The organism is Ruegeria alba, assembly GCF_022321465.1.
Classification (GTDB): Bacteria; Pseudomonadota; Alphaproteobacteria; order Rhodobacterales; family Rhodobacteraceae; genus Ruegeria_B; species Ruegeria_B alba.
Genome location: NZ_JAKOEM010000005.1, coordinates 167,141 through 212,528, shown reverse-complemented (window position 1 = coordinate 212,528; position 45,388 = coordinate 167,141). Strand labels below are relative to the sequence as shown.

40 protein-coding genes and 2 tRNA genes (1 of these 42 only partly in view) are annotated in these 45,388 nt (G+C 64.7%); 31 read left to right on the top strand and 11 right to left on the bottom strand.

Annotation, left to right across the window (positions count from 1 at the left end; translation table 11 throughout):
- Positions 1-2 precede the first annotated feature (2 nt).
- From MB818_RS08915 to MB818_RS08895, 5 genes are all read right to left on the bottom strand, one after another.
- Positions 3-77: transfer RNA gene (locus MB818_RS08915), tRNA-Gly, on the bottom strand.
- A gap of 33 nt (positions 78-110) precedes the next feature.
- Positions 111-185: transfer RNA gene (locus MB818_RS08910), tRNA-Gly, on the bottom strand.
- A gap of 174 nt (positions 186-359) precedes the next feature.
- Complete coding sequence (locus tag MB818_RS08905; protein WP_238904846.1) at positions 360-3,797, bottom strand: pyruvate carboxylase; 3,438 nt, start codon at positions 3,795-3,797, stop codon at positions 360-362.
- 137 nt (positions 3,798-3,934) lie between these two features.
- Positions 3,935-5,080 (bottom strand): alpha-hydroxy acid oxidase, encoded by a 1,146-nt coding sequence (locus tag MB818_RS08900; protein WP_238904843.1) that lies wholly within the window; start codon positions 5,078-5,080, stop codon positions 3,935-3,937.
- Positions 5,081-5,185: 105 nt separating this feature from the next.
- Complete coding sequence (locus tag MB818_RS08895) at positions 5,186-6,928, bottom strand: sensor domain-containing diguanylate cyclase (protein ID WP_238904859.1); 1,743 nt, start codon at positions 6,926-6,928, stop codon at positions 5,186-5,188.
- Between the two features lie 258 nt (positions 6,929-7,186).
- On the opposite strand from MB818_RS08895, the gene MB818_RS08890 reads away from it, so the two are divergent.
- Positions 7,187-9,583 carry an ATP-dependent helicase gene (locus tag MB818_RS08890; RefSeq protein WP_234143350.1) on the top strand — a complete coding sequence of 799 codons (2,397 nt, stop codon included), beginning with the start codon at positions 7,187-7,189 and terminating at the stop codon, positions 9,581-9,583.
- 18 nt (positions 9,584-9,601) lie between these two features.
- Here the strand turns inward: MB818_RS08890 and MB818_RS08885 are convergent, their stop codons facing one another.
- The 3 genes from MB818_RS08885 to MB818_RS08875 all read right to left on the bottom strand — a co-directional run bounded on the left by MB818_RS08885 (position 9,602) and on the right by MB818_RS08875 (position 11,898).
- Positions 9,602-10,465 (bottom strand): EamA family transporter, encoded by an 864-nt coding sequence (locus MB818_RS08885; protein ID WP_234177114.1) that lies wholly within the window; start codon positions 10,463-10,465, stop codon positions 9,602-9,604.
- The gene (locus MB818_RS08880) at positions 10,466-11,242 is read right to left on the bottom strand and encodes a phosphodiesterase (protein WP_234163000.1); all 777 of its coding nucleotides are present in this window, start codon (positions 11,240-11,242) and stop codon (positions 10,466-10,468) included.
- 431 nt (positions 11,243-11,673) lie between these two features.
- Positions 11,674-11,898: a DUF1127 domain-containing protein gene (locus tag MB818_RS08875; RefSeq protein ID WP_234137702.1), complete on the bottom strand. Its 225-nt coding sequence runs from the start codon at positions 11,896-11,898 to the stop codon at positions 11,674-11,676.
- A gap of 936 nt (positions 11,899-12,834) precedes the next feature.
- Here MB818_RS08875 and mraZ point away from each other — a divergent pair.
- From mraZ to murD, 9 genes are all read left to right on the top strand, one after another.
- Positions 12,835-13,338 carry a division/cell wall cluster transcriptional repressor MraZ gene (gene mraZ / locus MB818_RS08870; RefSeq protein WP_234137703.1) on the top strand — a complete coding sequence of 168 codons (504 nt, stop codon included), beginning with the start codon at positions 12,835-12,837 and terminating at the stop codon, positions 13,336-13,338.
- Between the two features lie 4 nt (positions 13,339-13,342).
- A complete protein-coding gene (gene rsmH / locus MB818_RS08865) occupies positions 13,343-14,338 on the top strand; it encodes a 16S rRNA (cytosine(1402)-N(4))-methyltransferase RsmH (RefSeq protein WP_238904840.1) in 996 nt (331 codons plus the stop codon).
- Positions 14,335-14,703, top strand: coding sequence for a cell division protein FtsL (gene ftsL, locus MB818_RS08860; RefSeq protein WP_234137705.1), 369 nt, complete (start codon positions 14,335-14,337; stop codon positions 14,701-14,703). Before rsmH ends, ftsL begins: the two co-directional genes overlap by 4 nt.
- Positions 14,700-16,487 (top strand): peptidoglycan D,D-transpeptidase FtsI family protein, encoded by a 1,788-nt coding sequence (locus MB818_RS08855; RefSeq protein ID WP_238904837.1) that lies wholly within the window; start codon positions 14,700-14,702, stop codon positions 16,485-16,487. The genes ftsL and MB818_RS08855 overlap by 4 nt, the downstream gene beginning before the upstream one ends.
- An 18-nt stretch (positions 16,488-16,505) precedes the next feature.
- Positions 16,506-17,987, top strand: a complete 1,482-nt coding sequence (locus tag MB818_RS08850; RefSeq protein WP_234137707.1) for a UDP-N-acetylmuramoyl-L-alanyl-D-glutamate--2,6-diaminopimelate ligase — start codon at positions 16,506-16,508, stop codon at positions 17,985-17,987.
- Positions 17,984-19,378: a UDP-N-acetylmuramoyl-tripeptide--D-alanyl-D-alanine ligase gene (locus MB818_RS08845; protein ID WP_238904835.1), complete on the top strand. Its 1,395-nt coding sequence runs from the start codon at positions 17,984-17,986 to the stop codon at positions 19,376-19,378. The genes MB818_RS08850 and MB818_RS08845 overlap by 4 nt, the downstream gene beginning before the upstream one ends.
- Before the next feature lie 15 nt (positions 19,379-19,393).
- Positions 19,394-20,476: a phospho-N-acetylmuramoyl-pentapeptide-transferase gene (mraY, locus tag MB818_RS08840; protein ID WP_234143355.1), complete on the top strand. Its 1,083-nt coding sequence runs from the start codon at positions 19,394-19,396 to the stop codon at positions 20,474-20,476.
- A 290-nt stretch (positions 20,477-20,766) separates the two neighbouring features.
- Positions 20,767-21,582, top strand: coding sequence for a DUF2189 domain-containing protein (locus tag MB818_RS08835; protein ID WP_238904832.1), 816 nt, complete (start codon positions 20,767-20,769; stop codon positions 21,580-21,582).
- Between the two features lie 158 nt (positions 21,583-21,740).
- Entirely contained in the window at positions 21,741-23,141 is a 1,401-nt protein-coding gene (gene murD / locus MB818_RS08830) for a UDP-N-acetylmuramoyl-L-alanine--D-glutamate ligase (protein WP_238904829.1), read from the top strand.
- A gap of 135 nt (positions 23,142-23,276) precedes the next feature.
- On the opposite strand, the gene MB818_RS08825 is transcribed toward murD, so the two are convergent.
- From MB818_RS08825 to MB818_RS08815, 3 genes are all read right to left on the bottom strand, one after another.
- On the bottom strand, positions 23,277-24,461 hold the full coding sequence (locus MB818_RS08825; protein ID WP_238904826.1) for a BaiN/RdsA family NAD(P)/FAD-dependent oxidoreductase: 1,185 nt from the start codon (positions 24,459-24,461) through the stop codon (positions 23,277-23,279).
- 53 nt (positions 24,462-24,514) lie between these two features.
- Entirely contained in the window at positions 24,515-25,399 is an 885-nt protein-coding gene (locus MB818_RS08820) for a DMT family transporter (protein ID WP_234216298.1), read from the bottom strand.
- A gap of 99 nt (positions 25,400-25,498) precedes the next feature.
- On the bottom strand, positions 25,499-25,861 hold the full coding sequence (locus tag MB818_RS08815; RefSeq protein ID WP_234177124.1) for a winged helix-turn-helix transcriptional regulator: 363 nt from the start codon (positions 25,859-25,861) through the stop codon (positions 25,499-25,501).
- Between the two features lie 127 nt (positions 25,862-25,988).
- On the opposite strand from MB818_RS08815, the gene gstA reads away from it, so the two are divergent.
- From gstA to MB818_RS08710, 21 genes are all read left to right on the top strand, one after another.
- A complete protein-coding gene (gene gstA / locus MB818_RS08810) occupies positions 25,989-26,603 on the top strand; it encodes a glutathione transferase GstA (protein WP_234137715.1) in 615 nt (204 codons plus the stop codon).
- On the top strand, positions 26,600-26,986 hold the full coding sequence (locus MB818_RS08805; RefSeq protein WP_234137716.1) for a nuclear transport factor 2 family protein: 387 nt from the start codon (positions 26,600-26,602) through the stop codon (positions 26,984-26,986). Before gstA ends, MB818_RS08805 begins: the two co-directional genes overlap by 4 nt.
- A 63-nt stretch (positions 26,987-27,049) precedes the next feature.
- On the top strand, positions 27,050-27,256 hold the full coding sequence (locus MB818_RS08800) for a tautomerase family protein (protein ID WP_234137717.1): 207 nt from the start codon (positions 27,050-27,052) through the stop codon (positions 27,254-27,256).
- A gap of 166 nt (positions 27,257-27,422) precedes the next feature.
- Complete coding sequence (gene ftsW / locus MB818_RS08795; protein ID WP_234137718.1) at positions 27,423-28,586, top strand: putative lipid II flippase FtsW; 1,164 nt, start codon at positions 27,423-27,425, stop codon at positions 28,584-28,586.
- Positions 28,587-28,599: 13 nt separating this feature from the next.
- Positions 28,600-29,697 carry a UDP-N-acetylglucosamine--N-acetylmuramyl-(pentapeptide) pyrophosphoryl-undecaprenol N-acetylglucosamine transferase gene (locus tag MB818_RS08790; protein ID WP_234137719.1) on the top strand — a complete coding sequence of 366 codons (1,098 nt, stop codon included), beginning with the start codon at positions 28,600-28,602 and terminating at the stop codon, positions 29,695-29,697.
- Positions 29,694-31,091: a UDP-N-acetylmuramate--L-alanine ligase gene (gene murC, locus MB818_RS08785; RefSeq protein WP_238904824.1), complete on the top strand. Its 1,398-nt coding sequence runs from the start codon at positions 29,694-29,696 to the stop codon at positions 31,089-31,091. Before MB818_RS08790 ends, murC begins: the two co-directional genes overlap by 4 nt.
- 114 nt (positions 31,092-31,205) lie before the next feature.
- Positions 31,206-32,393, top strand: coding sequence for an APC family permease (locus MB818_RS08780; protein ID WP_238904821.1), 1,188 nt, complete (start codon positions 31,206-31,208; stop codon positions 32,391-32,393).
- The gene (locus MB818_RS08775) at positions 32,390-32,641 is read left to right on the top strand and encodes a DUF2484 family protein (RefSeq protein WP_234143367.1); all 252 of its coding nucleotides are present in this window, start codon (positions 32,390-32,392) and stop codon (positions 32,639-32,641) included. The genes MB818_RS08780 and MB818_RS08775 overlap by 4 nt, the downstream gene beginning before the upstream one ends.
- On the top strand, positions 32,638-32,883 hold the full coding sequence (locus MB818_RS08770) for a DUF2484 family protein (RefSeq protein WP_234137723.1): 246 nt from the start codon (positions 32,638-32,640) through the stop codon (positions 32,881-32,883). The genes MB818_RS08775 and MB818_RS08770 overlap by 4 nt, the downstream gene beginning before the upstream one ends.
- Before the next feature lie 5 nt (positions 32,884-32,888).
- Positions 32,889-33,158: a hypothetical protein gene (locus MB818_RS08765; protein WP_234137724.1), complete on the top strand. Its 270-nt coding sequence runs from the start codon at positions 32,889-32,891 to the stop codon at positions 33,156-33,158.
- Positions 33,151-33,432, top strand: coding sequence for a hypothetical protein (locus MB818_RS08760; protein ID WP_238904820.1), 282 nt, complete (start codon positions 33,151-33,153; stop codon positions 33,430-33,432). Before MB818_RS08765 ends, MB818_RS08760 begins: the two co-directional genes overlap by 8 nt.
- 68 nt (positions 33,433-33,500) lie before the next feature.
- Positions 33,501-34,418 (top strand): UDP-N-acetylmuramate dehydrogenase, encoded by a 918-nt coding sequence (gene murB / locus MB818_RS08755; RefSeq protein ID WP_238904818.1) that lies wholly within the window; start codon positions 33,501-33,503, stop codon positions 34,416-34,418.
- Positions 34,419-34,527: 109 nt separating this feature from the next.
- On the top strand, positions 34,528-35,448 hold the full coding sequence (locus tag MB818_RS08750) for a D-alanine--D-alanine ligase (RefSeq protein ID WP_238904816.1): 921 nt from the start codon (positions 34,528-34,530) through the stop codon (positions 35,446-35,448).
- Complete coding sequence (locus MB818_RS08745; protein WP_430539534.1) at positions 35,436-36,443, top strand: cell division protein FtsQ/DivIB; 1,008 nt, start codon at positions 35,436-35,438, stop codon at positions 36,441-36,443. Before MB818_RS08750 ends, MB818_RS08745 begins: the two co-directional genes overlap by 13 nt.
- Before the next feature lie 8 nt (positions 36,444-36,451).
- Complete coding sequence (gene ftsA, locus MB818_RS08740; RefSeq protein ID WP_234138086.1) at positions 36,452-37,786, top strand: cell division protein FtsA; 1,335 nt, start codon at positions 36,452-36,454, stop codon at positions 37,784-37,786.
- Between the two features lie 29 nt (positions 37,787-37,815).
- Positions 37,816-38,868: an acyltransferase family protein gene (locus tag MB818_RS08735; protein WP_234137728.1), complete on the top strand. Its 1,053-nt coding sequence runs from the start codon at positions 37,816-37,818 to the stop codon at positions 38,866-38,868.
- A 336-nt stretch (positions 38,869-39,204) separates the two neighbouring features.
- Complete coding sequence (gene ftsZ / locus MB818_RS08730) at positions 39,205-40,836, top strand: cell division protein FtsZ (protein WP_234137729.1); 1,632 nt, start codon at positions 39,205-39,207, stop codon at positions 40,834-40,836.
- 212 nt (positions 40,837-41,048) lie between these two features.
- Positions 41,049-41,969, top strand: a complete 921-nt coding sequence (gene lpxC, locus MB818_RS08725; RefSeq protein ID WP_234137730.1) for a UDP-3-O-acyl-N-acetylglucosamine deacetylase — start codon at positions 41,049-41,051, stop codon at positions 41,967-41,969.
- 150 nt (positions 41,970-42,119) lie between these two features.
- Positions 42,120-42,974, top strand: a complete 855-nt coding sequence (locus tag MB818_RS08720; RefSeq protein ID WP_234137731.1) for an outer membrane protein assembly factor BamD — start codon at positions 42,120-42,122, stop codon at positions 42,972-42,974.
- A 39-nt stretch (positions 42,975-43,013) separates the two neighbouring features.
- Positions 43,014-44,663, top strand: a complete 1,650-nt coding sequence (gene recN / locus MB818_RS08715) for a DNA repair protein RecN (RefSeq protein WP_238904814.1) — start codon at positions 43,014-43,016, stop codon at positions 44,661-44,663.
- Positions 44,664-44,763: 100 nt separating this feature from the next.
- Positions 44,764-45,388, top strand: partial view of a chloride channel protein gene (locus MB818_RS08710; protein WP_238904813.1) — the 5' portion only. It continues 1,061 nt past the right edge of the window; the window shows 625 of its 1,686 coding nt (coding positions 1-625); the start codon lies at positions 44,764-44,766; the stop codon falls past the right edge of the window.

Genomic DNA, 45,388 nt, shown 5'->3' with positions numbered 1-45,388 from the left:
TCTGGAGCGGGCGATGAGATTCGAACTCACGACCCTTACCTTGGCAAGGTAATGCTCTACCCCTGAGCTACGCCCGCATCCGTTTGGCCATCCGGCCTGAGGTCTCAATCTGGAGCGGGCGATGAGATTCGAACTCACGACCCTTACCTTGGCAAGGTAATGCTCTACCCCTGAGCTACGCCCGCCCCGTTTGAGTGAGGAGGGAGATATAAACTACTGCCGATGCCTGCAAGAGGAAAATGCGGGCGGGGCGGAAAATTCTTTGCCCCATTTTCCGGGCCGTGGCACGGGCAGGGGCAGGTATGAAAAAGCCGCGCCCGGTTGGGGGCGCGGCCTGTGTGTCGGGATGGGCCTCGGGCCTATTCCAGTTCGACCAGAAGGTCCTTGGCGTCGATCTGGCCGCCGGGCTGGACATGCACGGCCTTGACGGTAGCGTCCCGCTCGGCGTGGATGCCGGTCTCCATCTTCATCGCCTCGATGGTCAACAGCAGATCGCCCGCCTTGACCTGTTGCCCGGCCTGCACCGCGACGGTGGCCACCACGCCGGGCATCGGCGCACCCAGGTGGTTGGCATTGCCCGGCTCGGCCTTGGGCCGCTGCATGGTGGTGGATTTCACCAGCCGGTTCGGCACCCGGATCACGCGGGGCTGGCCGTTGAGTTCAAAGAACACCTTGACCTCGCCATTCTCATCGGTTTCGCCGATGGCCTGGCAGCGGATTTCCAGCGTCTTGCCGGGGTCGATCTCGGCGGCGATCTCCTCGCCCGGCTCCATCCCGTAAAAGAAGGTGCGTGTGGGCAGGGTGCGGACGGGGCCGTATTGGCGGTGGCGGCCCATGTAATCCATGAACACCTTGGGATACATGAGATAGCCGTTCAGGTCCTCGTCATCGACCTCCTTGCCCTCAAGCTCCTTGGACACCTGGGCGCGGACCGCTTCCAGATCGACGGGCGGCAGATGCGCGCCCGGGCGCTCGGTGTTGGGCGCCTCTCCCTTCAGAACCTTGGACAGGATCGCGGTGGGGAAACCGCCCGGCGGCTGGCCCAGATTGCCGCGCATCATGTCGATGACCGAATCCGGGAAGGCCACGTCGCTCTTCGGGTCCTCGACCTGGGCGCGGGTCAGGCCCTGGCTGACCATCATCAGCGCCATGTCGCCCACAACCTTGGAACTGGGCGTGACCTTGACGATATCGCCGAACATCTGGTTCACGTCGGCATACATCTGCGCCACCTCATGCCAGCGCTCTTCCAGCCCCATGGAGCGCGCCTGCGCCTTGAGGTTGGTGAACTGGCCGCCGGGCATCTCGTGCAAATAGACCTCGGAGGCAGGGGCCTGAAGCCCGCTTTCGAAGGCCGCGTATTGCCCGCGCACCGCCTCGAAATAGTCGCTGATCTCGCGGATCGCCTTGACGTCCAGCCCGGTGTCGCGGTCGGTATGGCGCAGCGCCTCGACCACGGTACCCAGCGTCGCCTGGCTGGTATTGCCCGAGAAGCTGTCCATCGCGCAATCGACCGCGTCCACCCCGGCCTCAGACGCGGCAAGGATGGTGGCGCAAGCGATGCCGGCGGTGTCGTGTGTGTGGAAGTGGATGGGCAGACCCACCTCTTCCTTGAGGGCGCGGATCAGCACCTTGGCGGCCGCGGGTTTCAACAGGCCCGCCATGTCCTTGAGCCCCAGCACATGGGCGCCCGCGTCACGCAGCTGCTTGCCCATCGCCACATAGTATTTGAGGTCATACTTGGCGCGTTCGGGGTTCAGGATATCGCCGGTGTAACAGATCGTGCCTTCGCAGATCTTGTTCTGCTCGACCACCGCATCCATGGCGACGCGCATGTTTTCGACCCAGTTCAGGCTGTCGAAGACGCGGAACACGTCGATGCCGGTCGCCGCCTGGCGCACGAATTCGCGCACCACGTTGTCGGGATAGTTGGTATAGCCCACCCCGTTGGCGCCGCGCAGCAGCATCTGGGTCATCAGGTTGGGCATCGCCTCGCGCAGGTCGCGCAGGCGCTGCCACGGGCATTCCTGAAGGAAGCGGTAAGCCACGTCAAAGGTCGCACCGCCCCAGCATTCGACGCTGAACAGTTGCGGCAGGTTGGCGGCATAGGTGGGTGCCACCCGGATCATGTCGATCGAGCGCATCCGGGTTGCCAGCAGCGACTGGTGGCCATCGCGCATGGTGGTGTCGGTGATCAGCAGCTGGCGCTGCGCCTTCATCCAGTCGGCCACCGCTTGCGGGCCCTTCTGCTCCAGCAGGTTGCGGGTGCCCATGCGGGGTTCGCCCCGCTTGGCGGGTGGCTTCGGCATGCGGGCCTCGGCGGCGGGCATCGGGCGGTCGCGGGTCTCGGGATGCCCGTTCACCGTGATATCGGCGATATAGGTCAGCACCTTGGTGCCCCGGTCGCGGCGCTTCTTGAACTGGAACAGGTCCGGCGTCGTGTCGATGAACTTGGTGGTGTATTCATTCGACAGGAAGGTCGGGTGTTTCAGCAGGTTCTCGACAAAGGCGATATTGGTGCTGACCCCGCGGATGCGGAATTCGCGCAGGGCGCGGTCCATCCGGGCGATGGCCTTTTCCGGGGTTGGCGCCCAGGCGGTGACCTTGGTCAAGAGCGAGTCGTAATAGCGCGTGATCACGCCGCCCGCGTAAGCCGTGCCGCCATCCAGCCGGATGCCCATGCCGGTGGCCGAGCGATAGGCGGTGATGCGGCCGTAATCGGGAATGAAGTTGTTGAGCGGATCCTCGGTGGTGATCCGGGTCTGCAACGCGTGGCCGTTCAGCGCGATCTCGTCCTGGCTGGCCTTGCCGGTGGCCTCGGCCAGCGGTTTGCCCTCGGCGATCAGGATCTGGGCTTGCACGATGTCGATGCCGGTCACCTCTTCGGTCACCGTATGTTCGACCTGCACACGCGGGTTGACTTCGATGAAGTAGAACTTGCCGCTGTCCATATCCATCAGGAATTCGACGGTACCGGCGCATTCATAGTTCACATGGGCGCAGATGCGGCGGCCAAGCTCGCAAAGTTCCTCGCGCTGGGCCTGGCTCAGATAGGGGGCGGGGGCGCGTTCGACCACCTTCTGGTTGCGGCGCTGAACCGAGCAGTCGCGCTCCCACAGGTGATAGATCTCGCCATGCTTGTCGCCCAGGATCTGCACCTCGACATGGCGGGCGCGGATGATCATCTTTTCCAGATAGCCCTCGCCATTGCCGAATGCGGCCTCGGCCTCGCGGCGGCCTTCCATGACCTTTTCGGCCAGTTCCTTTTCGCTGTGGATCGGGCGCATGCCGCGGCCGCCGCCGCCCCACGAGGCTTTGAGCATCAACGGATAGCCGATCTCGGCGGCCTCGGCGCGGATCGCATCCATGTCGTCGCCCAGAACCTCGGTCGCGGGGATCACCGGAACACCGGCGGCAATGGCCACCTTGCGGGCGCTTGCCTTGTCCCCCAGCGCGCGCATGGTCTCGGCGCGCGGCCCGATGAAGGTGATGCCGTTCTTGACGCAGGCATCGACGAAATCAGGGTTCTCGCTGAGCAGGCCATAGCCCGGATGGATCGCATCGGCGCCGCTTTCCTTGGCCACCCGGATTATCTCGGGGATCGAGAGATAGGCCGCCACAGGCCCCAAGCCCTCGCCGATGCGATAAGCCTCGTCAGCCTTGAACCGGTGCAGGCCCAGCTTGTCCTCTTCGGCATAGACGGCAACCGTCTTCTTGCCCATCTCGTTGGCGGCGCGCATCACGCGGATGGCGATCTCGCCCCGGTTGGCAATCAGGATCTTCTTGAATTCGGTCATGGCAGGTCCCGGTAATTGGTCAGTTGGCAGTGGGGTTTACGCGGACAATAGCCGCAGTGATATTGGTAGTTCTGGGTAGAACCGGCATGTTATCGCTCGCATCCGCCGCATTTCGATATGACCGGGTGCGGAGAGGGTCACTGTGCGGCGCTCAGGGGGCGGGTGGGCGGCAAGTCGCTGGCGCGCGCGGCGCCCAGTTGGCCCAGGTTCGATTCGATGTCCTTTTGCAGGATGTCGATGGCGTGGGCGACGCCCTGCGGGCCAAGTGCCGCCAGCGCGAAATGAAAGGCCCGGCCCAGCATCACGAAATCGGCCCCCAGCGCCAGCGCGCGCAAGATATCGAGCCCACCCTCGACGCCGCTGTCAAAGATCAGCGGTAGACTGGTCGCGGCGCGGATCTGCGGCAACATCTCGGCCGCGCCCGGGGCACCGTCGAACTGGCGCCCGGCATGGTTCGAAACCCAGAGCGCATCGACGCCCAGACGCTCCATCCGTTCGCCATCCTCGGGGCGCAGGACGCCTTTGACGACAAACGGCCCCTGCCAGGCATCGCGCAGCCAGGCCACGTAATCCTCGGTGGGTGAGGTGCGCAACAGATAGCCGATATGCGCGGTGGGTGGCAGATTGGTCAGACCCTGGCTGTATTTGTCCAGCGTGCGCATATGCGGCATGCCGCTGCGGGCCATGCCCATTGCCCAGGCCGGGCGCATGGCCACCTGTGCCAGCAGGCGGGGGGTCAGTTTCGGTGGCTGGGTCAGGCCCGAACGGACCTGCCGCTCGCGGCGCGAGGCGACCGGCACATCAACCGTCAGGACCAGCGTCTTGAACCCGGCCTGCCGCGCCCGCTCGACCAGGTCGCGGCGGATATCCGGGTCCTTGGGCGGGTAGAGCTGGAACCAGGCCTGCGGCCCGATATGGGGGGCGAGGTCCTCTGGGCTTTGCGCCGCGACGGTGGACAGGCAATAGGGAATGTTGGCGCGGGCGGCGGCGCGGGCCAGATGGCCTTCGGCATCGGGCCAGATCAGACCGGACATCCCCACGGGGGCAATGCCAAAGGGCAGGTCGTAGGTCATGCCGAGGAGCGTCGTGGTCAGATCATGTTCGAGCGGGCCATGCAGGACCGAGGGCAGAAACCCGATGCGATCAAGCGCCGCCCGGTTGCGGGCCTTGGTGGCCTCGACCCCGGTACCGCTGTCCAGATACTCCCAGACGAAGCGAGGCAGGCGCCGCTTGGCACGCCATTTCAGGTCCATGATACCGGGAAACGCACTGTGCAAATCCATGCGGCGCATTAATGGGTGACGTTAGGGAAAAGTCTAGTCCCGGATATGCCATTTGCCCAAGATTTTTCTGCGCTGCGGCGGGGCGGGTGGTCACCCGCCCCCGGTCTATTCCGCGGCAAAACTCCCCTCTGCCCGAGGTGGATCGTCAGGGGGCGCGGCTGTCTTTGCGGGTTTCGGTTCGGACGGTTCGCGCTGATCGGCACCGGCGGATTGCGCCACCCGCACCTGATTGCGCCCCATTCCCTTGGCCTCGTATAGCGCGTCATCCGCGGCGCGCATCAGGTCCTGTGGCATGGTTCCGTGGCGGGGGTAATGCGCCACCCCGGCCGAGATGGTTACGCGCGGCAGGGTCTTTTCGCCATAGCGGACGGTGACCTCTTCGACCGACTGGCGCAGCAATTCAGCGCGTGTCATCACATCGTCGGGTGTGCAGTCGGGAAGCACCAGCATGAACTCCTCACCGCCGATGCGACAGGCCACCTCGTCCCGGTCGCAGGCCTGTTCCAATGCTGCTCCGACCGCGCGCAGCACCATGTCGCCGGCATCGTGGCCATGAATATCGTTGAACTTCTTGAAATGATCCACGTCGACCGCGATCAGGCTGAGCCTGCCACCACGGGTCTGGCAATGCAGCAGCTGCTTGCGCAGGGTCTCGGTCAGGTGGCGCCGGTTGAACAGGCCCGTCAGCGGGTCGCGCACCGACTGGTCGTGCAACTGGTCGCGCATCCGCACGTTTGCAATCGCCATGCTGATCTGTTCGGCGCACATCTGTGCCAACCGCTTGCTGGTCGAGAAATCCGCCTCGGCCCCGGCCCGCGCCCGCAGATGCATCAGCCCGACGGTTTCGCCATGAGCTAGGATCGGAAAGCAGAAATAGGGCCGCCCGTCATGCGGTTCGGCATGGTCGCAGACGAAATCCACCTCGGAGGCGCCGTATTCATACGACCGCCCGCGGCGCAGGCCCCAGCAGGCCTCGGGGTGGATGTGATCCTTGAACACCCCGCCGTTCCAGCCAGCGCTGCCATCCAGCACATCGCGAGAGTTGGAATAGACATAAAGACTTCCCTCGGCATCAGGCAGGATATGCTCCATGAAACGGGACACCATCGCGAACAGCTCTTCCAGCGCGCGACACGACTGCAGCCATTCGTTCAACTCGCCCAGAAGACGCACCTCGCGCGCCAGCCGCAACTGTTCGTCCATCAGCGAGCGCTCGGTCGCCGTGCGCGATTGCAGCGCCGCGAAACGGGCGCGGTTGGTGCGGTAGATCACCAGCATCGTTGCGCACATGGTCAACAGGGCAAAGCTGCTGAGCGCCGCCAGCACCAGTTGCAACCGCGTGGCAAAGGTCTGCCGGCGCTCGCTGACATCGGCATAGAATTTCAGCGCTCCCAGAAACTGGCCGTCCACGATCACCGGGGTATAGACCTCGGCGATACAACGCGCGTCGTCCTGCTGTCCCTCCCGCGCGGCGGGCATGGAGCCGTCAACCTCGGTAATCGGTCGCTCGACCAGAGAATAGTGGGTTCCTCCGCGTGCCACCACGTCAAAGAATGGGGCATCCGGGGTAAGCGTGCCGAGCTCGGCGCCGCGGGTAGACCAGATCACCCGCCCCTCTGCGTTCAGCAGCTTGAGCCGGTAGGCATCCGAGGTACTGGGCATCAACATCAGAAATTCGATGTCATGTTCGTCAAGCTCGCCGCTGGCAAAGATCTCGGGCAGATGCTCCAGATGCATCGTGATCCCGCGGGTCCACAGCTGCGCCTGTTTGCGGATATCGGACTCGATCATCCGGTCGACGACCGGGGTGGGCAGGCGAAACACCGACCAGGCGGCAACACCCACCATCGCGCTCAGAAACAGGGCCAGGCCGACCCATCTTAGTTGCCAACTGACGGAGGCCCTGTGTCCCAAGCTTCTCTCCCGCGCTCGCCCAAACCGTCTCAAGGCTGGGTGCGCGAGTTTACAAAGCCGTTAACAGATTCCCCCGGCGCTCCGCCAAAATCGTTAAACTTGCTGCAAAACGTGATGGAGAACCGAAATAACCTGTGAACAAGCCGTGAACAAACCCTTTCCCTCGGCCCCGTTCCGGCGTAATTTGCCCCCATGAGCAGTTATGACGACATGGACGCCTTTGAAGGCGTCTCGCTTTCCGCGCGCGCCATGGCGGCGCGCCCCACGCCGTATCTGGACGACCTCAACCCCGCTCAGCGCGAGGCGGTGGAGCGTTTGGACGGTCCCGTCCTGATGTTGGCGGGCGCGGGCACCGGCAAGACCAAGGCGCTGACTGCGCGCATCGTGCATCTGCTGATGACGGGCCGTGCCCGGCCCAACGAGATTCTGGCCGTGACCTTTACCAACAAGGCCGCGCGCGAGATGAAGACCCGCGTCGGCCGCATGCTGGGGCAACCGGCCGAGGGCATGCCCTGGCTGGGCACCTTCCATTCGATCTGTGTCAAGCTGCTGCGCCGGCATGCGGAACTGGTCGACCTGAAGTCGAACTTCACCATTCTCGACACCGACGACCAGCTGCGCCTGCTCAAGCAGCTGGTGCAGGCTTCCAATATCGACGACAAGCGCTGGCCCGCGCGGCTCTTGGCCAATATCATCGACGGCTGGAAGAACAAGGCGCTGACGCCCGACAAGCTGCCCGCTGCCGAGGCCGGTGCCTATAACCATCGCGGGCCCGAACTGTATGCCCAGTACCAGACCCGCCTGCGCGAGCTGAACGCGGTCGATTTCGGCGACCTGCTGCTGCATATGGTCACAATTTTCCAGACCCACCCGGATGTGCTGGAACAGTATCAGCGCTGGTTCCGCTATGTGCTGGTGGACGAGTACCAGGATACCAATATCGCCCAGTATCTGTGGCTGCGGCTGCTGGCGGGCGGGCATCGCAACATCTGTTGCGTGGGCGATGACGACCAGTCGATCTATGGCTGGCGCGGTGCCGAAGTGGGCAATATCCTGCGGTTCGAAAAGGATTTTCCCGGTGCCCATGTGGTGCGGCTGGAACAGAACTATCGCTCGACCCCGCATATCCTTGCGGCGGCGTCCAACGTCATTCGCGGCAACGAGGGACGATTGGGCAAGGAGCTGTGGACCGATGCGCAGGAGGGAGAGAAGGTCCGCCTGATCGGCCATTGGGATGGCGAGGAAGAGGCGCGCTGGATCGGCGAAGAGATCGAGGCGATGCAGGGCGGCACAAGGGGCGTGCGGCCGGTCTCGCTGGATGAAATGGCGATCCTGGTGCGCGCGGCGCATCAGATGCGCGCGTTCGAGGACCGGTTCCTGACCATCGGCCTGCCTTACAAGGTGATCGGCGGCCCGCGTTTCTACGAGCGGATGGAGATCCGCGATGCCATGGCCTATTTCCGGCTGGTCACCAGCCCCGAGGACGATCTGGCCTTTGAGCGGATCGTGAACACGCCAAAGCGCGGCCTTGGCGACAAGGCGCAGCAGGCCATTCGCGCGGTTGCGCGCGAAAACGGGGTGTCGCTGGTCGAAGGTGCCCGGATCGCGGTGGAGAACGGCCTGATCAAGGGGAAGGGCGGCAAGGCGCTGGGCGAGTTGACCGACGGTCTGGCCCGCTGGGCTGCCCTGACGCGCGGCCCGCGGATCGAGATCGACGACGAGTCGGTTGTGGACGATGACACCGCCCCGATGCAATTCGGTGCGCCCGAAATGTCGCATATCGAATTGGCGCAGGTGATCCTGGACGAGTCCGGCTATACCGCCATGTGGCAGAACGACAAGACGCCCGAGGCGCCGGGGCGGCTGGAAAACCTCAAGGAACTGGTCAACCAGCTCGACAATTTCGAGAACCTGCAAGGGTTTCTAGAACATGTCAGCCTGGTGATGGACAACGAGCAGGACAGCGGCGGGGCCAAGGTCTCGATCATGACGCTGCACGCGGCCAAGGGGTTGGAATTTCCCGCCGTCTTCCTGCCGGGGTGGGAGGACGGGCTGTTCCCTTCGCAACGCTCGATGGATGAAAGCGGCCTCAAGGGGCTCGAAGAGGAGCGGCGGCTGGCCTATGTGGGCATCACCCGCGCCGAAGAGGTCTGTACCATCTCCTTTGCCGCCAACCGGCGGGTGTTCGGCCAGTGGCAGAACGCGCTGCCCTCGCGGTTCATCGACGAATTGCCCGAGGATCATGTCGAGGTGCTGACGCCTCCGGGCCTTTATGGCGGTGGCATGTCCTCCCCCGGCATCGAAAGCCGCGCGGCGGCGGCGGATGGCTATAACTCCCCGGGGTGGAAGCGACTTCAGGCGCGGCAGGGGCAACATGGTCTGTCGCAACCGCGCGAAAGCCGCACCACGGTGATCGACCTCAACGCGGTGGCCAGTTTCACACTGGGCGAGCGCGTCTTTCATCAGAAATTCGGCTATGGACAGGTGATCGGCATCGAGGGCGACAAGGTCGAAGTCGATTTCGACAAGGCGGGCCTCAAGAAGGTCGTGGCCCGTTTTCTGTCCGCAAAGGACGACGTGCCGTTCTAGTCGCGTGCGGTCTGCTGCCTATTGCAGCGCGATCATCGCGATGCCGATGGCGATCAGCACCGCCCAGCCCAGGCGGTGCAGGCCGCGCGGCTCTTTCAGTACCAGCGCTGCCAGAATTACCGAAACCGGGATCGACACCTGCCGGACCGCGCTGACTGCCGCCGCCTCGGCGCCCAGCTGGAAGACCCGCAGGATCAGCAGATAGGACAGGTAAGAGGACAGCCCGGCAAACAGGATGCGCCAGGGGTTTTGCGCCCATCCACGCACCACCCCCAAAAGCGGCGCCGAGGTGCCCCGATCCTCCCACGCGCGCAGTGCCGCCATCGCCAGCGTAACCAGCGCATAGGTCCAGAACAGGAAGGGCGCGCTGGTGGTGTCCTGCATCGCGGTGGCGTCCGAGATCGAATAGGCGGCCGACCCCAGCATGGCCAACAGCGCCATGGCAAAGGCGCGCGGATCGTCCAGCAGCCGCCCGTTGCCCCGCTGGATCATCAGCCCGGACAGGATGATCAGCGCCATGCCCGACAACGCCGCCCAGGAATAGCTCTGCCCGGATGCCAGCCAGCTGATCGCGGCGATTGCGAGCGGAGAGGAGCGCACGATCGGGTAATAGGCCGACAGGTTGCCGCGCCGCAGCGCCGACAGGGTGCCGTAGTAATAGACCGTCAGCCCCAGCGCAGAGACCGCCACCAGCGGCCAGACCCGCGCGGGCAGGGCGGGACCCTGTCCGCTAAGCGCCATATGTGCCCCGGCAAAGACCATCCAGGACAGGCAGACGCCGGTATAGCAGGAGACCGGATGGGCCACCCCCTTCAGCGTCAGATCCCGCAACGGATGGGTCACCGCCGACAGCAGGACCATCAGGATCCACACAAGTTCCATCTAGGCGCCGGGCTTGCCCAGGTAACTGTCCACATGCAGGGTGAACTGATCGCCCTCGATGGTGGCAACGCCATAGGCCAGCGGCTCGGCGCTGTGTTCCTGCCCCTCACGCTCGGGGATCAGCGGCACCTGGTGGTTGGTGCTGGGCAGCGAAGTGAACGGATAGCCGCGCCAGTTCACATAGGTGGTGCGGTGTACGTGACCATAGAAGACGTGGCGGATGTTGCGTCCTGCCTGCAATGTGGCGTGGAACGCGTCGGGCTGGCGCAGCTTGATCTCGTCGACATAGGGAATCGCGATGTCAAAGGGCGGGTGATGCAGGAACACATAGACCGGCATGTCGCCCGCCCGTTCAAGCTCGGCCGCCAACCAGGCCAGCCGGTCGTCGCACAGCTCTCCGTCATGGATATCCGGTCCGCCGGTCAGCGTGTCGAGGAACAGAAACCGGGCGCCGCCAGCCGTATGGCCATGTTGGATGAACCCGTTTGCATCGCGCGGATGGTCGGGAAAGACGCTCAGGAAAGTCTCGCGCACGTCATGATTGCCCAGCATCAGGAAGACCGGAACCGGGAAATGCGCCAGCCGCTCGCGCAGCCACTCGTAGCACTCCCTGTCCCCCAGATCGGCGAGATCGCCCGAGATGACGCAGAATTCGGCATCGCAATGCCATGTGGCGATGTCCTCAAGCACCTTTGACAGTTTTTCGATGGGATCGCTGCCGCTCAGGCTCTGGCCCGGGGGCATCAGGTGGATGTCGCTCAGGTGGATGAATTTCATGCTGATGCGCCTCGATATGGGGTCTTCCTGCTCAGGATAGAACCAGCAACCGAGATTGTCGAAGCGTCGGAATGCGTCACAGGGTGCCTTTGTCCGCGACATGCCGGCCGTTCACACAAAAAACGACGGCGCCCAGGGAGGAGGAGGGGGCACCGCCGTTCATTGCAACATCCGGGCAGGGAGGAGGAGAAGCCCCGATGTATCCGAACCCGGGATCGACGCCCGGTATGAGGGTCGCGGCGGTGCAGGGAGGAGGAGAGCACCGCCGCGCGCTTTCTACACCGGACAGGGAGGAGGAGAGCCCGGTGTATCCGCGTCCGGCTGTCTTTGCCGGTATTAGTGCGGCGGCATCAGGGAGGAGGAGGATGCCGCCGCGTCGTCTCAGGCCCTAGGGAGGAGGAGAAGGGCCTGATCCCGAAAATTCGTGGCGCTCAGCGCGCCGTGTAGTCCTTGGCCGCCTGCATGGCGACACGCTTGATCATCGACCGGTGCAGGCCCAGATCGGCCAGTTCCCGTCCCGAAAGCGCCGACAGTTCGTTCACCGTCTGGCGATAGATGCGATGCTCGGCAAACCGGCTCCGCGCGGCCTCGATCAGCGCCAGAACGCCAAGACCGTGGTGGCCTTTCAGGGTGCTATGTTCGCTTGTCACAGCCATCGTTCTCATCCGTATCCGTTTCGTCCGCACCGTGTTGTGGCGCTTGCTTGAGGCTGAAGATAGGCGATTGCTGCAGGTGCACAATAGCTCTTCGATTCAATGCTGCTATGCAGCAAGTGCATAGATTGCTTGGATAAGTTCGAGAATCGCTAAAAGCGCCATATTTTATTGAGGTTTTCTGATCCGACGCATTTGGCCGCTCTTTTTCGGTCGAGAACCACTCAAGAGCGAACGTCTGAGACTTACGCAACGTGATTTTATTTTGAGCACGAAAAAAAACGGACGCTGCCGCTGCCGCGCTGACTCGCGGCTGGGCGATCTTGAGTGGTTGCCGATTTGACCGGCGGATATGGGAAATCGTGGGACGGATGTATCTGGTCGCCGACGTGATCTCCATTTCATGGGAGGCGGGGCGTGATTCGCGGTCGGGATTGAGAACAAAAAGAAAACATAGGGATGAGTATCGCTAGATGTAGAATTTTTTTTGGGAAATCGGGGGAAATTTTGGGATGGAGCAAATATGTCCATATATAGTTGTTCCGTGCAACTCTCTGTCTGTATGTCGTGTGTGAGCGCTCGATCCTTCTGATGTGTTCCTGCTTCGTTCAAATAGCGCCCTGCTGTATGTCCATAGATTGGTGTTGATTTCCATAATTTCCCATGGCATCCCTTGTTCATCCGATGAGGACGAGGCGACAGGGGCACCAAACGACCCCAACCAAGAATAACAAGGTTTCATACAGGCACTTCGCTTTCATCGAACCAAGAGATCCGGCGCGCGAGCGAGCAGACATCCCCCCAGGTGGCGCGCGCAGTCGGACACCCCGCAAAGCGGGCTAAGGCGGCGGGTTGATCAGTGGCAGCAGATCAACCCGCCGTTTTCACGTTTCTGGGGGCGGAAATTCAACGGGGGCGCAGGCGAAAGGGACAGTCGGCTTGGCGCGCAGGTTCAGAGGCGAAAGCAACCATAAGGTTGACAGCAAGGGGCGGGTGTCCATTCCCGCCTCGTTTCGCCGTGTTCTGGAGGCGGGCGACCCTAACTGGCAATCCGGTGGCAATCCCGAGTTGGTGATCGTCTATGGCGATCACCGTCGCAAGTTCCTCGAATGCTACACGATGGAGGCGATCGACGAGGTCGATGCCAAGATCGACGCGCTGCCGCGCGGCTCGATGGAACGCAAGATGCTTCAGCGCATGTTCCACGGTCAGTCCTTTCCCACCAGCGTCGACGAGACCGGGCGCCTGGTGTTGCCCGCGAAGCTGCGCACCAAGATCGCGCTTGGCGACGAGGCCTTCTTTATCGCGGCGGGTGATACGTTCCAGATCTGGAACCCGGCCACCTATGAAGAGGAAGAGCTGGCCGCCGCCGAGGAATGGCTGGACGAGCTGCCCGAGGATTTCGATCCGATGCAGTATCTCGACGGGGCCGGGGGCAGCTGAGGTCATGTCCGGAACCGCTGCCCCCTCTCCCGACGATCCTCACATTCCCGTTCTGCTGCGCCCGCTTCTGGCGGCGGTTGCGCCGGTGTCGGGGGTCTGGCTGGACGGTACATTCGGTGCTGGTGGCTATACCCGCGGCCTGCTGGCCGCCGGGGCTGACCGCGTCATCGCGGTGGACCGCGATCCGCTGGCCTTTGAACTGGCGGCGGATTGGGCCGGTGAATATGGCGACCGGCTGGTGATGCAGCAGGGCGTGTTTTCCCGCATGGACGAATATGCCAGCGATCTGGATGGAGTTGTGCTCGATCTCGGGGTCTCCTCGATGCAGCTTGACCTCGCCGAGCGCGGGTTTTCCTTCATGAAGGATGGCCCCCTCGACATGCGGATGAGCCAGGAGGGGCCGAGTGCCGCCGATCTGGTCAATACCGCGACCGAGGCCGAACTGGCCGATATCCTGTTTCATTATGGCGAAGAGCGCGCCAGCCGCCGCATCGCGCGGGCCATCGTCAAGGCGCGAGCCGACGCGCCGATCGAGACGACTCTGCAACTGGCCGCCATCGTCGAAAGCTGTCTGCCCCGGCCCAAGCCGGGACAGTCGCATCCCGCCACCCGCAGCTTTCAGGCGCTGCGCATCGCGGTGAATGCCGAATACGACGAATTGTTCGAAGGGCTGATGGCGGCCGAGCGGGCGCTGAAGCCCGGCGGCAAGCTGGCGGTTGTCACCTTTCATTCCATCGAGGACCGGATGGTCAAGCGCTTCCTTCAGGCGCGGGCCGGGCGCAGCGGGCGGGCCAACCGCTATGCTCCTGAAACCGTCGAGGACGCACCGCGGTTCGAGCTGCTGACCCGCAAGGCCGTCGGACCCGATGATCAGGAACTGGCCGAGAACCCGCGCGCGCGCTCCGCCAAGCTGCGCGTCGCGATCCGCACCGACGCGCCGGCCGGTACGGTAGACGCCAAATCCATCGGCATGCCGCAACTCAGGGGGGGATCGCGGTGAAAAGTGTGATCTATGTGCTGACCGCGCTGGCGGTTCTGGGACTGGCGCTCTGGGCCTATCAGGAGAATTACCGCACCCAGGAGGTGTTGAAGGATACCCAGCGCCTGCAACGCCAGATCGGCGAGGCACAGGTCCGGCTGAACGTGCTGCGCGCCGAATGGGCCTATCTCAACCGTCCCGACCGCCTGCGCGAACTTGCTGACCTGAATTTCGAGCGTCTGGGCCTGTTGCCCATGCGTGCCGACCAGTTCGGGCGGGTCTCGGAAATCATGTATGCCGAGGATCCCGCCCTGCCGATCATCAACGGGATCGACGTGTCGAATTTCTCGGACGCCGGAACCCTGCCGCCGGAGCAACAGCCATGATCCGCACCCCTCTGCGCCCGCTTGCCCGTGTCCTGCATGCCCGTGCCAAGGGTGAGAACCCCGATCTGATCGAACGCGAGAACATTCGCCTGCGCCATGAAGAGATGCAGGACCGTTCGCGCGCCCGCGCCGAGGGGCGGCTGCTGGTGCTGGGTGTCTTTTTCTTCTGTGCCTTTTCGGTGGTCGGCGCCCGCATGGGCATGCTGGCCTCGTCCGAGGCGCAGGAGCCGATGGCCAGTGCCCCCGGGGCCACCATCGCGGCGCAGCGCGCGGATATCGTCGATCGCGAAGGGCGGCTCTTGGCCACCAATTTCGAGACCCATTCGCTTTATGTCCAGCCGCCGCAGATGGTCGACCCCGTCGCCGCCGCCGAGGGGCTGGTCCGCATCTTCCCCGATCTGGACCGCGACCGGCTGGTGCGTGACTTTACCGGCAAGCGCAAGTTCATCTGGATCAAGAAACGCATTAGCCCCGAGCAGAAGCAGGCGGTGCATGATATCGGTGACCCCGGCCTGCTGTTTGGCCCGCGTGAGATGCGGCTTTATCCCAATGGCCGGCTTGCCGCGCATGTCCTGGGTGGTGCCGGGTTCGGCCGCGAAGGGGTGGACGCCGCCGAAGTGATTGGCGTTGCCGGTGTCGAAAAGCAATTCGACGGCTATCTGCGTGACCCGGCCAACGGGACCAAGCCCTTGCAGCTGTCTCTTGATCTGACGGTGCAGGCGGCGATGGAGCAGGTGCTGGACGGCGGCATGAAGATCATGAGCGCCAAGGGCGCCTCGGCCGTCCTGATGGATGTGCATACGGGCGAGGTGGTTGCCGCCTCTTCCTTGCCCTCCTTCGATCCCAATGACCGGCCACGCCCGCCCACCAGCGGCTTTGACCCTTCGGACAGCCCGCTGTTCAACCGTTATGTGCAGGGGGTGTACGAGCTGGGCTCGGTCTTCAAGATCTTCACTGCCGCGCAGGCGGTCGATCTGGGGTTGGTCAATTCCGATACCATCATCGACACCTCGGGGCCGATGCGGATCGGCAAGTTTCCGATCGGCGAATTCAACAACAAGAATTACGGCAAGATCAGCATCGCCGACGTGATCGTGCACAGCTCGAACCGGGGCACCGGGCGGCTTGCGCTTCAGATCGGAGCCGAGCGGCAGCAGGCCTTTCTCAACAGTCTGGGCATGTTCGATCCGACCCCGTTCGAGATTGTCGAGGCCTCGGGCGGACAGCCGCTCAAGCCCAAGAATTGGGGCGAGTTGAGCACCGTCACCATTTCCTATGGCCATGGTCTTTCGACCAGCCCGATGCATCTGGCGGCGGGCTATGCCGCCATCGCCAATGGCGGGCAATATGTAAGCCCGACGGTGCTGAAACAGAAAGGCCCGCAATATGGCCCCCGGGTGATGTCGGAAAGCGCCGCCCGGCAGGCGCGGGCGATGCTGCGCAAGGTGGTCACCAGCGGCACCGCCAGCTTTGGAGAGGTGCCGGGCTATCAGGTGGGCGGCAAGACCGGCACCGCCGACAAGCCCAAGCCGCGCGGCGGCTATTACGAGGACAAGGTGATCGCAACCTTTGCCAGCCTGTTCCCGGCCTCGGACCCGAAATACGTTCTGGTGGTGACATTGGATGAGCCGTCGATCCTGGCCTATGGCGAGAAGCGCCGCACCGCTGGCTGGACGGCGGTGCCGGTCGCAGCCGAACTGATCGGCCGGGTGGCGCCGCTTCTGGGTCTCAGGCCACAGCTTGAGCCCGCGCAGGGGGCTGGCTATACGCTCACCTCGAACTGAACATGAGGTGAGGGCGCCATGGGTGACTCGGCACGAAGACTAAGCCATCTGGCGCTGACCGCCCGGGGCGGGCGTGACCCTGAAATCACCGGGCTGGCCGTCGACAGCCGTCAGGTGCGCGACGGGTTCCTGTTCGCGGCGCTGCCCGGCAGCCGGGTGCATGGCGGCGAGTTCATCCAATACGCCCTGCGGATGGGCGCCAGCACCATCCTGACCGATGCCGAGGGCGCCCGCATCGCGGCCGCCGAACTGGACGCCTCGCAGGCGGCGCTGGTGGTGGTCGAGGATCCGCGCCAGACGCTGGCCCTGACGGCCGCGTTGTGGTTCGGAGCGCAGCCCGCCACAATGGTCGCGGTCACCGGCACCAATGGCAAGACCTCGGTCTCGACCTTCGTGCGCCAGATCTGGACCGAGCTGGGCCATGCTGCCGTCAATCTTGGCACCACCGGGGTCGAGGGCGCCTGGACCGCGCCGCTGGCCCATACCACGCCGGAACCGATCACCCTGCATCGTTGTCTGGCCGAGGCGGCGGCAAACGGCGTCACCCACGCGGCGATGGAGGCCTCCAGCCACGGGCTGGAACAGCGGCGGTTGGACGGAGTGGTGCTCAAGGCCGCCGGGTTCACCAATTTCACCCAGGACCATCTGGATTACCACGCCACCTTCGAGGCCTATTTCGCCGCCAAGGCGGGGCTCTTTCGCCGGGTGCTGCCACCTGACGGGGTGGCGGTCATCAACATGGATGACCCCAAGGGCGCCGAGATGCGCGCGATTGCCGCCGCGCGCGGCCAGAACGTGCTGACGGTGGGGCGTGGCCCCTGTGACCTGAGCCTGACCAACCAGCGCTTTGACGCCACCGGTCAGGACATGCTGTTTTCGTGGCGGGGCAAGGCCTATCAGGCGCGGCTTGACCTGATCGGCGGTTTTCAGGCGGAAAATATCCTTTTGGCCTGCGGGCTGGTCATCGCCTGCGGCGAGGACCCGGTACGTGTGTTCGAGATCCTGCCGCATCTGGGCACGGTCCGGGGGCGGATGCAGCTGGCCGCGACCCGCGCCAATGGCGCTGCGGTTTTTGTCGATTACTCCCATACCCCCGATGCCGTGGCGACCGCGCTCAAGGCGCTGCGCCCACATGTGATGGGCCGGCTGGTGGCCATTGTCGGCGCCGGTGGCGATCGTGACGCGACCAAGCGCCCGCTGATGGGCAAGGCGGCGGTGGAAAACGCCGATATCGTCATTGTCACCGATGATAACCCGCGCAGCGAGGATCCCGCGCTGATCCGCGCCGCCGTGATGCAGGGCGCCCCCGGTGCCACCGAAGTGGGCGACCGGGCCGAGGCGATCCTGCGCGGTGTCGACACGCTGGAACCGGGCGATGCGCTGCTGATTTGCGGTAAGGGGCATGAGACGGGGCAGGTGGTAGGCGATCAGGTGCTGCCCTTTGACGATGTGGAACAGGCCAGCATCGCGGTGGCCGCTCTGGAAGGACGGCTGGCATGACCCTCTGGACCGCAGCCGAGGCCGCCGAGGCCACCGGGGGCCGCGCCATGGGCGACTGGCAGGTCAGCGGCATCTCGATAGACACCCGCACCATCGCGCCGGGTGACCTGTTCGTCGCACTGACCGCCGCCCGCGACGGGCATGATTTTGTGGCGCAGGCGCTTGAGAACGGGGCGGGCGCCGCGCTGGTTTCGCGCATCCCCGAGGGGGTGACCCCGGACGCGCCGCTGTTGCTGGTTGATGACGTTCAAACCGCGCTTGAGGCCTTGGGCCGCGCCGGTCGTGCCCGCACACCGGCGCGGGTGGTGGCGGTGACCGGCAGTGTCGGCAAGACCTCGACCAAGGAAATGCTGGCCGCCATGCTGGGCGCGCAGGGCCGCACCCATGCCAGCGTCGCCAGCTACAACAACCATTGGGGCGTGCCGCTGACGCTGGCTCGGATGCCGCGGGATACCGAATTTGCGGTGATCGAGATCGGCATGAACCATCCCGGCGAGATCGCGCCCTTGGCCCGCCAGGCCCGCCCGCATGTGGCGATGGTCACCACCGTTGCGGCGGTGCATCTGGAGGCGTTTGACGACGTGGCCGGAATCGCGCGCGAGAAGGCTGCGATCATGGAGGGGCTGGAGCCCGGCGGTGTGGCGGTTCTGAACGCCGATATCGCCGAGGCGGATATCCTGCGCGCCGCCGCTCAGGGCGCCCGGCAGGTTTCCTTCGGACGCGCCGCGCAAGACTATCGCCTGACCGGGGTCGATGTGGCGGATGGGATGACCCATGCCCGCGCCGACACACCGGCTGGCCCCGTCAGTTTCACCCTGCAATCGGCGGGAACGCATTTCGCGATGAACGCGCTGGGGGCTCTGGCCTGCTGCGATGCGCTGGGGGCTGATGCGGGGGCGTCGCTGCAAGGGTTGCAGCGCTGGACCCCCTACAAGGGGCGCGGCGCGCGCGAGATCGTGACCCTGCCCGGCGGGCCGCTCACCCTGTTCGACGACAGCTATAATGCCAACCCGACCTCGGTCGGGGCCGCGCTCGAAGTGCTGGCCAGCGCCCCGGGTCGCCGTCGCGTGGCCTTTCTGGGTGACATGAAGGAGCTTGGCCCCGAAGAGCTGCCGCTGCACGCCGGTCTGGCCGCGCTGCCGGCGATGGCGCGCATCGACCAGGTCCATTGCATCGGGCCGCTGATGCGCGCCCTGCACGCGGCTCTGCCCGAGGCCAAACGCGGGCGCTGGACCGAGACCGGTGCCCAGATGCTGGCCGATCTGCCCGCGCTGGTCGCGCCGGGCGATACGGTGCTGGTCAAGGGCTCGCTCAGCATGGGATTGGCCCGTCTTGTTGACGGGCTGCGTGAAATGGGCCATGGGGCCGGATCGAAACAGTCGGAAACGTAACAAGGACGCCGTCGCATGCTTTACTGGTTGACTGCCCTGTCGGACGGGGGGGATGTCTGGAACCTCTTCCGCTACATCACCTTCCGCGCGGGCGGGGCCTTCATGACGGCGCTGATTTTCGGGTTCCTGTTCGGGCGTCCCCTGATCAACGTGCTGCGCCGCAAGCAGGGCAAAGGCCAGCCGATCCGCGACGACGGCCCCGAGGGGCATTTCTCCAAGGCGGGCACGCCGACCATGGGCGGGCTTCTGATCGTGGGGGCGCTGTTGACCTCGACGCTGCTCTGGGCGCGCTGGGACAACCCGTTTGTCTGGATGGTGCTGTTCGTGACGCTGGCCTATGCGCTGATCGGCTTTGCCGACGATTATGCCAAGGTGTCGAAACAGAACACCAAGGGCGTGTCGGGCAAGATGCGGCTGGCGCTGGGCATCATCATCGCGGTGATCGCCGCGCTCTGGGCAGGCTACAACCATCCCGCCGAATTGCAGAACCAGCTGGCGCTGCCGGTGTTCAAGGACACGCTGATCAATCTGGGGCTGCTCTATGTGCCGTTTGCGATCTGCGTCATCGTCGGCTCGGCCAATGCGGTCAACCTGACGGATGGTCTGGACGGGCTGGCGATCATGCCCGCGATGATCGCGGCCTCGACCCTGGGCGTCATCGCCTATGCGGTGGGGCGGGTCGACTTTACCGAATATCTCGACGTGCATTACGTGCCGGGGACCGGAGAGATCCTGATCTTCACCGCCGCGCTCTTTGGCGCCGGGCTGGGTTTCCTGTGGTATAACGCGCCCCCTGCGGCGGTGTTCATGGGCGATACCGGTTCGCTGGCGCTGGGCGGCGCGCTGGGCGCCATCGCGGTGGCGACCAAGCACGAGCTGGTGCTGGCCATCGTCGGCGGGCTTTTTGTTGTCGAGGCGCTGAGTGTCATCATCCAGGTGCTCTATTTCAAGCGCACCGGCAAACGGGTCTTCCTGATGGCCCCGATCCATCACCATTACGAGAAAAAGGGCTGGGCCGAACCCACCATCGTGATCCGGTTCTGGATCATCTCGCTGATCCTGGCGATGATCGGACTGGCCACACTCAAGGTCCGCTGAGGCGGGCCTTTTGCCCCACGAATTGAACGTTTTCCAGGGGTCGGGCAGACCTCGTTTTCGACGTTCGCTGACCGCCAAACATGCCTTTCGAGGAAGAGCGGACTCTTGATGGCGACGCCAAGGATGCGGAGGCTTGGGGGCATTTCCCCGGTACATGCCGCCGCACTCCCTCCTTGCCCGGTGTCCCAAGCTGTTGCAGACTTTGGATCAGAGCAGAGATGCAGTGTTTCACTGCGGGGTCTCAAGGTCGCACGGACCCGGGCTGTGGCATGCTTTGGAGGGAGGGAGACATGACATCCAGTGGCTCGGACCCCGCACCGTCGGACCATGCGACGCCGCAGCAGGGAATGCCCGAGGTCAACGGGCTGACGGCGGATGATATCCGGACGTCACTGAAGGCAGGCTTTGCCGACTTTCTGGCGCGACCTATGATGAGCGGGTTCTTTGGCCTGTTCTATGCGGTTTTCGGAATCCTGTTCATCTGGTGCCTGGTCTGGCTCGGCGCGGTCTGGATGGTCATTCCCGCCGCGATCGGCTTTCCGTTGGTTGCACCCTTTGCCGCCGCCGGGCTCTATGAGATGTCCCGCCGACTGGCGCGCGGGGAGAAGTTTGGCTGGTCGGACATCCTTAACGTCATGAGCAGCCAGAGCAGGCGCGAAATGGGCTGGATGGCCTTTGTCACGCTGTTCATCTTCTGGGTGTGGTTCTACCAGTTCCGGACCGTTCTGGTGATCACCCTTCAGAACTCGTCCTTCTCGGATCTGGACGGGTTTTTGAACACGGTCTTCTTCACCCCGGAGGGCTGGATCTTCCTTGCGATCGGCGCCTGTGTCGGCGCGTTGCTGTCGGCGGTGCTGTTCTCGGTGACGGTCGTCGCCATGCCCATGCTGCTGGACCGCGAGGTCGATTTCATCACCGCCATGCTCACCTCGGTTCGTGTGGTGCGGGAGAACCCGGTGGTGATGCTCGGCTGGGCGGCGATCATTTTGGTCACCATGCTGTTGTCGATGGTTCCGGCATTCCTGGGCCTGATCTTTACCCTGCCGATACTCGGCCATACGACTTGGCACCTCTATCTGCGAGCCGTGTCGCCGGTAGAGCGGTGACGTGCCCGGTTGGCAGCGCGGATATCGATGGCGAGGCGGGCAAGCTTCGCGAACAGCGCCAAGGAACGGATATGTTCCTTTCCCCTCCCTTGCCCCGCTTGCAATCCGCCAGAGCCTCGGTACAGGGTGGCGCGAAACGGGTTTGAGGGAGAGCAGGCATGATCCCGGTCAAAGGGTTTGCGGGCGCCAGGGTGGCGGTTTTGGGTCTGGGCCGGTCGGGGCTGGCCACGGCGCGGGCCTTGCGGGCGGGGGGCGCCGAGGCGCTGTGCTGGGACGACAACCCCGCCGCGCGCGAGGTGGCGGAGGGCGAAGGGTTCACCATCCGTGACTTGCGTAAACAGGGCGTCTGGGACGATACCGCCTGTCTGATCGTGTCGCCGGGCATCCCGCACCTTTACCCCGAACCCAACCCGGTGATCGCCGCCGCGATGGAGGCAGGGGTGCCGGTAGACAATGATATCGGCCTCTTCTTCCGCTCCTTCGCGGGACCCGAATGGAACAGCATGGACACGCTGCCCCGCGTGGTGGCGGTGACCGGGTCGAACGGCAAGTCGACCACCTCGGCGCTGATCCACCACATCCTGAGGGAGGCGGGGCGGCCCGCGCAACTGGCGGGCAATATCGGGCGCGGGGTGCTGGATATCGAGCCGGGAGAAGAGGGCTCGGTCGTGGTGCTGGAACTCAGCAGCTATCAGACCGATCTGGCCCGCGCGCTGACGCCGGATGTGGCGGTGTTCACCAATCTCTCGCCCGATCACCTGGACCGGCATGGCGGCATGGGCGGCTATTTCGCGGCCAAGCGCCGGCTTTTTGCCGAGGGCGGGCCGGACCGCGCGGTGATCGGGGTGGACGAGGCCGAGGGGCTGTATCTGGCGGGCCAGATGTCCGAGGGGCCGGGCGATGACCGGGTGATCCGGGTGTCGGTGAGCCGCAAGCTGACCGGGCCGGGCTGGCAGGTGTTTGCCCGCAAGGGGTATCTGAGCGAGTACCGCAAGGGGCGGCAGGCGGGCTCGATCGACCTGCGCGACATTCGCGGGCTGCCGGGGGCGCATAACCACCAGAACGCCTGTGCTGCCTATGCCGCCTGCCGGGCGCTGGGGCTGAGCCCCAAGGCGATCGAGGCGGGAATGCGCAGTTATCCCGGCCTGCCGCATCGCAGTCAGATCCTGGCCGAGGCGGGCGGAGTGACTTATGTCAACGACAGCAAGGCCACCAATGTGGATGCCGCACTCAAGGCGCTGGGCGCGTTCAAGCGGATCCGCTGGATCTGCGGCGGCTTGCAGAAAGAGGGTGGCATCGCGGCGCTGAACGACGGACTGGGCGAGGTGCTGAAGGCCTATGTGATCGGACGCGAGGCCGCCGGTTTCGCGCTGCAACTGGAGGTCGAGAGCGAGGTCTGCACCACCATGGACGAGGCGGTTGCACGCGCCATGGCCGAGGCTGAGCCCGGCGATACCGTGCTGTTGGCCCCGGCGGCGGCGAGTTTCGATCAGTATGACAATTTCGAACGCCGTGGCGAAGATTTCATGGCCGAAGTGCAGAAACGTCTGGCCGGCTAGGGGGCGCTGCCCCCGTCACCTTCGGTGACTCCCCCGGAGTATTTTGAGCGAAATGAAGATATGGGGACTGTCCGGGCTTCATTTCGCCGCAAATACTCCGGAGCGCGAGGCAGCGCCTCGCATCGGCGCTTGCGGTCAGTGCTGTGCCTTGGCGATCGCGGTGCCGGCGGCATGTCCCGAGGACCACGCCCATTGGAAGTTGTAGCCGCCGAGCCAGCCGGTGACGTCCACCGCCTCGCCGATTGCGTAGAGACCGGGTAGGGAGCTTGCCGCCATCGTGCGGGCGTCGAGCCCGTCCGTGTCGATGCCGCCAAGCGTGACCTCGGCGGTGCGATAGCCCTCGGTGCCCGAGGGCGTCAGGCGCCAGTCGTGCAGGGCGTCGGTGAGACCGCGCAAAGCGCTGTCTGACTGGTCGGCGAGGCGGCCCTTGAGGCCCAGTTTCGGCGCCAGGAACTCGACCAGACGAGCGGGCAGGAGGCGGGCCAGTTCGGTGGTCAGGTCACGGCGGCCCGAGGCCTGCCGCTGGTCGCGCAGTTCGGTATAGAGATCGAGGTCGGGGGCGAGGTCGACGCCGATCTCCTCGCCCTCGCGCCAATAGGAGGAGAGTTGCAGCACCGCTGGCCCGCTCAGACCGCGATGGGTGAAGAGCAGCGCCTCGTCGAACGAGGCGCGCTGGTTCGACAGGCGGGCGGGCAGGGAAAGCCCGGCGAGCGGGGCAAAACGACCCTCGGGGAAAGTGAACGGGACAAGGCCCGCGCGGGTTTCAGTGATCGTCAGGCCGAATTGCCGGGCGATGTCATAGGCCAACCCGGTGGCGCCCATCTTGGGGATCGACTTGCCACCGGTGGCCAGCACCAGGTTGCGGGCGGTGAGCCGTTCTGTCTTGCCCTCGCGTTCGACCATCAGGCAGAAGCGCCCATCGGCATGGGACAGGTCCTTGAGGCTGGTGTTCAGCCAGAGGGTCGCGCCCGCGCGCTCCATCTCCGAGAGCAGCATGGCGACGATCTGTTTGGCTGAGCTGTCGCAGAAGAGCTGGCCCAGCGTCTTTTCATGCCAGGCGATACCGTGGCGGTTCACCAGGTCGATGAAATCCCATTGGGTGTAGCGGGCCAGCGCCGATTTGCAGAAATGCGGGTTCTGCGACAGGAAATTTTCGGGGCCTGCGTACATATTGGTGAAGTTGCAGCGGCCGCCGCCGGAGATGCGGATCTTTTCCCCCGGAGCGCGCGCATGATCGAGCACCAGCGTGCCCGGTCCCGCATGGGCCGCGCACATCATGCCGGCGGCGCCAGCGCCCAGGATGATCGTGTTCAACTGCATGTGCCGGGGGTGCCGCACCACGCGCGATTTGGCAAGGGGGGCAGGCGAAGGGCTCAGATGATCGGCGGAATAGCGGGCTTGCGCCGCATACCGCTGACTGCGTTCAGAACCACGGCGGCGAGGATGATCGCGCCGCCCCACAGGGTGCCTGCGCTGGCCTCTTCGCCCAGCAGCAGCCAGACCCAGACCGGCGCCAGCATCGACTCGATCATGGTGATCAACGTCAGTTCGGCGGCGGGCACAACCTGACTGCCCATCGTATAGAGCGCCATGCCCACCGCCAGCAGGCCCGCGCCCATCGCCATGGCAATGGCGATGTCGCGCGCGGGCACCAGGAGCGGCTGGCCTGTGAGCCCGAGCATTCCCAGCGCCACCATCATCGACAGCATGCCGCCGATGGCGACGGCGGGCATCATGTCGCCCAGCCGTCCCCAGCGCAGCGACAGGGTGAAAAGCGCAAACCCCATGGCCGAGGCGAGCGCCGCCAGATTGCCCGCCAGCGCCCCCAGCGCCAGCCCTTCGCGCACCATCACCACCAGGCCGACCAGAGCGATGGCAATGGCGGCCCAGGTGGCGCGCCGCACGCTTTCGCGCAGCACCACCCAGCTGAGCGCGGCAGCCAGAAAGGGGGAGGCGGCGAACAGGAAGACGGCATTGGCCACGGTGGTGGACTGGATGGCAAAGATCGCGCCCGCGAAGGCCACCACCAGGCCGAAGCCAGCCATCAGCCCGGCCCGCCCGGTGGCGCGCAGGGCGGGCAGGATCGGTTTGCGCCTGCGCCAGGCGAAAAAGGCCAGAAGCGTGGGCACCATCGCCGCCGAGCGCCAGAACAGGATCGCCCAGGTCCCGGCCACTTCGATTTCGCGGATGGCAAGGCCCATCAGCGACCAGAGCAGCGCGGCGGTTGCCACCAAAATGACCCCTGTCGAATAGCGCATGCCCTTTGCCCCTCGCCCCGGTAACGGGGCGATGGTGGCGGCGGGTCGGGGGCGCGTCTGTTCCGTTCGCGACGTGACGCGCCGCAAAACGCGGGCGCGTCAGGAGGTTGCGGAACACTGATCCCGGTTCTTGAGCCGATGGCCCACATCGACGATCGCCAGGATCGCGGGAACCAGGTCCTGGCCCAGATCGGTCAGGCTGTATTCGACCGAGGGCGGCGAGGTCGGGCGCACCTCGCGCCGGACCACGCCCTTGTGTTCCAACTCGCGCAGGCGCGCGGTCAGCATCTTGGCCGAGATGCCGGGGATATCGACCCGCAGCTCGTTGAACCGTCGTGCGCCGCCGCTGAGATACCAGATCACGTTCGGGGTCCAGGCGCCGCCCAAAAGCTTCATGCATTCGCTGAGCGGGCAGCGGCCGGGCAGGGGGGCAGCCTTGTTTCGGGTGATCTTGAGTGCCATCGAATTCTCACCTGGTAACCGTGGGGTAACCGGATAAAGAAGTAACAAAAAGAAATCAAGTTTACTTCGGTAACTGGATGACTACCTCCAGCGCATCAGAGCAATCCGACAAAAGGAGATGGAACGGATGAAACTCTATTACAAACCCGGTGCCTGTTCGCTGGCCAGCCATATCGCGTTGATCGAGGCGGGCGAGAGTTTTGATCTTGAGCAGGTGGACACCGCTGCCGGCACTACCGCCTCGGGCGGCGATTTCCGCGCCATCAACCCCAAGGGCTATGTGCCCGCGCTGGTGCTGGACGAGGGCGAGACGGTGACCGAGGGCTCGGCCATCCTGCAACTGATCGCCGAGCGCAATCCGGACGCGGGGCTGCTGCCGCAGGCCGGTGGGCTGGGTCGCACGCGGGTGCAGGAGCAGCTGAATTTCATCGCTTCGGAATTGCACAAGGCGTTTGGGCCGTTCTTCTCGGGCAAGCCGCTGGAAGGCGAGGCGCGCGACGCGGCGGTCGAGCGGGTCAATGGCCGGATGCAGATCGTCGAGGCGATGCTGGCGGATGGTCGCGACTATCTGAACGGGGCGCAATTCAGCGTGGCCGATGCCTATCTGTTCGTGGTTACCAACTGGGCCAATTTCCTGGGCCTGTCGCTGGACGCGGTGCCCAACCTCAAGGCGCTGGTCGCCCGTGTGGCCGAGCGCCCCGCGACCCGCGCGGCGATGCAGGCCGAGGGGCTGTTGGGATGAGCATGACGACCGAAGAGGCGCCCTTTGCCGCCGTTCAGGCGGTGATCGGGACCTATTTCGACGGGCTGCACCATGCCGACAGCATCCGCTTGCGGCAGGTCTTTCACCCGCAGGCGATCTATGCCTGTGCCAGCGGCGGCGACTGGCTCTATCGCGATATGGAGACCTATTTCGCGGTGGTCGACCAGCGGGTGTCGCCCGCCAGCAAGGGCGAGGCGCGGCGGGATCGTATCCAGTCGATCGACTTCGCCGGGCCGGATACGGCGCGGGCGGTGGTGAACTGCGCCATCGGTGACAGCTATTTCACCGATTTCCTGACCTTCGTGCGGCAGAACGGACGCTGGCAGATCCTGGCCAAGGTGTTCCATTCGGAACCGCTTTAACCCGATCCGGCGCGCGACCCGCCGCGCGCCGGACGCTTGATTGTGAAAGGACACGAACCCGGCATGCCGTATGTCAACATCAAGATAACCCGCGAGGGTGCCACGCCCGCGCAGAAAGCCGAACTGATCGCGGGTGTCACCGACCTGTTGAAACAGGTGCTGAACAAGGATCCCGAGACCACATTTGTCGTCATTGACGAGGTCGAGATGGATCATTGGGGGATCGGCGGTCTGCCGGTTGCCGAATACCGCAGGCGCAAGGCCGACTGAACCCGCTTCTCCGCCTCGTGTTCGCCGGGGCGGAGAAATGCCTGCACGAGACAAAGCCTCTGGCAGGATGGACGCCTTTGCAGTACTCTGTTTCCAGATCCGGCACGAACCGGACATCAAGACCCCGAACAGGGGCGCGAACGAGGCAGCAAGCGGCAGTGGTGTCATGACCGAGATGGTATATGGCGCGGTCCCCGAGCGGGGCGGCGAACCGATTCTTCCCAAATGGTGGCGGACACTCGACAAATGGTCGATGTCCTGCGTGCTGATCCTGTTCGGGATCGGGCTGCTGCTGGGCCTTGCGGCCTCGCCGCCGCTGGCCGCGCGCAACGGGTTTGAGCCCTTCCATTACGTGCAAAGGCAGGCATTTTTCGGGGGGCTGGCCATCGTGGCGATGCTGTTAACCTCGATGATGTCGCCGGTGCTGGTGCGCCGCCTTGCGGTGCTGGGCTTTCTGGGTGCCTTCGTGGCGCTGGCGCTGTTGCCGATCTTTGGCACCGATTTCGGCAAGGGCGCGGTGCGCTGGTATTCGCTGGGCTTCGCCTCGGTGCAGCCTTCCGAGTTTCTCAAGCCCGGTTTCATGGTGGTCGCGGCATGGCTGTTCGCTGCCTCGCAGGAAATCAACGGCCCGCCGGGGCGGCTGTGGTCCTTTGCGCTCTGCGTGGCGATCGTGCTGATGCTGGTGATGCAGCCTGATTTCGGACAGGCCTGTCTGGTGCTGTTCGGCTGGGGGGTGATGTATTTCGTGGCCGGAGCGCCGATGCTGTTGCTGATGGCGATGGCCGGCGTGGTCGTGCTGGGCGGCATGATCGCCTATTCCAGTTCCGAGCATTTTGCCCGCCGCATCGACGGTTTTCTGAACCCCGATGTCGATCCGACGACCCAGCTGGGCTATGCCACCAACGCCATCCGCGAGGGCGGGTTGTTCGGTGTCGGTGTTGGCGAGGGGCAGGTGAAATGGTCGCTGCCCGATGCTCATACCGATTTCATCATCGCGGTGGCGGCCGAGGAATACGGGCTGGTTCTGGTTCTGATCATCATCGCGCTCTATGCCTCGATCGTTGTACGTTCGCTGTTGCGGCTGATGCGTGAACGGGACATGTTCCTGCGCCTTGCGGGTACCGGGCTGGCCTGTACCTTTGGCGTGCAGGCGATGATCAACATGGGCGTCGCGGTGCGTCTGCTGCCGGCCAAGGGCATGACCTTGCCGTTCGTCAGCTACGGCGGCTCGTCGCTCATCGCGGGCGGTATTGCGGTGGGCATGCTTCTGTGTTTCACCCGCACCCGCCCGCAAGGAGAGCTTGGCGATCTGTTGCGCGGGCGCGGATAGACAGGCGGTTGGGATGACGCGGAAATACCTGATGATCGCGGCGGGTGGGACCGGGGGGCACATGTTCCCCGCCCAGGCCCTGGCCGAGGCGATGTTACGCAAGGGCTGGCGGGTGCGCCTGTCCACCGACGCCCGTGGTGCACGCTATACCGGGGGGTTCCCGCACACCACCGAGATCACGCAAGTGTCCAGCGCGACCTTCGCCCGTGGCGGGGTTCTGGCCAAGGCGATGGTGGCGCCCCGCATCGCGGCGGGCATCGCGTCGACTGCGATGCAGATGCGGCGCGACCGCCCCGACGTGGTGGTGGGGTTCGGCGGTTACCCTTCGATCCCGGCGCTGGCTGCGGCAACGCTGCTCAGGCTGCCGCGCATGATCCATGAACAGAACGGCGTGCTGGGCCGGGTCAACCAGGTGTTTGCCCGCCGGGTTGCCTGTGTTGCCTGCGGTGTCTGGCCCACCGACCTGCCCGAGGGCGCCCAGGGCGTACATGTGGGCAATCCTGTTCGGGCCGCCGTGCTTGAACGCGCCGGGGCTGCCTATATCCCGCCCGGACCCTATCCGATGTCGATCCTGGTTATGGGAGGCAGCCAGGGCGCCCGTATCCTGAGCGATGTGGTGCCCGGTGCCATCGCGGCCCTGCCCGAAGAGCTGCGCCAGTATATCCGCGTCGCCCATCAGGCCCGCGACGAGGATGGCGCGCGGGTGAGTGAGTTTTATGCCGCCCATGGTATCGACGCCGAGGTCGAACCCTTCTTTCACGATGTGCCCCGGCGGATGTCCGAGGCGCAGCTGGTGATCAGCCGCGCGGGCGCCTCGAGCGTTGCCGATATCAGCGTGATCGGGCGACCCTCGATCCTGATCCCCTATGCGGCGGCCACAGGCGACCACCAGACCGCCAATGCCCGCGCGCTGACCGGCGCCAATGCGGCGATCCTGATCCCCGAGCGTGCCCTTGACAGCGCCGCGCTGGCAGAGCAGATCGTGGCGGTTCTGACCAACCCGGACGCGGCGCTGCAAATGGCCAACGCGGCGCTGTCCGCCGGCGCCCCCGATGCGACCGAACGCCTGGTCGGACTGGTCGAACAGCTGGCCGAGAAGGAGACGCCATGACCCCCGCCACCAAACTGCCGCAGGATGTCGGCCCGATCCATTTTGTCGGCATCGGCGGGATCGGCATGTCGGGCATCGCAGAGGTGCTCTTGAACCTGGGGTACCGGGTGCAGGGGTCGGACCTCAAAGGCTCGAAGATCACCGAGCGGCTGGCTGGGCTGGGCGCCGAGATTTTCGAAGGCCAGAGTGCCGCGAACCTGGACGGGGCCGCCGTGGTGGTGATCTCGTCCGCGATCAAGCCGGGCAATCCGGAACTCGACGGCGCCCGCACGCGGGGCCTGCCGGTTGTGCGCCGTGCCGACATGCTGGCCGAGCTGATGCGGCTGAAATCGAACATCGCCATCGCCGGTACACATGGCAAGACCACCACGACCACCATGATGGCGGAACTGATGGTGGCGGGCGGGTTTGATCCGACCGTCATCAATGGCGGCATCATCCATGCCTATGGCTCGAACGCGCGGATGGGGCAGGGCGAATGGATGGTGGTCGAGGCCGACGAGAGTGACGGCTCTTTCAACCGGCTGCCGGCAACGGTGGCCATCGTCACCAATATCGACCCCGAGCATATGGAGCACTGGGGTTCGATCGAAGGGCTGCGGCAGGGGTTCTATGACTTTGTCTCGAACATTCCGTTCTATGGTATCGCCGTCTGCTGCACCGATCATGCCGAGGTACAATCTTTGGTGGGCCGGATCACCGACCGCCGCGTGCGCACCTATGGGTTCAATGCCCAGGCCGACGTGCGCGCGATCAACCTGACCTACAAGGGCGGGGTGGCGCATTTCGACATCCAGCTTCAGCACGAAGAGATGGTGATCGAGGGCTGCACCCTGCCGATGCCGGGCGATCATAACGTGTCGAACGCGCTGAGTGCGGTGGCCGTGGCCCGCCATCTTGGCATGAAGGCCGACGAGATCCGCGCGGCGCTGGCCGCCTTTGGTGGCGTCAACCGCCGCTTTACCAAGGTGGGCGAGGTGAACGGCGTCACCATCATCGACGATTACGGCCATCACCCGGTCGAGATCGCCGCCGTGCTGAAAGCGGCGCGCCAGGCCAGCGAGGGCCGGGTCATCGCCGTGCATCAGCCGCACCGCTATTCGCGCCTGTCCAACCTGTTCGACGATTTCTGCGCCTGTTTCAACGAGGCCGATGTGGTTGCCATTGCCGAGGTCTATGCCGCGGGCGAGACGCCGATCGCCGGCGCCGACCGCGACTCGCTGGTCGCCGGGCTGATCCGGCATGGCCATCGCCATGCCCGCGCCATCCTCAGCGAGGATGACCTGGAACGGCTGGTGCGCGAACAGGCACGTTCGGGCGACATGGTGGTCTGTCTGGGTGCCGGCACGATCAGCGCTTGGGCCAACGGCCTGCCCGATCGGCTGAAGGGATAGGCCCGCGCCCGCGCCGCCCGTGCGGCGACGGGTCGGGCTGTCATTCTCCTCAAGCACTTTAGGGTAGGGACCGGACCGGCAGGAACGGGCCGGTAGAGCGCAGGAGAGAGGATCATGGCCGCGCCACTGAAACGACGGATCGGATTGGGCCTGCTGACCGCCTATGGCATCGGTGTCATGGTGGGCGCGGGAATATATGTTCTGGTGGGTGCCGTGGCGGGCGATGCCGGTGTCTGGGCGCCGATCGCTTTTCTCTTGGCCGGTCTCATTGCGGCGCCCACCGCGCTCAGCTATGCCGAGTTTTCCACCCGCCTGCCCGAGGCGGCGGGCGAGGCCGCCTATGTGGGAACCGGACTGAACAGCCAATCTCTGGCGCTGTTGGTGGGTCTTGCCGTTGTGGTGGCGGGCACGGTTTCGGCCGGGGCGGTGCTGCGCGGCGGGGTCGGCTATCTGACCGCCGTGACCGAGATCGACCCGGTCTGGGCGATGATCGGCATCGGCGGCGCGCTGACGCTGGTGGCCATCGTCGGAGTGCTGGAAAGCCTGGCGCTGGCGGCGGTGTTCACCGTGGTCGAACTGGCCGGGCTGGCGCTGGTGGTCTGGGCCGGGCTGGGGGCCGACCCCTCGCCCGACTGGGTCGCCCCGGCGCCGCCTGTCTGGACCGGCATCGGGCTGGGCGGCGTTCTGGCTTTCTTCGCCTTCATCGGTTTCGAGGATATCGTCAACATGGCCGAAGAGGTCGAGGCGCCCGAGCGTACCCTTCCGCGCGCCATCCTGATCTCGCTGGTGGTGACCTCGGTGCTTTATGCGCTGGTGGCCTGGGCGGCGGTGCGCGCGGTGCCGCTGGCGGAGTTGGGTCAATCCGAAAGCCCGCTGGCGCTGGTCTGGCAACATGGGCGCGGCAGCGGCGCGGGCTTTCTGTCGGCCATCGCGGTATTTGCGGCGCTGAACGGCATCCTGGCGCAGATCGTCATGGCCACCCGCGTGCTTTACGGCCTGGGCGGGCGCAACCCGGCGCTGGCGCTCTTTCACAATGCCCATCCGCGGTTCGGCACGCCGGTGCTGGCAACGATCATGGTGGGGGCGGCGGTGATCTTTTGCGCGCTCTATGTGCCGGTCGAGACGCTGGCCGAGACCACCTCCTCGATCCTGCTGGCGGTGTTTGCACTGGTCAACGGCGCCTTGATCGTCCAAAAAAGACGCGCGCCCGAGGCGCGGTTCCGCGTTCCGATGGTGGTACCCGTTCTGGGGCTGGTGCTGTCGTTGGGGGCGCTGTCGGTTGCGGTAAGGGGAATTCTATGAGCTGGACAATCCTGTTGGGGGCCTTGTGGGTGATCGCCGCGACCGTGGTCGCGCTATTGCCCATGCGCCGCCAATATGCGCCGGGCCTGGTGCTGTTGATCTTGGCGCCCGTTCTGATCGTTGCCATCGGAATTGAGCACGGTATGCTGGTCGGCCTGCTGGCGTTGGCGGGGTTCGTGTCGATGTTCCGCAACCCGCTGCGCTATTTGTGGCGCAAGGCCTTTGGTCCGGCGGAGCGCGCCGAATGACCCTGTCGCTGATCCTGGCCTGTCTCTGGGCGGTGGCCGCCAATGTGCTGGCGATGCTGCCCAGCCGTGATCACCACTGGCGCCGCGCCTATGCGCTGATCGCGCTGGGCATCCCGCTGCTGGGCTATGTGACCTATGAGAATGGTCCCTGGATCGGGCTGGTGGTGCTGGCGGCCGGCATGTCGGTGCTGCGCTGGCCGGTCATCTATCTGGGGCGCTGGCTGCGGCGACCGCGCGCCTGACCGGGGTGGAGGCCGAATTTGCCATACCGCTTGCGCTTCTGGCCCTTGGACTGGCGGTGGGAGCGTTCCTGGCCCGGATCGGCGCCGCCCTCTGGGCCTTGTTGGGGGCGTTGCTGGCAGCGATTGCTGTCTGGCTGCTGATCTTTCACTCGCAACGGTTCGGATGGGAGGGGATGGGCCCCGGCATCGTCGCCATGCTGTTCTGCGCGCCACTGGGGCTGGGCCTGCTGCTGGGCGCCGGGATCGGATGTCTGAGGCGCCGTAGCGATGGATAATCTGCTGCTCTATGTCGTGTCCACGCTGCTGGGGCTGGGGGGCGCCTATCTGGGGCGCCGGCTGGCCCGCGCCGGTGGCTGGCGCCGGGTGCTCAGCCTTGCGATGATCGCCAGCGGCGCATTGGCGGGGCTGATGCTCTACGCTCAAAGCCTCGATGACCCCTGGGCCGCAATCGGCATAGCGGCGCTGTCGGCGCTGGGGCTGGGTCCGGTGATCCTGGGTCTTGTGCTGGGGGGATTTGTCGGCTGGGTCGGTTGGCGCCGCGGCGGCTGAGCTTTGGCGTTGTCCCGACCGGTGCTTCCGGGTTACATCCCCCCGACGTGACGAAAAGACGGGCGGACATGATCGACACAAGCGCAATTCGCGGCAAGCTGACGCCGAACCGGGACCTGTCCGAGCTGACCTGGCTCAGGGTGGGTGGGCCGGCGGATTGGCTGTTCCAGCCCGCCGATATCGCCGATCTGCAAGCTTTCCTGCGCATGCTTCCTGCCGAAGTGGCAGTGTTCCCCATGGGGGTCGGATCGAACCTGATCGTGCGGGATGGCGGTTTGCGCGCGGTGGTGATCCGGCTTGGGCGCGGCTTTAACGCAATCGAAGTGGCGGGGGATACAGTCACCGCCGGGGCCGCGGCGCTGGATGCGCATGTGGCCCGTCGGGCGGCGGATGCGGGTGTTGATCTGACCTTTCTGCGCACCATTCCCGGTTCCATTGGCGGGGCGGTGCGGATGAACGCGGGCTGCTATGGCAGCTACACGGCGGATGTGTTCCGCTCGGCCCAGGTGGTGCTGCGCTCGGGTGAGCTGGTGACACTGGGCTCAGCCGATCTCAACTTTCGCTATCGGCAGAGCGACCTGCCCGAGGGCGCGGTGCTGGTCTCGGCCAGTCTGCAAGGCGCTCCGGGCGACCCCGAGGCACTGCATGCCCGGATGCAGGCGCAGCTGGACAAGCGCGACCAGACCCAGCCCACCAGGGAGCGCAGCGCCGGGTCTACCTTTCGCAATCCGGCTGGGTTCTCCTCGACCGGGCGGGCGGATGATATCCATGATCTGAAGGCATGGAAGGTGATCGACGATGCCGGCATGCGCGGCGCCCGGCGCGGCGGCGCGCAGATGAGCGAGATGCATTCGAATTTCCTGATCAACACCGGTGGCGCCACGGCGGCGGATCTCGAAGGTCTGGGCGAAGAGGTGCGAAAAAAGGTTTACGACACCAGCGGCATAACGTTAGAGTGGGAAATCATGCGGGTCGGAGATCCGTAAGACGGCTAACATCCCGAAACCGCGAACCCTTTCAGGCCAAAACAGGGGGCGGAGTCCGGGGCAAAAAGCGGGTCGCCAAATAAGGCCCGGATGACATAGAGGCACTGAATTGGGTATGTCGAGCAGGACAAACCCCAAGGTGGCGGTATTGATGGGCGGACCCTCGGCCGAACGCGAGGTCTCGCTTGTTTCGGGGCGTGAATGCGCCGCCGCCCTGCGGGGAGAGGGTTTCGAGGTGGTGGAGCTGGATGCTGGCCCCGACCTCTGCGACCGGTTGCGCGCGATCGCGCCCGATGTCGTCTTTAACGCATTGCATGGTCGCTGGGGCGAGGACGGCTGCGTTCAGGGCCTGCTGGAATGGCTGCGCATCCCCTATACCAGCTCGGGTGTTCTGGCCTCGGCCCTGGCGATGGACAAGGAGCGCAGCAAGGAAGCCTATCGCGCTGCCGGACTGCCGGTCGCCGCCAGCCTGCTGGCCGAGCGTGGCGCCATCGAGGCGGCCCATCTGATGCAACCGCCCTATGTGGTCAAACCCTATAACGAAGGCAGCTCGGTCGGCGTCTATATCGTGACCGAGGCGGCGAATGGTCCGCCGGTCCTGGCGCCGGACCTGCCTGCGACCCTGATGGTCGAGGAATATGTTCCGGGCCGCGAGTTGTCGACCACCGTGCTGGGCGACCGGGCGCTGAGTGTGACCGATATCCTGACCGATGGCTGGTATGACTATCATGCCAAATACAGCCCCGGCGGATCGCGCCATGTGATCCCCGCTGACCTACCGCGTGAAATCTTCGAACTGTGCCTGGACTATGCCCTGCGCGCGCACAAGGCGCTGGGCTGCCGTGGCCTCAGTCGGACCGATTTCCGCTGGGACGAAAGCCGGGGCGTCGATGGGCTGTTCCTGCTGGAGACCAATACGCAACCGGGCATGACGCCCACCTCGCTGGCGCCCGAACAGGCGATTGCCGCTGGTATGACGTTCGGCCAGCTCTGCGCCTGGATGGTGGAGGATGCCTCGTGCGATCGCTGAGCCGCTTCCTGCTGCCGGTCCGGTTCCATCCACAACTGCCCGCCGGGCAGGACGCCGACTTTGACAGCGGCGCGGGCGATGCAGCACCTTTGGCCAGCGCCCTGCGGCTGGATGGGTTGTCGCGGCTGAAACCGGCGCCCAAACGCTCGGACCCGGCGCCGTCGCGGCTGAGCTACCGGGTTCAGCGTTGGATGCTGACACCGGGCATCCGCCTTGGCCTGCGGATCGGGGTGCCGTTCTGCCTGGTCTTTGCGCTGGGCAGTGCGTTTCTGGCCAGCGAACAGCGGCGCGATGCGCTCAATGCCTTTGTCGCCGATATTCGCGCCTCGATACAGGAGCGTCCCGAATTCATGGTCAACCTGATGGCCATCGACGGTGCCGGAACCCATCTGGCGGCAGATATTCGCGAGGTGGTGCCGATAGACTTTCCGATCAGTTCGTTCGAACTGGATGTCGAGCAAATCCGTGAGGTGATCGCGGGGCTGGACCCGGTCAAGAGCGCCACGGTGCGCATCCGTCCCGGCGGCGTGTTGCAGGTCGACGTGGTCGAGCGGCAGCCGGCGGTCGTCTGGCGCACCCGTGCCGGTGTCGAGATGCTCGACGAGACCGGCGCCCATGTGGATGACCTGCCGGAACGGGGGGCTCGCCCCGACCTGCCGCTGATCGCGGGCGAGGGGGCCGATGCCAATGTCGCCGAAGCGCTGCGCCTGATCCAGACCGCTCAGCCGCTGGGCGACCGGTTGCGCGGCCTGGTCTGGGTGGGCGAACGGCGCTGGGACCTGGTGCTGGACCGGGGGCAGGCGATCCAGTTGCCCGCCAAGCGCCCGGTGCAGGCGCTGGAACGGGTGCTGGCGGTGAACGAAGTGCAGGAATTGCTGGATCGCGATATCGCGGTCGTGGACATGCGGCTGGGCACACGCCCCACGATCCGCATGACCGAGGCGGCCTCGGCCGAGTGGTTGCGGGTCAGGAATACGGGCGGAAACGGGCAGTAAGACAGATGATGACGGATCTCTATCAGTCGCAGCGGGCAATGCGTCAGATGCGCCAACAGGCGATACAGCGGGGCGTGGTGGCCATTCTGGATGTGGGCAGTTCCAAGATTTCCTGCCTGATCCTGCGCTTTGACGGCAGCAGCCGCCTGTCTGATGACAGCGCCATCGGCTCGATGGCGGGCCAGACCGGGTTCCGGGTGATCGGCGCCGCCACCACCCGTTCACGCGGGGTGCAGTTCGGCGAGATCACCGCCATGCAGGAGACCGAGCGCGCGATCCGCACCGCATTGCAGGCGGCGCAGAAGATGGCCGATATCCGGGTCGATCACGTGATCGCCTGTTTCTCGGGGGCGAACCCGCGCTCCTATGGGCTGGATGCCAAGGTGGAACTGGAAACCCAGGTGGTGACCGAGGCCGAGATCGGCCGGGTGCTGAATGCCTGCGAGGTGCCCGAATACGGCGCCGGACGCGAGGTGCTGCATGCGCAGCCGGTGAACTTCGCGCTCGACAACCGCTCGGGCCTGATCGACCCGCGCGGGCAACTGGGTCAGAGCCTGGCGGTGGACATGCATATGCTGACGGTGGACGCCACCGCGATCCGCAACCTGGCCCATTGCATCAAGCGATGTGACCTGGAACTGGCTGGCGTCGCCAACTCGGCCTATGTTTCAGGTGTTTCGGCGCTGGTCGAGGACGAGCAGGAACTGGGGGCCGCCTGTATCGACATGGGCGGCGGCACCACGAGCATTTCGATCTTTCTCAAGAAACACATGATCTATGCCGATTGCGTGCGCATGGGCGGCGATCACGTGACCGGCGATATCTCGATGGGGCTGGGCGTGCCTACCGCCAACGCCGAGCGGATCAAGACCTTTTCCGGCGGCGTGCATGCCACCGGGGCCGATGACCGCGAGATGATCGACATCGGCGGCGATACCGGCGACTGGGAGCATGACCGCCGCACCGTCAGCCGGGCCGAGCTGATCGGCATCATGCGGCCGCGGGTCGAAGAAATCCTTGAGGAGGTGCGGGCGCGGCTGGATGCGGCCGGGTTCGAACATCTGCCAAGCCAGCAGATCGTGCTGACTGGCGGCGGCAGCCAGATCATGGGGCTTGATGGGCTGGCCAGCCGCATTCTGGGACAGCGCGTGCGCCTGGGCCGTCCCTTGCGGGTGCATGGCCTGCCGCAATCGGCCACCGGGCCGGGGTTTTCCTCGGTGGTGGGGTTGAGTCTGTTTGCCGCCCACCCGCAGGACGAATGGTGGGATTTCGAGGTCCCGGTCGACCGCTATCCCGCGCGCTCGTTGCGTCGGGCGGTCAAGTGGTTCCGCGATAACTGGTAGGGCGGTCGTTCGGCGAATGGGATAGGGCGATGACCGAGATACGATCACATACCGGACTGCGCGGGATTGCGGCGCTTCTGGTGGTCATCTTCCATTTTCGCGATGATCTTCATGGTTTTGCCGACCCCGACGGGTACACAGGTTTTTTTGCAACCTCGTACGTCTTCGTCGATCTGTTCTTTGTCCTGAGCGGCTTTATCCTCGCTCTTGTCTATGATGAGAGTTTCGAGCGGGGGGTGAACCAAGGCACCTATGCTCGCTTTCTTGTCTTTCGCCTTGCGCGGATTTATCCGCTGCACCTGCTGACGCTTGCGATCATGGTCGCGCTGACGATCCGGTCCGACCCAGGGGCCATGGCAAGTCAATGGCCAGATCTGGTGCAGAACCTGACGTTGACGCAGGCTTGGGGGTTTGTTGACCGCTTTGTGTTCAACTATCCGTCTTGGTCGATTTCTGCCGAATGGATGGCCTATATTTGTTTTCCTTTTTTTCTGACCATGTCACGACGGATGGTTCCGGCGCTGCTTCTATTGGCATCGGTTTCGCTCTGCCTCGGCTATCTGTGGGTGACGGGGAACGATCTGGCACTGAACGAACGCCTTAGTCTGCTGCGCGGTTTGCCAGCCTTTGCGGTCGGGCTCTTACTGTTTCGTCTGCGCGACACGTTCGCCGCCATGTCCGGTGGCTTGCTTTCGGTGGCGCAGATGGTCTTGGTCGTGAGCGTCTTGCTGATGCTGCATCGGGGCAACGATACGGTGCTTCTGGTTGTCTGTTTCGCGTTGATGGTCGGAGCCACCTGGCAGGATCGCGGTATCCTCTCGTTGGTTCTAAGCGGGCGGCTGGCCGTTTTGTTGGGACTATGGTCCTACTCCATATACATGCTGCATGTGCCGGTGCGCCATGTCATGTACTCGCTCTTTCCAAAGTTTGCCGGGTTCCCGGCGACAGATTGGGGTGGGGTCCCGTTTTTCTTGACCTGTCTGGTCGGGACGCTCGCCGTGTCGGCAGCCTCTTATCGCTATTTTGAGGCGCCGATGCGACGCCAGTGCAGAAATCTGTATGGGAGGCGTCAAGTAGCCTAAGGATTCCTTGATTTTTCAAAGTCTTGATTGTAGTTTGCCCGCAAAAGACAAAAATAGGCGGCAGAGCAGCCCCCAGATAAGTTTGCTAAGTAGCGTGCGCGAGCACGCTTTCCGCGCGCGGCGAGATCGACGGTGCGTGAGGAGTGTATCCTTTGCGGCGATCCACCAAATATAGCCAATCTCCACCACAGAACGGGAAAGACGGCAAATTTCTGCCCATATTTTGTGGCTTTTTTGCGATTTGGGCGTGACGAGCCGTCGCAATATCAGTAGGATTATCTGTGGATAGGTAAGAAAAATCCCGTGTAAGGCGGGGGTAAAACAGGCGGACAGAGCATGACATTGAACCTTTCGATGCCCGGACAGGATGAGTTGAAGCCGCGGATCACCGTTTTCGGGGTCGGGGGCGCTGGCGGCAACGCCGTCAACAACATGATTGAAAAACAGCTGGAAGGCGTCGATTTCGTCGTCGCCAATACCGACGCGCAGGCCCTACAGCAGAGCCATGCGCCCTCGCGCATCCAGCTGGGTGTCAAGGTGACCGAAGGGTTGGGCGCCGGAGCGCGAGCCACAGTGGGCGCCGCTGCCGCCGAAGAAAGCATCGAGCAGATCGTTGATCATCTGGCCGGGGCGCATATGTGCTTCATCACCGCTGGCATGGGTGGCGGCACCGGCACCGGCGCCGCTCCGATCATCGCGCAGGCCGCGCGGGAACTGGGTGTGCTCACCGTGGGCGTGGTGACCAAGCCGTTCCAGTTCGAAGGCGCAAAGCGCATGCGTCAGGCTGAGGATGGTGTCGACGCGCTGCAAAAGGTGGTCGACACGCTGATCATCATTCCGAACCAGAACCTGTTCCGCCTGGCCAACGAAAAGACCACCTTTACCGAAGCCTTCAGCATGGCCGACGACGTACTCTATCAAGGCGTCAAGGGCGTGACCGACCTGATGGTGCGCCCGGGCCTGATCAACCTCGACTTTGCCGACGTTCGCGCCGTGATGGACGAGATGGGCAAGGCGATGATGGGCACCGGCGAGGCCGCAGGCGAGGACCGCGCCGTGCAGGCCGCCGAAAAGGCGATTGCCAACCCGCTGTTGGATGAAATCAGCCTGAACGGCGCTAAGGGCGTGTTGATCAACATCACCGGCGGCCATGACCTGACTCTGTTCGAACTGGACGAGGCGGCCAATATCATTCGCGAGAAGGTCGACCCTGACGCCAATATCATCGTTGGCTCGACCTTGGATACCTCGATGGACGGCGCAATGCGGGTGTCGGTCGTTGCGACCGGCATCGACGCGGTGGATGTGCAACATGATATGCCTGTACCGCGCCGTCCAATGAATGCGCCGCTCAAGCATCGGGTGGCTGCTGAAGAAAAGCCTGCGCCGCTGACATTGGAACAGCCTGCTGCCGAGGAACCCGTGGCGCTTGTCGCCGAGGAACCAAGCCTTTTCGAAGGCATGGATGTCGAGCAAGTCGCTGCCCATGACCTGGGAGAAGATATCCTGGATACAAGCGACGAGCCGGAGCTGCTGGACGATGACGGTTTGCCGCCGCCGGCCTATCAGCCCCAGGTGCCCGCGTTCCAACCGCGTGCCTATGTCGAGGAAGAAGAAGCAGCGGTCGAGAGTTTTGTTGCACCGCGCGCTTCCGCACCCGGCACACCTTCGCCCGAGGCGATGCGCCGGCTTCAGGCCGCGGCGCAAAAAGTACCGCCGGCAGCGCCTCAGCAGGTGCAACGGGCACCGTTGCAGCCAGCCGGAGAGAAGCCCCGTTTCGGCTTCAACCGGTTGATCGACCGGATGACCGGACACGCACCGGATACGCCTGCCGAACGAGGCGCTGCACCAGCGCGAAAGCAGCCGGTAATGCGCCCGAGTGACGCAACGGCACCCGCGCATTCCGAGGTGGACCCTGATCAAGAGCGGATCGAAATTCCCGCCTTCCTGCGCCGTCAAGCCAACTGATAGCGGTCACAAGTAGAGCAAGCAAGGCCGCCTGAGGGCGGCCTTTTTACGTTACATATCAGCACGTTGAACTCTCGAAGGCGGGGTTCCGCCTATCCGATTTCCGCATGTTTCAAACCGTTACAAAGATTGAGTTGAGCCCTGAGCGAGGCTCACTTACCTGATGGTCAACACAGCTCCTTGAGGCTGTAGGCAACCGTCAGAGGCCTATCTTGCAACATACGCTGAAATCCTCGGTCACCTTCCAGGGCATTGGTCTGCATGGGGGCAAACCCGTCCGCATGACCCTTCGCCCAGCCGCAGCCGGATACGGCATCTGGTTCAAACGGACGGATATCGAGATCGGCGATGCGATGATCCCCGCGATTTATGATCTGGTCGACCGCACCCCGCTGTGCACCCGTCTGGTGAACGCCGCCGGAGTGTCGGTCTCGACGGTTGAACACATCATGGCCGCACTTGCGGGTTGCGGCGTGCATAATGCCCTGATCGAGTTGGACGGGCCTGAAGTGCCGATTATGGATGGGTCCGCGGTCGACTTCGTGCGCGGTATCATGTCGCGCGGCGTGCGGCAGCAGGCCTCTCCCGTTTTGGCTTATGAAGTGCTGAAGACCCTTACCGTCGAAAAGGACGGTGCGCGCGCGACGCTGATGCCGTCGGATGGGCTGGAGATCGAATTCGCCATTGATTTCGAGGATGCCGCCATCGGTCGCCAGACCCGCCGCATGGATATGCGCAACGGCAGCTTTGCACGCGAACTGAGCGACAGCCGTACCTTTTGTCGACGCGGCGATGTGGAGGCTATGCGCGCCAACGGTCTGGCTTTGGGTGGCACTCTCGAAAACGCGGTGGTTGTCGACGGCGATGAAATCTTGACGCCAGGGGGGCTGCGTCACGCCGATGAAGCGGTGCGTCACAAGATGCTCGATGCGCTGGGCGATCTCTACATGGCAGGGGGGCCGATTCTGGGCCGCTATGTCGGTGAGAAGGCCGGGCACGCCCTGACCAACGCCCTGCTGAGGGCATTGTTTGAAACGCCGGGCGCAGTTCGTCCTGTCCTGTGTACCCCGGAACAGGCAGCGCGCCTGCCCGGACAAGGACTGGTCTGGGCTGAAATCCCCAGGGTTGCCTGAAACAGCCCAGATACACCCAGCACTTACCTCTGATCGCCCGGCCTCGTGCCGGGCGATGCTTATAAGGCGTTTTGCAGCGGAATTTAATGTGCTAGACCAAGGCCCAAACGGGGGATACACCTCGCACGCAAGACGACAAGGACTAGCGGTATGATTGGCAGCAGGGCAGGTACCAGACTGGTTGGCGCACTTCTTTTGGCGACGTTCCTGGCGGCCTGCGACGGCGGTGGTTTTCGCACCGCGGCGGACCGCAGCCAGAATCTGGACGGCTATACGCCGGAACAGATATTCGAGCGCGGCGAATATGAGCTGTCGGTCAAGCGGACCGACGACGCGGCCTATTACTTTTCCGAGGTCGAGCGGCTTTATCCCTATTCCAACTGGGCCAAGCGCGCGCTGATCATGCAGGCCTTTGCCTATCATTCCGGCAAGGATTATCCCGAAAGCCGTGCCGCCGCGCAGCGTTACATCGACTTCTACCCGGCGGACGAGGACGCGGCCTATGCCCAGTATCTGCTGGCGCTCAGCTATTACGACCAGATCGACGAGGTCGGGCGCGACCAGGGCCTGACATTTCAGGCGTTGCAGGCGCTGCGCACGGTGATCGAGGTCTATCCCGACAGTGAATATGCCACTTCGGCGATCCTGAAATTCGATCTGGCCTTCGACCATCTTGCCGCCAAGGAGATGGAGATCGGCCGCTATTACCTGCGCCGCCAGCATTATTCGGCGGCGATCAACCGGTTCCGCGTTGTGGTCGAGGATTTCCAGACCACGACCCACACAGCCGAGGCGCTGCACCGCCTGGTCGAGGCATATCTGTCTCTGGGTTTGGTGGAAGAGGCGCAGACGGCTGGCGCGATCCTGGGTCACAACTACCAATCCTCGGAATGGTACGAGGCGAGCTACAAGCTCTTGACCGCGCGCGGGCTGAAGATGCGCGATGTCGGCAACAACTGGCTGAGCCAGATTTACCGGCAGTCGATCAAGGGGCAGTGGTTGTAACAGGGCGACGGGCCATCGGCCCGTCCTGCGGAGCTTACGATGCTGCGGGCGCTTGAAATCCGGGACATGCTGATCATCGACAGGCTGGAGTTGGACTTCCGGCCCGGTCTCAACGTGCTGACCGGCGAGACCGGGGCGGGCAAGTCGATCCTGCTCGACAGCCTGGGCTTTGTGCTGGGCTGGCGGGGCCGGGCCGAACTGGTGCGCCAAGGTGCCGAGCAGGGCGAGGTCATCGCCGAGTTCGATCTGGTCCCCGGGCACCCAGCCCATGCAGTACTGGCCGAGGCCGGCCTGCCCGGCGGTGACACGCTGCTGATGCGCCGGGTCAACACCGCCGACGGGCGCAAGACCGCCTGGGTCAACGACCGCCGCTGTTCCGGCGAGGTGCTGCGGGCGCTTTCCGAGACGCTGATCGAGCTGCATGGCCAGCATGACGACCGCGGCCTGCTGAACCCGCGCGGCCACCGGGCGATGCTGGACACATATGCCGGTCTGACGGTCGAGCTTGAGGCGGTTCGCGCGGCCTGGTCCGCACAATCCAAGGCCCGCAAGACAGTGGCGGCCACCGAGGCGGTGCTGGAGGCGGTACGCGCCGAAGAGGAATATCTGCGCCACGCGGTCGGAGAACTCGACACGCTCGACCCGCAGCCGGGAGAAGAGGCCGAGTTGGACGCCCGCCGCCGCCTGATGCAGGGGGCCGAACGTATCCGCGACGATGTCGCCCGCGCCTTTGCCCTGATCGGCAGCGATGGGGCCGAGGGCGCCATGAGCGACGCGATCCGCTGGCTCGACGGGGTCGCCGACAGGGCCGAGGGTCGGCTGGAGACCGCCGTTGCGGCGCTGGGCCGGGCGCTGATCGAGCTGGGAGAGGCGCAGTCGGGGGTCGAAGACTGTCTGGATGCGCTCCAGTTCAATCCGGCGGAGCTGGAAGAACTGGAGGAACGTCTGTTCGCGATCCGGGCGCTGGCGCGCAAGCATGGCGTTGCCCCGGACGAGCTGGGCCCGTTTGCAGACACCCTGCGCGGCAAGCTGGCGGCACTGGATGCGGGCGATGCCGATCTGGCGGCGCAACGCGCGGCGTTGGCCAAGGCCGAGGCCGCCTATGAGGCGGCGTCGGCGGCGCTGTCGCAGGCCCGCCAGGCCTCGGCCGGGGAACTGGACGCGGCGGTGATGCACGAATTGACTCCGCTCAAGATGGAGCGCGCGGTGTTCCAGACCCGGATCACCGAGGGCGAGCCCGGCCCCGAGGGGCGTGACACGGTCGCATTCGAGGTGGCCACCAATCCCGGCGCGCCCGCCGGGCCGCTGAACCGCATCGCCTCGGGCGGCGAACTCAGCCGCTTTCTGCTGGCGCTCAAGGTCTGTCTGCGCGGCGATGATGGCGGCAAGACGATGATCTTTGACGAGATCGACCGCGGCGTCGGCGGCGCCACCGCCGATGCGGTGGGCCGGCGGCTCGAAGCGCTGGCAGGCGCGGGGCAGGTGCTGGTGGTGACCCACTCGCCGCAGGTGGCCGCGCGCGGCGCTCATCACTGGAGGGTGCAGAAACGGGTCGAGGCGGGCGCGACCCTGTCGACCGTGGTGGCGCTGTCGGAGCCCGAGCGGGAGGACGAGATCGCCCGCATGCTGTCGGGCGATACCGTGACCGAGGCCGCCCGCGCCGCCGCCCGCGCCCTGCTCGACGCCTGATGGCAACACTGGCGCGCAAGCCGGTGAGACTCAACGGATTTTTCCTTTCCTGACAGTCCCCGGTGTCCTAGTAAGGGTAAAAGACCTTCGCGAGTGCGTGATGACCCAATCCACCCGCACTGTTCTGGTGCAGCAGTTTCTTCAGGCCAAGGCCGAGATCGGTGATGCCTGGCAGGTATTGCGCCATCGCGGTCCCAGTCAGGTCCAGTTCTGGTTCATCGCGCTTGCCATTGGCGTGGCGGCCGGTGTGGCTGCGGTTGTTTTTCGCAAGGGAATCAATGCCTTGCAGTCGGTTCTTTACGGCAACGAGGGTGTGCGCCTGTTGCACAGCCATGCGGAACACCTGCCCTGGTTCTGGCTTTTGCTGATCCCTACCCTTGGCGGGCTGGTGGTCGGGCTGATCCTGCACAAGACCACGCCCGATGGTCGCGTCCGTTCGGTCGCCGATGTGATTGAGGGTGCGGCGCTCACCGATGGCCGGGTCGAGATGCGGGCCGGGATCGGCTCGATGCTGGCCTCGCTGATCACGCTCAGCTCGGGCGGATCGACAGGGCGCGAGGGGCCGGTGGTGCATATGGCCGGGGTGATCTCGACCTGGGTCTGCCAGCGCATCAATGCCGACGGGATCACCGGGCGCGACCTTCTGGGCTGCGCGGTGGCGGCGGCGGTTTCGGCCAGCTTCAACGCCCCCATCGCCGGGGCGCTGTTTGCGCTCGAGGTGGTGC

Excerpts from the sequence above, each read along its gene's own strand:
- MB818_RS08905 (WP_238904846.1), bottom strand. The coding sequence starts at position 3,797 with ATGACCGAATTCAAGAAGATCCTGATTGCCAACCGGGGCGAGATCGCC.
- MB818_RS08900 (WP_238904843.1), bottom strand. The coding sequence starts at position 5,080 with ATGGATTTGCACAGTGCGTTTCCCGGTATCATGGACCTGAAATGGCGT.
- MB818_RS08895 (WP_238904859.1), bottom strand. The coding sequence starts at position 6,928 with ATGGTGGGTGTTGCCGCCTGGTCGGTGTTTCGCCTGCCCACCCCGGTC.
- MB818_RS08890 (WP_234143350.1), top strand. The coding sequence starts at position 7,187 with ATGAGCAGTTATGACGACATGGACGCCTTTGAAGGCGTCTCGCTTTCC.
- MB818_RS08885 (WP_234177114.1), bottom strand. The coding sequence starts at position 10,465 with ATGGAACTTGTGTGGATCCTGATGGTCCTGCTGTCGGCGGTGACCCAT.
- MB818_RS08880 (WP_234163000.1), bottom strand. The coding sequence starts at position 11,242 with ATGAAATTCATCCACCTGAGCGACATCCACCTGATGCCCCCGGGCCAG.
- MB818_RS08875 (WP_234137702.1), bottom strand. The coding sequence starts at position 11,898 with ATGGCTGTGACAAGCGAACATAGCACCCTGAAAGGCCACCACGGTCTT.
- rsmH (WP_238904840.1), top strand. The coding sequence starts at position 13,343 with ATGTCCGGAACCGCTGCCCCCTCTCCCGACGATCCTCACATTCCCGTT.
- MB818_RS08855 (WP_238904837.1), top strand. The coding sequence starts at position 14,700 with ATGATCCGCACCCCTCTGCGCCCGCTTGCCCGTGTCCTGCATGCCCGT.
- MB818_RS08850 (WP_234137707.1), top strand. The coding sequence starts at position 16,506 with ATGGGTGACTCGGCACGAAGACTAAGCCATCTGGCGCTGACCGCCCGG.
- MB818_RS08845 (WP_238904835.1), top strand. The coding sequence starts at position 17,984 with ATGACCCTCTGGACCGCAGCCGAGGCCGCCGAGGCCACCGGGGGCCGC.
- mraY (WP_234143355.1), top strand. The coding sequence starts at position 19,394 with ATGCTTTACTGGTTGACTGCCCTGTCGGACGGGGGGGATGTCTGGAAC.
- MB818_RS08835 (WP_238904832.1), top strand. The coding sequence starts at position 20,767 with ATGACATCCAGTGGCTCGGACCCCGCACCGTCGGACCATGCGACGCCG.
- murD (WP_238904829.1), top strand. The coding sequence starts at position 21,741 with ATGATCCCGGTCAAAGGGTTTGCGGGCGCCAGGGTGGCGGTTTTGGGT.
- MB818_RS08825 (WP_238904826.1), bottom strand. The coding sequence starts at position 24,461 with ATGCAGTTGAACACGATCATCCTGGGCGCTGGCGCCGCCGGCATGATG.
- MB818_RS08820 (WP_234216298.1), bottom strand. The coding sequence starts at position 25,399 with ATGCGCTATTCGACAGGGGTCATTTTGGTGGCAACCGCCGCGCTGCTC.
- MB818_RS08815 (WP_234177124.1), bottom strand. The coding sequence starts at position 25,861 with ATGGCACTCAAGATCACCCGAAACAAGGCTGCCCCCCTGCCCGGCCGC.
- gstA (WP_234137715.1), top strand. The coding sequence starts at position 25,989 with ATGAAACTCTATTACAAACCCGGTGCCTGTTCGCTGGCCAGCCATATC.
- MB818_RS08805 (WP_234137716.1), top strand. The coding sequence starts at position 26,600 with ATGAGCATGACGACCGAAGAGGCGCCCTTTGCCGCCGTTCAGGCGGTG.
- MB818_RS08800 (WP_234137717.1), top strand. The coding sequence starts at position 27,050 with ATGCCGTATGTCAACATCAAGATAACCCGCGAGGGTGCCACGCCCGCG.
- ftsW (WP_234137718.1), top strand. The coding sequence starts at position 27,423 with ATGACCGAGATGGTATATGGCGCGGTCCCCGAGCGGGGCGGCGAACCG.
- MB818_RS08790 (WP_234137719.1), top strand. The coding sequence starts at position 28,600 with ATGACGCGGAAATACCTGATGATCGCGGCGGGTGGGACCGGGGGGCAC.
- murC (WP_238904824.1), top strand. The coding sequence starts at position 29,694 with ATGACCCCCGCCACCAAACTGCCGCAGGATGTCGGCCCGATCCATTTT.
- MB818_RS08780 (WP_238904821.1), top strand. The coding sequence starts at position 31,206 with ATGGCCGCGCCACTGAAACGACGGATCGGATTGGGCCTGCTGACCGCC.
- MB818_RS08775 (WP_234143367.1), top strand. The coding sequence starts at position 32,390 with ATGAGCTGGACAATCCTGTTGGGGGCCTTGTGGGTGATCGCCGCGACC.
- MB818_RS08770 (WP_234137723.1), top strand. The coding sequence starts at position 32,638 with ATGACCCTGTCGCTGATCCTGGCCTGTCTCTGGGCGGTGGCCGCCAAT.
- MB818_RS08760 (WP_238904820.1), top strand. The coding sequence starts at position 33,151 with ATGGATAATCTGCTGCTCTATGTCGTGTCCACGCTGCTGGGGCTGGGG.
- murB (WP_238904818.1), top strand. The coding sequence starts at position 33,501 with ATGATCGACACAAGCGCAATTCGCGGCAAGCTGACGCCGAACCGGGAC.
- ftsA (WP_234138086.1), top strand. The coding sequence starts at position 36,452 with ATGACGGATCTCTATCAGTCGCAGCGGGCAATGCGTCAGATGCGCCAA.
- MB818_RS08735 (WP_234137728.1), top strand. The coding sequence starts at position 37,816 with ATGACCGAGATACGATCACATACCGGACTGCGCGGGATTGCGGCGCTT.
- ftsZ (WP_234137729.1), top strand. The coding sequence starts at position 39,205 with ATGACATTGAACCTTTCGATGCCCGGACAGGATGAGTTGAAGCCGCGG.
- MB818_RS08720 (WP_234137731.1), top strand. The coding sequence starts at position 42,120 with ATGATTGGCAGCAGGGCAGGTACCAGACTGGTTGGCGCACTTCTTTTG.
- recN (WP_238904814.1), top strand. The coding sequence starts at position 43,014 with ATGCTGCGGGCGCTTGAAATCCGGGACATGCTGATCATCGACAGGCTG.